Raw genomic sequence first — 57,076 nt, 5'->3', positions numbered from 1 at the left:
AACGGTGCTTACGACCGGTGCCCTCATCATTATCGGCGTCGGCGCGAGCCTTCTGACCCGTTTCCTCGCGCTGTCGGGAACGGGCGACTTCCTGAGCGAACTGGTGCTGGAGAGTGGCGCTTCGCCCATGACGGTCCTCCTGGGCGTCGTGGTTCTCTATCTGCTTCTAGGTATGTTTCTGGAACCCATCGGCGCCATGCTCCTGACGCTTCCCATTGTTTTGCCGATGATCGACGGCGCGGGCTTCAGCCTCTTGTGGTTCGGCATCATCGTCACCAAACTCCTCGAAATCGGGATGATCACGCCACCGGTGGGCATGAATGTCTTCGTTATCAAAGGTATCGTGGGCAAAACCGTCTCGACCGGCGCAATCTTCAAAGGTATCTGGTGGTTTCTGGTGATGGACCTCATCGTCCTCGGCCTTATGATCACATTCCCGCAGATTGTGACTTACCTCCCGCGGGTGTGGGGATGACAAGAAGAAGAGGCGATGACTGAAAATCCAGAAGAACGCGCAGCTGATTCCGCTCGTCAAAAGATCAAAGATGCAGCACTGCGACTGTTTTCTTCCAAGGGCATCGATGCGGTCACCGTCCGGCAGATCGTGGCTGAGGCTGGCACGCGAAACAACGCGTCGATTCACTACTACTTTGGATCGAAAGACGCACTGCTCAACGAACTGATCCTCGATCGCGCACACTGGAGCGACAGCGCGCGGATACGCAAACTCGACGAGTTGGAAGCTCAGGGCGGACCACACACAATTGAGGACGTAGTCCGGCTCATCATTGAGGTGGAGACCAGTCCGAGCTGGGCGCTAGGTATTGACGCCGCAACCCGTAGCTCGGGCCACATGCGATTTGTGATGAACTTACAGATTAATCACAGGCGAGCTTTCATGCAGGCCATGGCAGGACATCGTACGTCCGGCTATATCCGGTGCATAGAACACATCTATAGTTTCCTACCTCATATGCCTAAAAGTGTGCTCAACCAGCGCCTTATCTTCATGGACCTGTTCTTTGGGGCCACCCTTGCCGCGCGTGAGGCGGCCTTCGAACAGGACCCGACCGGCGGCAAGCTCTGGGGCGATGCCGGAACAATCGAGAACCTGATTCAGTCGGCATGTCACATACTGACTGCTTCAGTCCCGCCCGAGACGCGGTTGACGTGATCGGCGGCTTACCGTCCTTGTCGGCCCAATACCGGACTGTCTGTTGGCGGCCCCTGTGCTGACCGGGCAAATTTTGCCTGAAAAGGCCGACCCGGATGGTAGCCAGCCGCCAAGCGCTTCGCCTTTGGGATCGCCAAGTTCCGGATTGGAAAGACTATAAGTTCAGAAGCCGCGCTAACGGCGCATAGATGGTCATCTGCGCTCACGGCTACGTCGGCTGGAGGCCAGGGCGCTAGCCAAGATAAGACAACATTGACTTGTTACTACATTTGATTTACCGATCGGGTAGCAGCGGGAGGCTGCGCTCGGGAGGAAATCATGAAGTTCATCACTGACCGCCGGCGGTTTCTCGCCGGCGCTGCCGCAGGCGTGAGTGCGCTTGCCTTGCCCGCATATGTCCGCCGCGCCAGCGCGCAGGACGCCGACCTCGCACCTTACGAAGCCGCGAATATCGACTGGAAGCAGGCGACGGGCGAAGCAATCACGGTCGCCGTCATTCCGGCCGCCTATTTCGACAATCTCGCGGCGATCACGCCGCAATTCGAGGCGCTGACGGGCATCACCGTGCGCTACGAGAAGATTCCGCCGGCGCAGATCCGGCAGAAATGCGTGCTCGACTTCACATCCGGCACCGGCACCTATGCGACGCATGCCGCCGATCCCATGTATTACAATTTGTATCATTCGAATGGCTGGGTCGAGGCGCTCGATCCCTTCATTGCGGATACGGCCAAGACAGACGCCGAGTGGCTGGCGCTCGACGACATCGTTCCGGCCTGGCGCGCGGCCAATTCGGTCGACGGCTCGCTGCTCGGCCTGCCCTATGACGGCGAAGTGACGCTGCAGGTCATGCGCAAGGACCTCTACGAAGCCAAGGGCCTGAAGCCGGCGACGACGCTCGACGAGTTCGTCTCCAACGCGGCTGCGCTGCACGATCCGGACAACCGCGTCTGGGGCGCGGCGCTGCGCGGCGTCGCCGGTGCCGGACAGAACGTCTACATCTACTCGTCACTGTTCCGCGAGTTCGGCGGCGAGTGGTTCCAGGACGGCGAACTCGTCGTCAACGGACCCGAGGCGGAAGCCGCGCTGACCTGGTATGTCGACACGATGAAGGCCTATGCGCCGGCCGCGGCCCAGAACTGGAACTGGCCCGACATCGCCGACGCCTTCTCGCAGGGCACGATCGCGACCTATATCGACGCGCATTCCTCGGCTTCGGTCATCAACAACCCGGAAAAGTCGACCGTCGTCGGCAAGATCGCCTATGAACGCTGGCCGGAAGGCCCGTCGGGCAAGCGCGTCTCGTCGATTTGGAACTGGGGCATGCCGATCAACGCGGCGCTCAGCGACGAGGCGAAGACGGCGACCTGGCTGTTCATCCAGTGGGCGGCCTCGGCCGAGACGCAGGCGCGCACTTCCTACCGTTTCGACGGCCCGGCCAAGCGCTCGGGCGTGAACCGGCTCTCGCTCTGGCGCGACCCGGAATACGTCAAGACGGTCAGCGCCTTCGGCGACAATTTCGTCGAGGCGACGCTCGCCTCGCTCGAAAACGACACCGATGTCGACTGGCGTCCACGCGCGCCGCAATGGCCCGCGATCGGCGACACGCTCGCCACCGCCATCCAGTCGGCGCTTGCCGGGCAGGCCACCGTCAAGGCGGCGCTCGACGATGCGCAGACCCGCATCGCGCCGATGATGCGCTAGGCTCCGCCATGTCCCTTGCCGAACCCGTCGCCGCCCCATCAAGGGCGGCGCTTTCCTCCGAACGTTCGGGCCATCTGAACGTCATGGCGCGTCGCGAGCGGCGCTTTGCCGCCGCCCTTCTCGCGCCGGCCTTCGTCGCGCTCGGTGCGACGACGACGTTTCCGCTTCTCTATCTGATCTGGACGAGCACGTTCCGGATGGACCTCGCCATGCCGTTCATGGACGGGTTCGTCGGTATCGAGAACTATCGCCAGCTTCTGGCCGACCCGCGCTTCTGGCAGTCGCTGTCTGTCAGCATGACCTATACGGTGACGACGGTCATCGCGCAGGTCGCGCTCGGCCTCGCGCTCGCGCTCCTCGTCATGAACATGAAGCGCGGCCAGGGCCTGTTTCGCTTCATAGCCATTCTTCCCGTCGTCCTGTCGCCCGCCGTGGTCGGCATGGTGTGGCGCAGCTTCATGCTGACGCCGGAATTCGGCGTGATCGACTATCTCTCCATTTCGGCCGGCCTCGGCAGCCAGAACTGGCTCGGCGATCCGTTCATGGCGCTGGTCTCGGTCATCGTCATCCACACATGGCAGTGGACGCCCTTCGCCTTCATGGTGCTGCTCGCAAGCCTCGCCTCGCTGCCCGACGACATCTACGAGGCCGCGCGGATCGATCGCGCCGGCCCTTGGCAGCGCTTCTGGCGCATCACGCTGCCGTTGCTTCGCCCGGCGATCGTCATGGTTGTCATCATGCGCACCATGGTTGCGCTCACCGCATTCGCCGCGATCTTCACCGTCACAGGCGGCGGTCCGGGCACGGCGACCGAGATTCTCAATCTCTACGCCTACCGCAAGTCCTTTACGGAACTGTCGATCGGCTATGGCTCGGCGCTCGCCGTCGCGCTCCTGATCGTCACCATCCTGATCTCGGCCGTCCTGTTCCTGATCCGGAGGGCGAAGTGAAGACGAAGCATTTGCGCGCCTTGGGCCTGCTGATCGTCACCGGCCTGTTCATCCTGGCCTGGATCTTCCCGATCTTCTGGTCGGTGCTGAATTCCTTCAAGAACGAGCAGGACGTGCTCGCCTATCCGCCGAAGCTGTTCTTCGTGCCGACGCTTTCGGCCTATCGCAGCGTGCTGTTTGGGCCGCAGTCGATCCTGCCGAACCTGTGGAGCAGCTTCGTCATCTCGGCCGGCACGACGATCCTGACCATGGCAATCGCGATCCCGGCCGCCTATGCGCTGGCGCGGCTGCGCGTGCCGGGCAGCCGGTGGGCGGGCTTCTACGTGCTGGCGACCCAGATGCTGCCGCCCGTCGGCATCATCATTCCCTACTTCCTGATCCTGCGGAACATCGGCTGGATGGACACCTATCAGGGCATCATCCTGATCTACCTGTCCTTCTCGCTGCCCTTCGCGATCTGGCTGATGGTCTCCTATTTCGAGGACATTCCCTTCGAGATGGAGGAAGCCGCCGCCGTTGATGGCGCGAGCCGGCTGACGACGCTGCGCCGGATCATCCTGCCGCAGGTGCAGGGCGGCATCGCCGTCACCATCGTCTTCGTCTTCCTGAACGCCTGGAACGAGTTCCTGTTCGCCGTCGTGCTTTCGGGCAATACGGTGCGCCCGGTCACGATCGCGATGTTCAACTTCGTCTCCGTCGAGCAGACGCTCTGGACGCAGCTTGCGGCGGTTTCCGTCATCGCCATGCTGCCGGTCGTCATCCTCGGCGTTCTCGCGCAAAAGCATATCGTCAAGGGCCTCACCGTAGGCGCAGTCAAGGGTGGGGGTCGCCGATGACCGGTCTGGGTAAGGTCCGCTTCGAGGACGTGGTCAAGATGCACGGCACTTTCGCCGCGCTCAAGGGCGTCGATTTCGAGATCGAGCCGGGCGAGTTCTTCGCGCTGCTCGGCCCCTCGGGCTCGGGCAAGAGCACCACGCTGCGCATTCTCGCCGGGCTCGACATGCCAACGCGCGGCCGCGTTTTCCTCGACGACGAGGACGTCACCGCGCAGGACGCGCGCGAGCGCGACGTGGCGATGGTGTTCCAGAGCTACGCGCTCTACCCGCACATGACGGTGGCGCAGAACATCGCGTTCCCGCTCGAAATGGAGAAGAAGTCGAAGGGCGAGATCGAGCCGCTGGTGCGCGAGGCGGCGCGCAAGGTGCGCATCGACCATCTGCTCGACCGGCGGCCGGGGCAGCTTTCCGGCGGCCAGCAGCAGCGCTGCGCGCTTGCCCGCGCCATCGTGCGACGGGCGAAACTCTTCCTGCTCGACGAGCCGCTGTCCAATCTCGACGCCAAATTGCGTCTGGAGACGCGGGCCGAACTGAAGCGGCTCCAGCGCGATCTCGGCGTCACCGCCGTCTATGTGACCCACGACCAGGAGGAGGCGATGACGCTCGCCGACCGCATGGCTGTGTTCATGGAAGGCGAAATCCAGCAGATGGGACGGCCGGCCGACGTCTTCGTCCGGCCCAACAGCGTCGACGTCGCGGCCTTCATCGGCAGCCCGCCCATGAACCTCTTGCCCGGCCGCGTCGAAGGCGAGCAGGTCGTGGTGGCGGGAAAGCCGCTCACGACCGCCCCCGCCGGCATGGCCGCGCGCGACGTGATCGTCGGCGTTCGACCGGGCGCGGTTCACGTCACCGGAACCGGCCGTGCGGCGACGGTGGAATTCGTCGAGAATCTCGGCGACACCGCCATTCTCGACTTGAAGCTCGACGGCGCGCCGATCCGCGCGCGCATCTCCGACGGCCGGCCCTTTGCAGACGGCGACACGGTTGCGATTTCGGTCGCCCCGCAGGACATCCATCTCTTCGATGCCGCAACGCAAAAGAGGATCGACGCATGAGCGGACAGATGCTTTCCCCGGACGCGCCGCGCATCGACACGTCGAGCAAAATTCCGCTGCACGTCCAGATCCGCGATGCGATCCGGCGCGATGCGCTGGGCGGCTCGCTGGTCGACCCCGAAGGCCGGCTGATGACGGAGGCCGAGCTCGGCGCGCATTTCGGCGTCAGCCGCGTGACGATCCGCAACGCGCTGCAGCCGCTCGTCGACGAGGGCATGTTCTCGCGCGAGCGCGGGCGCGGGACCTTCCTGCGCTCGGCGGCGGTCGAGAACTGGGTCGGGCGGCTGATGGGATTTTCCGAGACGATGCGCGAGGCGGGCTACGCGGCCGGCGCGCGCATCCTCGAAAAGGGCATGACCAACCGGCAGGATTCGGAAGTCAGCGAGAAGCTCGCCGAGCGCGCCGTCTGGCACCTGCACCGCCTGCGCACCGCGAACGACATTCCGGTTGCCATCGAGCACGCCTTCTACCCGCCGGATATCGGCCTCGAGCTCGAGCATCGCGACCTCGAATCGATCCTGATGTACCGCGTCTTCGAGGACGATCTGGGCCTGACCATCCACGAGGCCGACCAGACGATCGGCGCCGTCACCGCCGACGAGGCGACGGCTCGAGTGCTCGGCATCGAGCCCGGCCGCGCGCTGCTCTCGATGGACCGGCTGACCGTCTCGACAGGTGGCCGCGCGCTCGAATTCCTGCGCTCGGTCTACGTCCCCGAATATTTCCGCTTCGCCATCAAGCTCGCCCGCCGCACGGGCAATTGAACGTTCAATCTGGAGAGACTTTCTCATGAGCACCGCCGACCAGAAGGGCGCCCGGCCCAACGTCGTCATCATCCTCAACGACGACATGGGCTTTTCGGATATCGGCTGCTACGGCGGCGAGGTCGAGACGCCCAATCTCGACCGCCTCGCCTTTGCCGGCCTGCGCTATTCGCAGTTCTACAACACCGCGCGCTGCAGCCCCTCGCGCGCCTCGCTCCTGACCGGGCTTCACCCGCACCAGACGGGCATCGGCATCCTTACCTACGATACCGGCCCGGAAGGCTATACCGGCGATCTCGGCACCAACTGCGTGACGATGGCCGAAGTTCTGCGCGAGGCCGGCTACCGGACCTATCTCAGCGGCAAGTGGCATGTCGCCAAGAGCCTGACGGAGCCGTCGCCTTCCTGGCCGCTGCAGCGCGGCTTCGACGAATTCTACGGCACGATCATCGGCGCCGGCAGCTTCTACCACCCCAACACGCTGACGCGCGGCAACGAGAATGTCGAGCATGAGGCCATCAACGATCCCGATTTCTTCTACACCGACGCGATCAGCGACCAGGCCGCCGACTTCATCCGCGACCATGCGCGCGGCCATGCCGCCGCACCCTTCTTCCAGTATGTCGCCTACACCGCGCCGCACTGGCCGCTCCATGCCCATGACGAGGACATCGCCAAGTATAAGGGCCGCTTCGACGCGGGCTGGGACACGCTGCGCGAGGAGCGGCTGGAACGGCTGGTGCGCGCCGGCATGATCCACCCGTCCTGGGTGCTGACCGACCGCGACCCGACGCAGCCCGCTTGGCGCGACGCCAAGGAGAAGGAGTGGCTGTTGCGCTGCATGGAGGTCTATGCCGCACAGATCGACCGGATGGACCAGGGCATCGGCCGCATCCTCGACGCGCTCGAGGAGACCGGCCAGATGGACAACACGATGATCGTGTTCCTCTCCGACAACGGCGCCTGCGCCGAGGACATTCCCGAGGGTGTGCCGGTGCGCGAGCTCGTCGACAATCTGATGATCGCGCAAGAGAAGACCCGCGACGGGCGCCTCGTCCGCTTCGGCAACGACCGCTCGATCATGCCGGGCGCCGAGGACACGTATCAGAGCTACGAGACGGCTTGGGCGAACCTCTCCAATGCGCCGTTTCGCCTCTACAAGCACTGGGTGCATGAAGGCGGCATCTCGACGCCGCTGATCGTTCACTGGCCGCAAGGCATCGACGGGGCCGGCGGCCTGCGCCACACGCCGGGGCAGCTGCCGGATCTGATGGCCACGGTTCTCGACGTCACCGGCGCGGCCTACCCGGCCGAATACAAGGGCAATGCGATCCTGCCCTGCGAGGGCACGAGCCTCGTTCCGTCGTTCGAGGATGACGGCGCGACGCGCGGCCCGCTCTTCTGGGAGCATGAGGGCAACTCGGCCGTGCGCGTCGGCAAGTGGAAGCTGGTGCGCAAATATCCCGGCCCGTGGGAGCTCTACGACATGGAGGCCGACCGGACCGAGATGAACGATCTCGCCGCCGGCAATCCGGAACGCGTGGAGGAATTGAAGGCGCTCTACCAGCAATGGGCGGATCGCTGCGGCGTCATCGACCGCGAGACCATCCTCGACTATCTGGCGAGCCAGGCAGGCACCGCGTTCTGGGAAAAGGAAGAGGCGTGACGCACGCGTGACATCGCCCGCAAAGCCATGTTGCACGCCGGCGCAGGATCGGCGTGACACGCAGTCGGCGGCCGGTCCGCTTCGCCAGACCGGCGCCGTGCCCGATTTAGACTGGCGCCCCCTGTCCGGCGGCGCGTTCCTGATGGGCAATCCAGAGCAAGGCCGCTTTGCCGGCGACGGCGAAGGGCCGCAGCGCGAGGTTTCGGTCTCGCCCTTCGCGATTGCCGCCCACACCGTCACCAACGATCAGTTCGCAGCCTTCGTCGCCGAGACGGGCCATGTCACGCAGGCCGAGCGCGACGGCTGGTCGAGCGTCTTCCACATGCTCCTGTCGCCGCTCGAAAAGCGCAAGGTGCGGCAGGTCCCGCGCGAGACGCCATGGTGGTATCCGGTCGAAGGCGCGTCATGGACCAGGCCCGAAGGCCCGCAAAGCTCGGTCGGGGACCGCAGTGACCACCCGGTCGTGCATGTGAGCTGGGACGACGCGCAGGCCTATTGCGGGTGGGCGGGCGTGCAGCTGCCGAGCGAGGCGCAATGGGAATATGCCGCGCGCGGCGGTGTTGAAGCCGCGCTCTATCCATGGGGCGACGAGCTGACGCCCGGCGGCGACCACCGCTGCAACATCTGGCAGGGACGCTTCCCTACGCTGAACACCGCCGAAGACGGCCATCTCGGCACCGCGCCGGCGATTGCCTATGCGCCGAACGGGTTCGGGCTCTATAACGCCGTCGGCAATGTCTGGCAGTGGTGCGCGGATGATTTCTCGCCCGACTATCATCGCATCACCGCCTCACACGATCCGCTCAACGGAACTGGCGGCGATGTGAAGTCCATGCGCGGCGGCTCGTTTCTGTGTCATTCGAGCTATTGCGACCGCTATCGCTGCGCCGCGCGCACCGGCAACGACCGCCGCACCAGCACCGGCAACATCGGCTTTCGCGTCATCGCCACGTTTTAATTGCAACTGCTGCTTATCCGCTTACGGCCCCTTGGGCGTTGGCAGGAAATCATTTTCCAACGTTCAGCAAGCGAGGCCGAAGCCGACGGCCCTCGTGGGTACATAGTCGGACAGGGCAAACTTTGCCTAAATAGGACGCTCGGAACGGCAGCGTTCCGTCGAATGAGTCCCAAAACCCGACAGTCAGCAACTGGCCCCGAAGAAGACCCTCCCCTTCTCACCCCAGACCCTCTCGTAGTGCTATATATCAGCTGGGTGGAGGTTATTGTTTTCAGGGCGGGTTCTTTGGCGGGTGTATAGTGACGCCAAGAAAGTTCAATGTAGTTTCAATGACTTAAAAGCAATAATGGCGGAGGGAGTGGGATTCGAACCCACGGAGACATTGCTGCCTCGCCGGTTTTCAAGACCGGTGCCTTAAACCGCTCGGCCATCCCTCCGCTGCCGGTGCCAATGTGCGGCAGACGAGGCATTTAGGTGATCCGGCCCGCAGTGGTCAACATCTGCGTTCGACCCTTGCGACACCAGGCGCCGGCGCTATGTTGCCGTTCCAATCGGAACACGGCCGCACTGGTGCGCGGCGCAAGAGGGGCGGCATGACGGTCAGGGGCAAGACGGACATCGACCACGAGCTTTTGAAGAAGGTGGTCGACGGGATCGCGATTGAGATCGGCAATGCGACCGAATGGGGCAAGGCCGCGGATTACATTCCGGAACTCGCCAAGGTCGACACCCGGCAGTTCGGCATCGCCGTCCTGACGCGCGACGGCCAGATGATCGCCGGCGGCGCATCCGACACGCAATTCTCGATCCAGAGCATTTCCAAGGTCTTCGCGCTGACGCTTGCCTTGAAGCTTCATGGCGAGAAGGTTTGGAAACGGGTCGGCAAGGAGCCGTCGGGCGATCCTTATAACTCGATCGTCGACATGGAGCGTCACAAGGGCATCCCGCGCAATCCGTTCATCAATCCGGGCGCGCTGGTCATCGACGACATGCTGCTGGACGGCAAGAAGGGCGACAAGATTCCCGATACCGTGCGCGATTTCATCGCCGAGATGATCGGCGAGGATGAAATCGGCATCGACGAGGATGTGGTCAAGTCCGAGCACACGTCCGGTTACACCAACAAGGCGCTGGCCAATCTGGCGAAATCCTTCGGCAATCTCGACAACGAGGTCGACGACGTGATGCACATCTATGTGCGCCAGTGCGCGGTGGCGCTGTCGTGCCGGCAACTGGCGCGCGCCGGCCGCTATCTGATGCTCGACCGCGAGGACATCGACGGCAAGGTGTCGAAAACCGATGCCGAGCGGGCGCGCCGCGTCAACGCGATCATGCTGACCTGCGGCCAGTACGACGGCTCGGGCGATTTCGCCTACCGGGTCGGCCTGCCGGCAAAAAGCGGCGTCGGCGGCGGCATCCTCGCCATCGTGCCGAACACGGCCTCGATCGCGGTCTGGTCGCCCGGTCTCGACGAGAACGGCAACTCCCTCCTCGGCACGCTCGCGCTGGAGCGGCTTTCGAAGCGCATGGACTGGTCGATCTTCGGCGCCATCCGCCGCGTCTGAAAATCATGTCCCTCATCTTCGACCACATCGCCGAGTTGAATGCCGAGCGGCCCTGGGGCCGCGTGCTCGACGCCGGCACCGGCATCAATTCGCTGCGCTGGCTGCGCACCCTGCCCGCTGACGATCTGACCGCCGTCACGGGCGCTGACCTGATGGTCCGGCGCATGCGCGATGCGCTCGGCCCCTCGCCTGCGCACGAGAATATCCTCACCGGCAACTGGGCCGATCCCGCCTTTCTCGCCGGCAAGACGTTCGACACGGTCGTCGCCGATTATCTGATCGGCGCGATCGAAGGCTTCGCGCCCTATTTCCAGGAAGCGATGATCGCCCGGCTGCGCCAGCTCACGGCGGGCCGGCTCTATCTCGTCGGGCTCGAACCCTATGTGGTGGAAAAGCCGAAGACGCCGGCCGAGGACGTCGTGTTCCGGATCGGCCGGATGCGCGACACGTTCCTGCTCCTGTCGGGCCAGAAGCCCTATCGCGAATTTCCGCTGGCTTGGATCGAGGAAAGGCTGGCAGCCACCGGCCTTGTCGTCGTCGCCACCAGACGGTTTCCGATCCGCTACCGCGCGCGCTTCGTCAACGCCCAACTCGACATGTGCGTCAACCGGCTTCACCTCGTTCCCGAAGATCTGCGCGCCCCCCTCGCCGCCCATGTCGAAGCCATGCGAAAAGAGGCCCTGGCGCTCGAGGCCCGGCTGGACGGGCTGCGCTGCGGCTTCGACTACGTGATCGCCGCCGAACCCCGTTAAACTGCACATATTTGTGAGTGAAATCGCCCACTTGCGGCGATCCGGTCCGCTCGTGTTCGCGTAAAGCAGAGCATTGCTCGACAAAGACACGCACAGGACCCGCTTCCCGACCGATGGCATCCGAACACCACACATCAGACCGGCCTGCGCTCGTCCTTTTCCGCCATGATTTGCGGCTGGCCGACAATGGCGCCTTGCGCGCCGCGGTCGACAGCGGCCGGCCGGTCGTTCCGGTCTTCGTCTTCGACGAGATGAGCGAAGGCGTGCGGCCGATCGGCGGCGCGCGCCGCTGGTGGCTGCACCATTCGCTCGAAGTGCTCTCCGCCGCCTTGAAGAAGGCCGGCGCCGAACTCGTCCTGCGCGCAGGGCCAATGGCGGACGTCGCCGACGATCTCGTCAAGGAGACGGGCGCCGAGGCGGTCTTCTGGAACCGGCGTTACGACCCGCCGGCCATCGCCGCCGACAAGGAGATGAAGTCCCGCCTCGTCGAAAGCGGCATCGAGGCGCAAAGCTTCGACGGTCATCTCCTCCACGAACCGTGGCAGGTGAAGACCAAGACCGGCGGCTTCTACAAGGTCTATACGCCCTTCTGGCGCGCGATGACCGCAGAGATCGAGCCCCGCGAACCCGTCGCCCGCCCGCGCGAAATCACGCCCTTCGCCGGCAAGGTGAAATCCGAAACGCTCGCCGACTGGAAGCTCCTGCCATCGAAGCCCGATTGGGCCGGCGGCCTTCGCGAGACGTGGCAGCCCGGGGAAGACGGCGCGCATCAGGCGCTCGATGCGTTCCTCTCCGGCCCCATCAAGAACTATGGCGAAAACCGCGACCGGCCCGATTTCCATTCCACCTCGCGCCTGTCGCCCTACCTCGCCCATGGCGAGATCACGCCGTTCCAGATCTGGCACGCACTCGAAACGCGCAGGATCGATGCCGCCCCCGGCGACATCGAGAAGTTCCGCAAAGAGGTCGCCTGGCGCGAATTCTCCTACCACCTCCTCTTCCACAACCCGGACCTCGGCGCGACCAACTTCAACCGCGACTTTGACGCCTTCGCCTGGAAGAAGAACCCAAAAGCCCTGCACGGCTGGCAGCGCGGCCAGACCGGCTATCCGCTGGTGGATGCCGGCATGCGCCAGTTGTGGCAGACGGGCTGGGTCCACAACCGCGTGCGCATGGTCGTCGCGTCCTTCCTGGTCAAGCATCTCTTGCAGGACTGGCGTGCCGGCGAAGCGTGGTTCTGGGACACGCTGGTCGACGCCGACCCCGCGAACAACACGGCGAGCTGGCAGTGGGTCGCCGGCTCCGGCGCCGATGCCGCACCCTATTTTCGCGTCTTCAACCCCATGCTCCAGGGCGAAAAGTTCGACCCTGACGGCAAATATGTTCACGAATTTCTGCCAGAGCTCCAGGGCCTTGAGGGGGGCGATCTGCAGGCGCCGTGGACTGCGTCCAAAGACACACTTTCCGCGGCCGGCGTGAAACTTGGCACCGATTATCCCGTACCTGTCGTCGACCATTCCAAAGCCCGCGACCGGGCGCTTGAAGCCTATCAAGAGATGCGAGGGAATTCATGAACATCGTTCCGATCAGCCGAACGAATGACGGCCGCAAGAAGATCGCCGTCATCGGCTCCGGAATTTCGGGCGCGTCGGCGGCATGGGCCCTGCGTGACGTCGCGGAGGTGACGCTGTTCGAGGCCGACGCCCGCCCCGGCGGCCACACCGCCACGGTCGATATCGACTATGATGGAACGCCCATTTCGGTCGACACCGGTTTCATCGTCTACAACGAGCACAACTACCACGATCTGACCGCCCTCTTCGCGCATCTGGATGTCGCCACGCATGCAAGCGACATGGGCTTTTCGCTCTCGCTCGACGGCGGCAAGCTCGAATGGAGCGGCCAGAGCTACGCGTCGATCTTCGCCCAGCGCCGCAACCTCTTCTCGCCCCGGTTTCTCAAGATGCTCGGCGAAATCCTGCGCTTCAACAAGCAGTGTGTCGCCGATCGCGATGGCGGCCGCCTCGCCGGCATGACGATCGGCGACTACCTCGTCGAGCGCCGCTTTTCGCCGGGCTTCCGCGACAATTATTTGATCCCGATGGCCGCCGCGATCTGGTCGACCCCCCGCATCAAGATGCTCGACTATCCGGCAGCGACCTTCGTCAATTTCTTCCAGAACCATCGCCTCATCCATCACGAGCGCCCGATGTGGCGCACGGTCACCGGCGGCGCGAAAACCTATCTGGAAAAGCTGCTCGCCCCGCTTCAGGGCCGCGTCCGGCTCGCGAGCCCCGTTGAGACCATCATCCGCGACGCGCTCGGTGTCACGATCTGGGCCAAGGACGCCACGCCCGAGCGCTTCGACGCCGTCATCGTCGCCACCCATTCCGATCAGGCCTTGCGTCTGCTCGGCGACGCCTCGCCGCTCGAGCAGACGATCCTCGGCGACGTCCACTACCGCCCGAACCGCGTCATCCTCCACCGCGACCAGAGCCTGATGCCACGCCGCCGCATCGCGTGGTCGGCGTGGAACTACCTGCGCGCCAGCGGCGACGAGGAAGAGCGCGAGGTCTCGGTCACTTACTGGATGAACCGCCTGCAGGGAATCGATCCGACAAAGCCCCTCTTCGTCTCGCTCAATCCGGCTATCGACCCAGCCCCCGACACGATCTTCGGCGAATGGTCCTACGAGCACCCCCAGTTCGACGCCCGCGCGCTCACCGCGCAATCGCGCCTCGATGAAATCCAGGGCGTACGCCACACCTGGTTCGCCGGCGCCTGGACCGGCTACGGCTTCCACGAGGACGGCCTCCGCTCGGGCCTTGACGCGGCCGTGGCCCTCGGCGCTACCATCCCCTGGCCACGCGGCGAGACCGGCGTCGCCGAACTGCCGCTGGCCGCCGAATAGGCGCGATCATGATCCGCAAGGAGCGCATCACCACCATGGAAGCAAACGGCGCGGCGCCCGCCGCCGCCGCCTCGCTCTATGCCGGCGAGGTGATGCACGCGCGCATGAAACCCTTCGCGCACCGCTTCACCTACCGCGTCTTCTCGCTGCTCCTCGATCTCGACCGCCTGCCCGAAGCCGGGCGCCAGTCGGCGCTCTTCTCGGTCGACCGCCCCGGCCTCGTCTCCTTCCACCAGAAGGACCACGCCGATCGCGAGGGCGAGACGCTGCGCCAGAAAGCCGACCGGCTTCTCACCGATGCCGGCCTGCCTGCGCCCGCCGGCCGCGTCCTGCTCCTCGCCTATCCGCGCATCCTCGGCTACGTCTTCAATCCCATCTCGGTCTACTTCGCCTATGGCGCCGACGACGACCTCGTCGCCTTGATCTACGCCGTCCGCAACACCTTCGGCGAAAGCCACACCTATGTCGCGCTGGTCGAGGAGGGCGACCTGACGCAAGCCGGCATCCGGCAGGAGCGCACCAAGATCTTCCACGTCTCGCCGTTCATCGACATGGGCGCGCGCTACCATTTCCGCGTCCTGCCGCCGGGCGAAGTCGTGCGCCTGCGCATCCATGAGACCGAAGCCGGCGCACCGCTCCTGTCGGCGACCTTCGCCGGGACCCACCGCGAACTGACGACCCGGGGTCTCGCCCGCACCCTCTTGCGCACGCCGCTGATGACATGGAAAGTGATCGCGGGGATACATTACGAAGCGCTGAAGCTCTGGCTCAAGGGCGCGCGCTTCCACACGAGCCCGCCACCGCCGAAGCCGGTCAGCTTCCGCGACGAGGCACCGGCTCTGCCGGCCGGAAAATGACGGCCGACGACATGAGGTTGGAGGGAATGGAAGAAACCGCAACATTGCAGCCGAAGGCCGATCCTACGGTCCTGACCGAGGCGAATTTCGTTCAGGCAACGCGCGGCCTGCCCACCCGCGCCCGCATGGCGCTGAAGGTCGGCATGTCGATGCCGCACGGCGCGCTCACCGTCGAGCTTCCTGACGGTCGCGCGCTCAAGGTCGGCGGCAACGGTCCCGGTCCCGACGCCCATGTCCGCCTCAACAACTGGAACCTCGTCGGCCGCGCCTTTTCCGGCGCCACGATCGGCGTTGCCGAATCCTATGTCGACGGCGACTGGGAAAGCGCCGACGTCACCGCCTTCCTCGAACTCTTCGTCATCAACGAAGAAGCGGGCGAAAAGGTCGCCGGCGGAGCGAACTTCATGCTGACGCTCTTCCAGCGCCTGCGTCACTGGTTTCACCAGAATTCGAAGTCGGGCTCGAAGCGCAACATCTCCGCCCATTACGACCTCGGCAACGCCTTCTACCGGGAATGGCTCGACCCCTCGATGACCTATTCCTCGGCGCTCTACGCCTCCGGCGCGAACGACCTCGAAGGCGCGCAGGCGGAAAAATACCGGGCGCTTGCCCGCGACACCGGGATCGGCCCGAACGATCACGTACTGGAGATCGGTTGCGGATGGGGCGGCTTTGCCGAGTTCGCCGCCCGGGAGATCGGCTGCAAGGTCACAGGCCTGACGATCAGCCGCGAACAGCACGATTTTGCCACCGCGCGCATCGCCAAAGCCGGCCTCTCCGACCGCGTCGAGATCAGGTTCCAGGACTACCGCGACGAGACCGGCCGCTATGACCGCATCGCTTCGATCGAGATGTTCGAGGCCGTCGGCGAGAAATACTGGCCGGTCTTCTTCTCCAAGATGCGCGATTGCCTAAAGCCCGGCGGCGCCGCCGGGCTCCAGATCATCACTATCAAGGACGAAATCTTCCCGTCATACCGCGCGCGCCCGGACTTCATCCAGCGCTACGTCTTTCCCGGCGGCATGCTGCCCTCGCCGCAGATCCTGCGCTCCCTTGGTGCCGATCACGGCCTGAAACTCGCCGCCGAGCGCGTCTTCCCGCAGGACTACGCCCGCACGCTCGCCGAATGGCGCGACCGCTTCCACGCCTCCTGGCACAAGATCGTCCCGCTCGGCTTCGACGACCGCTTCAAGCGGCTCTGGGAGTTCTACCTGCACTATTGCGAGGCCGGCTTCCGCGCCGAATACATCGACGTCCGTCAGGTCATCTACCAGAAGTAACGGGCCAGAAGACACCGGCCACCCGACGCACGCCCATCGCAGGGTGCGTTGAGATTCGGGTCTGTGCGTGCCGAAAATGGCAGCTTTCGAGAACCGGAGCGGAATGTACATTTGGGTACATGGGCACCGGAAGCGCAGAAATCTGCCATTTGCAGGCCGCTCAGGCCCGAATACAGGCGCGCCCTAGAGCGTGATGCGATACCGCGCGAACCCGTTCTCGCCCTCACCCGCCTCCTCGATCGTCACGCCCTCGACCTCGGCCATGAACTCGCGCGCCTTCGGGCCGGTGTCGAACACAACCGTCGTGCCCTTCATCGGCGCGAAGGACCAGTTGGCGTCGGCGGCCGGGTTGATCGTGCCTTCCTCAACGATGTAGCGGACGATCACGTCGCGGTTCGTGTCCGGCGCCTCGTAGACGACTTTGTCGGCCGCGATCTCGGGGAAGTTGCCGCCACCGCCGGCGCGGTAATTGTTTGTCGCGACGACGAAGCGCGCTTCAGGGTCGATCGGCTGCCCGTCGAAGGAAAGGTCGACGATGCGGCTTGCCTCCGCATTCACCGCCTCACCGTCCTTGTTGTATTTCGCCGGTTGCGACAGGTCGATCTTGTAGGTCACCCCGTCGATCACGTCGAAATTGTAGGACGGGAAGTCCGGGTTGATCAGCGGTGCGTCGCTGGCGCCGGCCTCGACCTGGTTGAACATGCCGGCCGACATTTCCAGCCATTCCTTCACCTGCGCGCCGGTGATCACCACCGCCTGCACAGTGTTGGGGTAGAGGTAAAGGTCCGCCACGCTGCGGATCGCGACGTCACCTGCCGGAACGTCCGTGTAGTAGTCAGGCCCGCCGCGTCCGCCGGCCTTGAAGGGCGCCGCCGCCGAAAGCACCGGCAGATCGGCATATTCGGTCGAAGACAGCATGTCCGTGATGTACCAGATCTGCGCCTGGCTCACGATCTGCACCGACGGATCGTCGGCGACGAGCGCGAAATAGGAATGGAGCGGCGCCGAGGTCTGCCCTACCGGCGTGCGCACATATTCGATCGTGGCGTCGTGATCTTCCTGAACCGCCGCCTCGACGTCCGCCTCGCTCTCGACCAGCGGCTTCACCTCGCGCTCCACGCGCTCGAAGATCGGCCGCGCCTCGGAAGTCGACGCGACCACCTTCCACGCCTCTCCGTCGCGCTCCAGCATCAGGTCGATGAGGCCGAGATGCGAGCCCCAGAACCCGCCCATGACGCCCGGCTTGCCGCCGATGAGCCCGGCCGAATTGTCGAGCCCCTCAGTCTCCTCGAAATCCGCGCCGGGGAAGACCAGATGCGCGTGGCCGGTCACGATCGCGTCGATGCCCTCGACGCCGGCGATCAGGATCGAGGCGTTCTCGAGGTTCTCGGCATACTCCGTCGGCCCCATGCCCGAATGCGAAAGCGCGATCACGATGTCGGCGCCCTCCTCGCGAATCTTCGGCACCCAGGCCTCGGCCGCCTTCACCATGTCGCGCGCCTCGACATTGCCGACGAGATGGCGCGAATCCCATGTCATGATCTGCGGCGGCACGAAGCCGATCAACCCGACCTTGATCGGATGCTCCTCGCCCGCGCCGTCGACCACCGTCTTTTCCAGAATGATGTAGGGCTCGACCAGAAGGTCGTCGTCGAGCGGACTGTCGGCCAGCGTGCCCTTGGCGACATTGGCGCAGACGAACGGGAAATCGGCCCCGTCCAGCACCTTCTGCATATATTCGAGCCCGTAGTTGAACTCGTGATTGCCCAGCGTCGAGCAGTCGTAGCCGAGCACGTTCATCGCCTTGATGATCGGATGCACGTCGCCGTCGTTCATCCCGCGCTCATAGGCGTAGTAGTCGCCCATCGGATTGCCCTGCAGGAAATCGCCATTGTCGACCAGCATCGAATTCGTCGCCTCGGCGCGAATCTCGTCGATGATCGTCGCGGTGCGCGCAACGCCCATCGTGTCGTTCGGCCGGTCGCCGTAATAATCATAGGGGAACACGTGCACGTGGAGATCGGTCGTCTCCATGATGCGCAAATGCGCCTGGTTGGCTTGCGCCCGCGCCGAGAAGGGATGAAGCGCGATCAGTGCGCCGGCGGCAGCCGACCCTGCGAGAAACGCGCGGCGTGACAGCGGGTGAAGCGTGGCGGACATGGGGTTCTCCGTCTGAAGATTTTCGTTGGTCGAATGACGACGCCGCGATTTGAACGTCGGAAAGAGCGTCAGTCCAGCAATTTTTGGTGACGGGGGAATGACGAGGCGCGACTTGCACCGCAGACGCGCGCACATCAGACTAGTCATCAGACTAGTCATCAGACTAGTCAGGATTATTGTCATGAAGAGCTGGCCTGTTCAGGATGCAAAGGCTCGTTTCAGCGACCTTTTGGCGACGACCGTAAAGGAAGGCCCGCAAATGGTCACCCGACGCGGCGTCGACATGGCCGTGATGGTGCCGATCGACGAATGGAAGCGGCTGACCGGTTCAGCCCCGCGGACGCTAAAGGAACTGCTTCTGGCCGACGCGCCGCGTTTCGATTTCGAAATCCCCCGCATCCCCTTTAACCGCCGCGAACCGCCGCGTTTCGAAGATTGATGTTTCTGCTCGATACCAATGTCGTTTCCGAACTGCGGCGGACGCGCCCGCACGGCGCCGTGCTGAAATGGTTTGAGCAAACTCGCGAAACGGATATCTACATCTCATGCGCGACGGTTGGGGAAATCCAGGCCGGCATCGAACTCGCCCGCGACCACGATGCCGCCAAGGCGGAGGAGATCGAGCGCTGGCTGGATCAGGTCGTGCGCTCGATGAGTGTCCTACAGGCAGACGCCGCGACGTTCCGCATCTTCGCGCGGCTGATGCACAAGAACCAGTCTCATCTTTGGGATGACGCCCTGCTCGCTGCCACCGCCATCCAGCATGGCGCGACCGTCGTCACCCGCAATACGCGCGATTTCCGCCAGCTTGCGGTCGACCTGTTCGACCCTTTCGCAGCAACCTGATCGTCACGCCAGTTCCGGATCGATCCCCATCGTCGTCCGGTCGATCACCTCGCGCAACGCGAAGGACGAGTTGATCTTGGTCACGTGCGGCATCGCCGTCAGCCAATCGCGGTGTATGCGCTCGTAATCGGCGAGGTCCTTCGCCGCGATGCGCAGGATGTAGTCGTATTCGCCCGACATCAGATGGCACGACAAAACGTTCGGGCAGCGCTTCACCGCGCTTTCGAAATCGGCCAGCGTCTTTTCGAACTGGCCGGACAGCGAGATGTGGACGATCGCCGTCATCTTGTGCCCGAGCGCGGCGTTGGAAAGCCGCGCATGATAGCCGCGCACCACGCCGTTCTTCTCCAGGATGTCGAGGCGGCGCGAGCAGGCCGATTGCGACAAGCCCACCTTCTCGGCAAGCGCCGCGTTCGAAATCCGCCCTTCCGCCTGAAGCGTCTCCAGAATGGCGACATCCGTCTTGTCGAGCTGCATCATTCGCAGAATTCACCGTTTTTGACACTTCATACGCAACGATACGCCATTCGCACCGCGATCCGCAACCGTCGCCGCAAGCCCGTTCGACGCTTTCGGCCTTAGACTCGCGCGCAATTCAGGGACAGAGGAGAACACCCATGCGCGTCGGTTGCCCGAAGGAAATCAAGAACCACGAATATCGCGTCGGGCTGACCCCCGGTTCGGTGCGCGAATACATCGCGCACGGTCACGACGTGATCGTGGAAACCGGCGCGGGCGCCGGCATCGGCGCCGACGACAACGCCTACCGCGCCGCCGGCGCGACCATCGCCAAGACCGCCGCCGAAGTCTTCACCAAGTCCGACATGATCGTGAAGGTGAAGGAGCCGCAGCCCTCCGAATGGGTGCAGCTTCGCGAAGGCCAACTCCTCTACACCTATCTCCACCTCGCGCCCGATCCGGAACAGACCAAGGGCCTCGTCGAGTCCGGCGTCACCGCCGTCGCTTACGAAACGGTGACCGACGATCGCGGCGGCCTGCCGCTCCTCGCCCCGATGTCGGAAGTCGCCGGCCGCCTGTCGATCCAGGCCGGCGCGACGGCGCTGCAGAAGGCCAATGGCGGCCGCGGCGTTCTTCTGGGCGGCGTCCCGGGCGTGCTGCCGGGCAAGGTCGCGGTCATCGGCGGCGGTGTCGTCGGCCTTCATGCGGCGAAGATGGCCGCCGGCCTCGGCGCGGACGTGACGATCCTCGACCGCTCGCTGCCGCGCCTGCGCCAGCTCGACGACATCTTCGGCGGCCGCGTCCACACCCGTTTCTCGACCGTCGAGGCGCTCGAGGAAGAGTGCTTCTCGGCTGACATCGTCGTCGGCGCCGTGCTGATCCCCGGCGCCGCCGCACCGAAGCTCGTCACCCGCGAGATGCTGTCCGGCATGAAGAAGGGCGCGGTTCTCGTCGACGTCGCGATCGACCAGGGCGGCTGCTTCGAGACCTCGCACGCCACGACCCATGCCGAGCCGACCTACGAGGTCGACGGCATCATCCACTATTGCGTCGCCAACATGCCCGGCGCCGTGCCGGTCACCTCGGCCCACGCGCTCAACAATGCAACGCTGCATTACGGCCTCCAGCTTGCCGATCGCGGCCTCAAGGCCATTCTCGACGACAAGCACCTGCGCAACGGTTTGAACGTCCACAAGGGCCGCATCACCAACGCGCCGGTGGCCGAAGCGCTCGGTTACGAGATGGTCGACGTCCAGAAGGCACTCGCCGCCTGATCCTCTTCGCTGCGGACCCTCCTCCCCCGCAGCGATACATCGGACCGAAACCTGGTATCCAGCATTCGGCCATCCGATGTCCTCGAAGCCCGCCGATCGCAGGATCGGCGGGCTTTCGCATTTCAGTCCCAGGGCTCGACTTCTTCCTCGTCGAAGCCGAATGGAGCGAACCCCATGCGCTGGTAAAGCTGGAGCGCGCGCGGACTGTCCAGCGTGTTGGTGTGGATCGTCACCTTGGCTGGATCGTGATCCCACGCAGCATGAATGCCCTCGGAGAGGAAGAACTTCGCCAGTCCCCGCCCCTGGAAATCGGGCATCAGGCCGAAATAGAGGATCTCCGCATGGTCGGGTTTTTGCGAAAGGTCGAGCTCGCAGAACCCCGCCGGGCATCCGTCGACATAGAGCACTTCGATCTGCGTATTCGCCGAGCGAATGATCGCAGCAAGCTCGCCGTCCGGCGTTTCCCGGTGCAGCATCCAGTGATGCGGCTTGCCGACCTCGCGATAGAGATAGCGGTAGAACGACACCGGCATTTCGCGGGCCCGCATCAGCGCGACGCGCTGGCCGTGCGGCATGGGCATCCGCGCCGCCGGCCGTTCCGTCATTTCCAGATGCGTGATCCGCGCCTTGAATCGGCCCGCCATCACCCGGTCTCGACGGGCGTATCGGAACGCCCGCCCCATTCGGTCCATGATCCGTCATAGAGCTTGTTGTCCGTATGCCCGACAGATTCCAGCGCCAGCGTGATGACCGCCGCCGTCACGCCCGAGCCGCAACTTGTTACGACCGGCTTGTCGAGATCGACGCCCCTGTCCCGAAGAAGAGCGCGCAACTCGTTGACCGGAAGAAGCTTTCCCTCGCGCGACAGACCCGTCGCCGGCACGTTCACCGCGCCCGGCATGTGCCCGCTGCGCACGCCCTTGCGCGGTTCCGGGTCGGTCCCGGCGAACCGCCCCGCCGGCCGCGCGTCCGCGACCTGGCCCTTGCCGACGGTCGCGCGCATGTCGTCCAGCCGCGCCACGCGTGCCTCGTCGAAATCGGTCTCGAAGAAGCTCGGGGCAATCTTCGTCGGCTCGTCCGTCACCGGCCGTCCGTCAGCCTTCCAACGGTCGAAACCGCCATCCAGAACAAAGACTTGCTTCGCTCCCATGATTCGAAACATCCACCAGACGCGCGGCGCCGAAAACATGCCCGGCCCGTCATAGACGACGATGGTGTCATCTGCAGAAATGCCCATCGAACCAGCGAACTGCGCGAAGACGCCCGGCGACGGCAATGTGTGGGGCAAGTCACTGCCCGGCTCGACCACGAGGTCCTGGTCGAAGAACACCGCGCCGGGGATATGGCCGGCATCATGCTCCGCCTTGGCGTCGCGCTTTTGCGCCGGCAGATACCAGGAAGCATCGACGATCGCGACGCCGGGCGTCCCGATTTTGACTTCAAGCCAGTCGAAATCGACGACAAACGGGCTCGTTTCCATCAGTTTTCACCTCGTTTATGCTGGCAATGGACCGAAACGGAGCCGGAATCGGCGGTTTTCGCGGCCTTTTTTCTCGATTTTTCCGACATGAATCGCGCCGATCTCGCTCAATGAGCGCACATGTGTGCCGCCGCAAGGCTGGCTGTCGATACTGCCGTTTTCGCCGATCAGCACCAGCCGGATTCGCCCCGACCCCATCGGCGGACGCACGTTCTTCGACTTGACCAACGACGGGTTCGCCGCCAGCTCGTCATCGCCGATCCAGCGGGTCGAGACGGGATGGTCGGCCGCCACCAGTTCCTGCAATCTCGCCGTCACCTCTTCCTTGGTGAAGCTGGCATCGGGCAGGTCGAAATCGACGCGGCTGTCCTCCTCGGACACCGCCGCGCCGGTGATCGGATAAGGGCAGATGACGGTGAGCAGATGGCAGGCCGTGTGCATCCGCATCAGCCTGTGGCGCCGCTCCCAGTCGATCCGAAGCGTCACCGCCTCGCCCGCCTCCAAGGCTGGCTGGCCGGGTGCAGGAAGATGGACGATCTCGTCCTTCGTCTCGCCGGTGATCGTGCCGGCGATCTCGATCATCTCGCCATTGGCGCGCACGATGCGGCCGGTATCGCCCGGCTGGCCGCCGGATGTGGCGTAGAAGATGGTGCGGTCGAGGAGAATGCCGCCGCGCTCATTGACCCCGACGACCTTCGCATCCGCTTGACGCAGATAGGCATCCTCGCGAAACAGCGATTCCGTCATCGCCATCAGGCGACGTCCTCGAAGGGCACGTCGATCTTGCTCTCGCTTTCCATCCAACCGGGCACCGGCAGGTTCTTGCCGCGCAGGAAGTCCGGGTTGAACATCTTGGATTGGTAGCGCGTGCCGTAGTCGCAGAGGATGGTCACGATCGTATGGCCCGGCCCCATCTCCTTGGCGAGGCGGATCGCGCCAGCGATGTTGATGCCCGACGAGCCGCCGAGGCACATGCCCTCCTCCTGCACGAGGTCGAAGACGATCGGCAGCGCCTCGTCGTCCGGCACCTGGAACGAGAAATCGGGCTGGAAGCCTTCGAGGTTGGCGGTGATGCGGCCCTGCCCGATACCTTCGGTGATCGACGAGCCTTCGGACTTCAGTTCGCCGTTCGTGTAGTAGGAATGGAGCGCCGCCCCCAGCGGATCGGCGAGTGCGATCTTGACGCCGTTGGACTTCATCCGCAGCCCTGCCGCGACGCCCGCCAACGTACCGCCCGTGCCGACGGCCGAGACGAACCCGTCGACCTTGCCCTCGGTCTGGTCCCAAATCTCGATGGCCGTCGTCTCGATATGGCCGTCGCGATTGGCGACATTATCGAACTGGTTCGCCCAGATCGCGCCGTTCGGCTCGCTCTTCGCAAGCTGCTCCGCCAGGCGTCCCGAGACCTTCACGTAGTTGTTCGGGTTCTTGTAGGGCACCGCCGGAACCTCGATCAGTTCGGCGCCCAGAACGCGCAGCGCGTCCTTCTTCTCCTGGCTCTGCGTGTCGGGAATGACGATGACTGTGCGGTAACCGAGCGCCCTGGCGACGACGGTCAGCCCGATGCCGGTATTGCCCGCCGTGCCCTCGACGATGACGCCGCCCGGTCGCAGCAAGCCCTTCTTTTCCGCGTCGCGGATGATAAAAAGCCCCGCGCGGTCCTTGACCGACTGGCCCGGATTCATGAACTCGGCCTTGCCCAGAATGGTGCAGCCGGTTTCCTCCGACGCGCGCTTGAGCTTGATCAGCGGCGTGTTGCCGATGACGTCGATGACTGAACGGTCCATGATTGATCCTTAGAATTGCTGCCCGCGAAACTAGAAACCCTGCGGAAAGCTTTCAAGGACGGAATTTCGCGCTCGACGCCATCCGTCGAAAAACTGTTCGCGTCTGCCGCAATCTCGACCCGAAACAGTGATCCGGATTGCGCTTAGGGCCGTATCTTGGGAAAACAAGCGGAATATCCGCAGCGTGAAGAGTCGGGAGCCGAATTGAACCAGGCAACGCAGTCGGGGCTTGAAATGACCGCAGAAACCATCGAGACGATCGACGCGCTGATGGCGCGTTACGCAGCGGGCACGCTGCCCTACCCGGCTCATATCCTCGTCCAGTCGCATCTCGAGATCACCAGCATCAATCGCGACCTCGTCGCCGGCCTCGAAGAACTTGCATCGGATGCGCTGCAGGAAGCCGAGCCGCAGCCGATATCGGATCGCGCCCAGCGCCTTACCTCCATCTTCGGCAGCGCCCCGCCGGCCGATGCGATCCGTCATCGCTCAACCAGCATCTTCCCGACCGCGCTTCGCGACTTCGTCGGTTTCGATGCCGACGAGGTGCCGTGGCGCACCAAGATGCCGGGCTTTCGCGAATACGACATGGATGTCGACGGCTGTCATGCAAGCCTGTTCTGGATCAAGCCCGGCCGCAAGATTCCCGCCCATACCCATGAGGGGCAGGAACTGACGCTGGTTCTCGACGGCGCCTTTACCGACATTTTCGGCCGCTACGGACGCGGCGACATCTCGGTCGCCAACGAGGCGATCGACCACCGCCCGATCGCGGAGAAGGAGCGTCCCTGCATCGGCTTTGCGATCACCGACGCCCCCCTGCGCTTCACCGGCCCGCTCGGCCAGCGACTGACTGACATTCTGGGCGCCTGATCCCGTCAACCGAAGGTCCTTGCCGATGACACTCTACCGCGCCCGCCCCCAGGACGGCGTCGCCTGGATAACCGGCGCCTCGACCGGTATCGGCCGGCAGGTCGCGATCGATCTCGCGCGCGAGGGCTATGTGGTGGCCATCACGGCGCGCGACGAGGAAAAGCTCGTCGAAGTGTCGCATGCGGCAAGCGGGCTCTCGGGCCGCATCGTGCCGATGGTTTGCGACGTCACCGACGCCGACGCCATGGAGCGAACCGTCCAGCGCATCGAGCGCGAACTCGGACCCATCGTCCTTGCGGTCTTCAATGCCGGCACCTATTCGCCGACCATTGGCGAGCGGCTGGAAGTCGCGAACTTCCACGGCACCTTCACGGTCAATCTTTACGGCGTCGTCAACGGCCTCGTCCCGGTGGCCGACCGGATGCGCGACCGCGGCTTCGGCCAGATCGCGATCACCGGTTCGGTCACCGCCTATTTCGGCCTGCCCTCCGCCGCCGCCTATGGCGCGACCAAGGCGGCGCTGAACAGCATGGCGCGCAGTCTGAAATACGATTTCGACAAGCAGAACATCCGCATCCAGATGTTCAATCCCGGCTTCGTCGCAACACCCCTGACCGCCAAGAACAAGTTCCCGATGCCCGCCTTGATGAAGGTGGAGGATGCCGGGGCGCGCTATGTCGAGGGGCTGAAGACAGGCGGATTCGAAGTCTCGTTCCCCCGCCGATTGTCCTATGTTCTCAAGGCGTTCGGCTACCTTCCGGATTCACTTTATTATCGCCTCGTCAAGCGCGTGACCGGCTGGGACAAGCGTCGCGTCGCCTCAGGCAAGGACAAGCGCCGCACGGTCAACTGACCGTCTCGATCCGCGACCGTAATCCCCGCTGCGTCGTCTCGTCGAGCGGAAAATTCCACATCAGGCCGATCGCCGCAAGCTTGAGCGCCACCGGCACCCACGCATAGGTGACGGCAAGCGCCGTTAGCGCCCGCGCATCATTGTCGCCGCCGGCCTCAAACCCGAAAAACTGCAGCAGCGGAAAGGCGAGTCCGACCGCCAGCGCCAGCGAAAGCTTGGTCGCAAGGCTCCACGCGGCGAAATAGAGTCCCGAGCGCTGCTCGCCCGACGCGGCCGTGTCGACGTCGATGACGTCCGCCTGGATCGCCGCGGGCAATGCGAGGTCGAAGCCAAGCGTCAATCCCGTTGCGACCGATAAAGCCGCGAATGCAAGCCAGTTGCCCTCCCCGATCAGGGGCGCGAAGGCGAAGACGGCGCAGGTGAAGAGCATGGCCACGCACCAGGCGCGGTGCTTGCCGAACCGCCGCGCGGCCGCCAGCGCCAGCGGCATGCCGGCAATCCCGGCGAGGAAATAGACGAAGAGCAGTGGGCCGCGCATTTCGGGCAGGCCGAGCCGGTCGGAAACGAAATAAAGGAAGAGCGTCGCGGGAATGCCATTGGCGAGGCCGTTGATGAGAAACGCCGCGATAAGCCGCAGGAACGGCCCGTTGCGCGCCATGTGGCGGAGGCCGTCGCGCAGATCGAGCCGCGTCCGCGAATATTCGCGCGGCTCGGGCACCCGCCAGACGGTGAGCCCGCCCAGCGCCAGAAGCAGAACGGCGACGACGATGCCGAGCACGGCAAGACCATGCAGCCCTTCTGCGCTTTCCATCCCGATGGCGAAGGGCAGCGCGATGGCAAGAAGCGTACCGACAAGCGTGAACCCTTCACGAAACCCCGCCACCCGCGCCCGCTCGCGATAATCGCCGGCCATCTCCGCGCCCCATGAGGTCAGCGGGATGATCGCCGCCGTATAGCCCAGCGAAAGCACGGCGCCCCAAAAGACCAGATGGCCCGGACCCGCATCGACGGGCGGCCAGAACAGCATCAGCGCGGCAAGCGCTGCAATCGGCAGCGAGGCAAGGAACGTCGCTCGCCGCCGCCCCATGGACGGCCGCCAACGATCCGCCATCCAGCCGACCAGCGGGTCGTTGAACGCATCGAACAGCCGCACGAAAAGCAAAGCCGCCCCGACGGAGGCCAGCGAAAGCCCGAGCGTTTCCGAATAGAAGGTCGGCACGATGATGTAGAGCGGCAGGGTCAGCGCCGCCAGCGGGATCGCGGGCAGCGCGTAGAGGACGAGGCGGGATGCCTTCAGGGTCATGACGGGCTTTCAGGCGGCAGCAACTGTTGATGTTTACGCCGAAAAGGCACATTCGGTTTCGATGGCAGAAGCATACGCGACGAGGCAGGTGGGATGGCGAAGGCAGGGCCGGGCAAGCAAGGCAGGCGCGGGATGTGGGCGATCCTCGCCGTATTTCTTCTGACCGCAATCGGCGCCGCGGCATATTTCGCCGGCCCGCGCGTCGCCGTCGACACGACCATCCGTTTCGATCCCGCGACGATCGGCGAGGATGTCGAAACCTATCTGGCCGGCCGCGAGCGTGACGTGCCGAACCTGCGCGACGGCGTCGGCAAGGAAATCGTCTGGGCGTTCCCAACCTCCAAGGCCCGCACGCCGCTCGCCATCGTCTACATTCACGGATTTTCCGCCTCGAGCGGCGAGATCCGCCCCGTTCCCGACGAGATCGCATCGCGCCTCGGCGCCAACCTCTTCTTCACCCGCCTTACCGGTCACGGCCAGGATGGCGCGGCGATGGCGACGGGAAGCGTCAACGCGTGGGTCAACGACTACGCCGAGGCGATCGAGATCGGACGCCGGCTCGGCTCGCGCGTCGTCGTCGTCGCGACATCCACCGGCGCCGGCCTTGCCACATGGGCCGCGACGCAGCACGAACTGTCCGAAGATGTCGCAGCCCTCGTCCTCGTCTCGCCGAACTACCGCATCCGCGCGGCAGGCGCCTCGCTCCTGACCGGTCCATGGGGTGGGCAGATCGCGCGCCTTGCCAGCGGCGCCGAGCGCCAGTTCACGCCGCGCAACGAGGCGCATGGCAGGTTGTGGACCCCGCGCTATCCGACCGAGGCGATCCTGCCGATGGCCGCGCTGACGAAACTCGCGCATGATGCACCGGTCGAGGAGATCGGCATCCCGGCCTTCTTCGTCTATTCGGCCGCCGACCGGATCGTCGACGCCGAGGTGACGGCCGACATCGCCGCGCGCTGGGGCGCGCTTTCGGACAGCCTGTTGATCGAAAGCTCCGACGACCCGCAGAACCACGTCATCACCGGCGATGCGCTTTCGCCGCAGACCAACGAGCTCATCATCGAGACCACCGTCAACTGGCTGCGCGAAAACGCGCTCTAGGCGGTGGCGAGTTTCGTGCGCTCTGGCCGTGCATCGCGTACGAACAGATAGACGAACAGCGAGATCGCCAGCATCGCGGCATAGAACGCGAAGAGCGCGGCATAGCCCGATTCCGGCTGGCCCGTGACCGCATTGGCCGAGACGATCGGCCCCGTCGCGAACTGCATGACGCCGACGCCGCCGATGGAGAAGAAGTTGAGAAGCGTCACGCCGCGCCCCGTCAAATGTGCCGGCAGGAAGGCGCGGCCATGCGCCATCAGGAGGCCGTAGGCAGCGCCGGTCACGCCGATCAGCACGAATATGATCGTCGTCTGGGCGATGCTGGTAACGGGATTGAGCGCGAGATAGACGAGGACGGCAAGGCTGAGCGAATTGCCGACGATCGCCACCCATTTGCGCGTGCGGAAGATCGTGTCGAGCGGCCCGTAGATGAACCCGCCCGCCACCATCGCCAACGCCATGAACAGCGTCACTTGCCCGATCATCAGCGCATCGGCCCCATAGACGTCGGAGAGATAAGGGCCGGCCCAAAGGCCGCGGATGCCGGCTGCCGCGGCGTAGTTGATCGCGGTGAGCGGAAACAGCGCCCACAGGACCTTCAGCTTGAAGAGTTCGAGATAGCCGGAGAAACCCGCCCCCGCCGCAAAGCTCGCGTCGCGATGCGGATCGCGCAGGAAAACCATGATGGCGCAGGCGGTCAGAAGCGTGACGACGCCGAGCCCCATCATCACCGGGCGCCAGCCGAATGCTTCGGCGGCAGTCGCCAGCGGCGAGGCGCCGACGACATTGCCGAGCGAGCCGAAGGCGACGAGCCAGGAAGTGAGGATAGCCAGCCGCGCCGTCGAATAGGTATGGGCGAAGATGAACACCGAGGCCATCAGCACCGGCGCGCAGCCGACGCCGATGAGCGCCATGGCCGTGATCACCATCCAGGGCTGGGTTGCGAAAGCGAAGAGGAACGCCCCGCCCGCGCCGCCGATGGCGAGCAGGACGGCGGCCGTCCGCTTGGGGCCGTATCTGTCGAGGCAAACGCCGACCACGAACTGCATCGCCGAGAACGATGCGAACCACGCGCCCGAGGCGAGCGAAAGGTCGGTATTGGTCGCCCCGAGCTCGGAGCCCAGAACCGGTGTGAGGACCGCCAGAAACGAGCGGTAGAACTGCGACAGCACATAGGCGATCGCAAGAGCGGCCAAGCCAGCCATGAAGCGTTTCCCGTCGACTTTTATTGGTGCGGCCACCGGCCGACGGGAAACGGATTAGTTGATTAACGCGTTAGGCGCAATCAGGCAGCTCGGCGCGAACCACCGCCATTGCTTGGGCCACGGCGCTTGGCCCGGAACGGACGCTTCTGGCCCTCCGCCGGCTTGCCGGAGCCCTGGCCGAAGCCGGGCTTGCGGCCCTGGCGCGGCTTGCCGTTGGCATTTGCCGGGCGGCGATTCTCGCGCTCTTCCGGCAAGGGTTCGGACTTGCGCTGAACCGGATCTGCCTGGCCGAGATGGTCGGCCGCGATCGGCAGCTTCATGCGGATGATCTTCTCGACCTGGCGCAGCTTGGAGCCCTCGGAAGGATCGCACAGCGTGATCGCGATGCCGTCCGCGCCGTTGCGGCCGGTGCGGCCGATGCGGTGGACGTAGCTTTCCGCCTCGTCCGGCAGGTCGAAATTCACCACATGGGTGATGTTCGGCACGTCGATGCCGCGCGCGGCGATGTCGGTCGCCACGAGAATGCGAACCTCGCCGTCACGGAAGCCGTTCAGCGCGCGCTGGCGGGCGTTTTGCGACTTGTTGCCGTGGATGACGGCCGCCTCGAAACCATCACGGACGAGATCGCGGGTGACGCGGTCAGCGCCATGCTTGGTGCGCGCGAAGATGATGACGCGCGACATCGCGTCGTCCTTCAGCATCGTCGACAGGACGTCGCGCTTCTGCTTCAGGCGCGCCATCACGACGCTCTGGTGGATTTCGGCCGCCGTCGTGCCCTGCGGGGCGACTTCGACATGGACCGGGTCCTTGAGGATGCCGCGGGCGAGCTGTTCGATCTCGTTCGGCATGGTCGCCGAGAACAGCGCCGTCTGGCGCTTGGGATGCGTCGCGCGGGCGATCTTCTTGACGTCGTTGATGAAGCCCATGTCGAGCATGCGGTCGGCTTCGTCGAGGACGAGCCAGCGCGTCTCGGACAGGACGATCTCGTTCTGGCGAACGAGGTCGGTCAGGCGGCCCGGCGTTGCGACGAGAATATCGACGCCCTGCGCCATGCGCTTGACCTGGCCGCCGCGCGACACGCCGCCGAGCACGAGGCTGGTCGAGATGTGGAGGCCCTTGGAGATCGCACGGATCGTCTCTTCGATCTGCACGGCGAGTTCGCGCGTCGGCGCGAGGATCAGCGCGCGGCAGGTCTTCGCCTTGCGCTTGTCGCCGAGCGCGGCGATATGCTTGAGGATCGGCAGCGCAAAGGCGGCCGTCTTGCCGGAACCGGTCTGGGCGACGCCCAGAATGTCCTTGCCGGCGATCTGCGCGGGAATGGCCGCAACCTGGATCGGCTTGGGCTCCACGAACCCGGCACGGGCAGCGCTTTCGAGCAGCTTGCCGTCGATGCCGAGGGGGCCGAAACCGCTGGTCACGGTGGTGGTCTGGTTTTCAGTCGTCAAAATAGTCTTCTTTCTGGCGCGCGGCGTTGACCGGGCGCAAAATTCGATGCCGCAGGGCGCAACCTGCGTGCGATATGTCAAAATGGGATCGACAAGGCGGCGAACCCTAAGGTCCGCGCGGCTGCGCTGTCGTCGCCGCGGTCATCCGCGGGCTTGCCTTGCAAACGAACAAGACAAAGACGCAACCAGTCCGTATTCGGGAAAGCCGGAAAGTCCGGCCCAAGCGCCTCGTGCGGCTCATATGGGCCAGTTCGCTGCCAAATGCAACCGAAACCTGCTGCGGTGCAAAATCAGGTGGGTGTGTTAAGATTCTGGCATGTGCGTGCCGAAAGTGGCGGATTTCGAGAACCGGAGCGGAGTGGACATTTGGTCCATGAGCACCGGAAGCGCAGAAAGCCGTCGTTTGCAGACCGCTCAGGCCTGAATATCAACACACCCTAGATCACGAGGCCGGCGATCGTCTCATTGTCGGTGATGTCCTGATAGGTCCAGCCCGCGGCCTCGAACTTCTCCGCGAGAATCGCGAAATTCGCCGGGTTCTTCGTCTCGATGCCGATCAGGACCGAGCCGAAATTGCGCGCCGACTTCTTCAGGTACTCGAATCTGGCGATGTCGTCTTCGGGGCCGAGCAGGTCGAGGAAGTCACGCAACGCACCGGGCCGCTGCGGAAAGCGGAAGACGAAGTATTTCTTCAGCCCCTCGAAGCGCAGCGCGCGCTCCTTCACGTCCGGCAGGCGCTCGAAATCGAAATTGCCGCCAGATACGACGAGGACGATTGTCTTCCCTGCGATCTCGATCGGAGCAAGATCCTTCAGCGCATCGATCGCCAGCGCGCCGGCCGGCTCCAGCACCACGCCCTCGACATTCAGCATCTCGATGATCGTCGCGCAGATGCGGTTTTCCGGGATGCGGGTCACGTCGTCCGGGACAAAATGCGACAGCGCCGCAAAGTTCGCCTCGCCGATCTCCGCCACCGAGGCGCCATCGACGAAATTGTCGACCTGCGGCAACCGCACGCGCCGCCCTTCGGAGAGGCTCGAATGCAGGCTCGACGCGCCGACCGGCTCGGCAAAGAGGAACCGCGTGCCGGCGTCGGCGAGATAGCGAGTCACCCCAGCCGCAAGCCCGCCCCCGCCGACCGGCAGCACGATCAGGTCTGCAAGGACGCCGTCCGGAAGCTGCGCCTCGATCTCCTGCGCGACGCTCGCCTGTCCCTCGATGATGTCTTCATGGTCGAAGGGCGGCACCATCAACCCGCCGGTCTCGGCCGCGAACGCCTGCGCGGCGCGATAGCAGGCGTCGAAATAGTCGCCGGTCAGGCGGATTTCCACGAACTCGCCGCCGAAGAGCCGCGTCTTGTCGATCTTCTGCTGCGGCGTCGTCACCGGCATGAAGATGACGCCGCGCTTGGCGAGGTGCCGGCACACATAGGCAAAGCCCTGCGCGTGGTTGCCTGCCGAGGCGCAGACGAACGCCTCCGGCCCCGCCCCCGCTTCCAGCACCTTGCGGAAGAAGTTGAACGCACCGCGGATCTTGTAGGATCGCACCGGCGACAAATCCTCGCGCTTCAGGAATATCCGCGCGCCGGTCTTCTTCGACAGATACGCGTTTTCCTGCAGCGGCGTCTCGGGAAAGAGCGCGCGCATGGCGTCGGCTGCCAGTCGAACGTCGGCTTTGAAGTCACGGTGCAAAGGCTTCGGACCTTCCTGCGGTCTTTGTCTGTTGGCGGGTCCGCCGCGCTATTGCATATTCGGTGCGCGGAAGCCACTGTCGCGCCGCTTCAAGGGGTCAAGTCGGGGAAGACGTGCAGTATCTCGCCATTCGCACCGCGATCCACATCGCGGCGATCTTCGCCATCTACCTGTCCCTCGCCATGTTCATACCGGCCGGCGTGGACCTTTATTTCGGCAATGAGGATTGGCAGGTCTTTGCCTTCTCCGCGGTCCTCACCGGCGGGCTGGCACTGGCCGTCGCGGCCGCGACGCAGGGGCGCCCACCGGTTCTGTCCGCACGTTTCGGCTTCTTCGTCGTCAACCTGCTCTGGCTGACCACGTGTACCGTCGGCGCCATTCCGTTCCTCACATCCTCGCTGGAGATTTCGCTGACCGACGCGGTCTTCGAATCGGTTTCCGGCATCACGACCACCGGCGGAACGGTTCTGACGGGTCTCGATTCCCTGCCGCCCGGCATTTTGATCTGGCGTTCTCTCCTGCAATGGATCGGCGGTCTCGGCGTCATCGCGCTCGGCCTCTTCGTCCTGCCTTTCCTCAATGTCGGCGGCGTCTCCTACTTCAAGATCGAATCCTCCGACATCTCGGACCGGCCCTTCGAGCGCTTCTCGACCTATACGACGAGCCTGATCGCCATCTACGTCGCGCTGACGGTCATCTGCGCGATCTGCTACGCGGCCGCCGGCATGACCGGCTTCAACGCGGTGAACCATGCGCTGACCACCATCTCGACGGCCGGCTTCTCGACCCACGACTCTTCGATGGCCTTCTACGACGACAACCTGCCGGTGCTGTGGATCGCGACCGTTTTCATGTTCATCGGTGCCCTGCCCTTCGCGATCGTCATCCTGCTCTTCACGCGCGGGCGCATCGAATCCCTGCGCGATCCGCAATTGCGCGTCTTTGCCGGCTACGTGCTCATCTTCATCCTGGCGGTGACGATCTATGTGCGCCTGTCGAGCGACATCGGCTTCATCGATGCGCTGACGCATTCGGCCTTCAACTTCATGTCGATCATCACGACGACGGGATATGCGAGTTCGGACTACACCGCCTGGGGCCCGTTCGCCTTCGCCTGCGCCTTCGTCGCGATGTTCCTCGGCGGCTGTTCGGGCTCGACGACGGGCGGCATCAAGGCCTACCGGTTCCTGATCCTGTTCGAACTCGTGCTGAACGGCCTGCGCCGCCTCGTCTATCCGAACACCGTGCAAAGCGTGCGCTACGGCGACCGTCCGGTCGACGATGCCATGCAGCGCGCCGTCGTTCTCTTCATCGCCTCGTTCTTCATCCTCTGGCTGATCACGACGATCCTCCTGTCGGCGACGGGTCTCGATTTCATCAGCGCCATGTCGGGCGCCCTGACGGCGCTCACCAATGTCGGCCCCGGCCTCGGCGACGTCATCGGCCCGGTCGGCAATTTCGCGACCATCCCCGACACCGCCAAATGGATCATGGCCATCGCCATGCTCATGGGCCGCCTCGAAATCCTCGCCGTGCTGGTGATCTTCACGCCGATCTTCTGGAACAGGTAGGGGAAGAGTCCTCTTGGCGGACCCCCACCCTCTATCCCTCCCCACAAGGGGGAGGGAGACGTGAGCGTCGCGCCGATAACCTGAATCCGGCTCCAGGCCTGAGGGTCAGAAGCAACGCTGACGCCCTCCCTCCCCCTTGTGGGGAGGGATAAAGGGTGGGGGTAGCCTCGCGCCGACCCATCCGCCCTAAACGAACAATTCCACCCTCTCGAACGTCCGCACATCCACCAGCCCCTGGTCGGAAATCCGCAACTCAGGAATGACCACCAGCGCCAAGAGCGAGTGCTGCATGTAGGCGTTGTTCAGGTCGCAGCCGACCTCGCGCATTGCCGCCGTCAGCTTCGCTGCCTTCTCCGCCGCGATCTCGGCTCGCTCATCCGACATCAGCCCTGCGATCGGCAGTTCGACCAGCGCCAGTTCGCGACCCTCCGAGATCAGCACAACTCCGCCGCCGACTTCGCCGAGCCGGTTCGCCGCCAGCGCCATGTCGGCCTTGTTGGTGCCGACGACGATCATGTGGTGGCTGTCATGTGCCACTGTCGAAGCCATCGCGCAGGGCTTCTTGTAGCCGAACCCGGAGACGAGCGCGTTGACGACGCTCCCAGTCGCCCGGTGCCGCTCGACGAGCGCGATCTGGCAGACGTCGTTGGCGCCGTCCATTGCGACGAGCCCGTTTTCGATCGGCATATCCATTTCGAGCGCCCGAGTCGGCGCCTGGTTCTCGATGACGCCTATCACCCGCGCCCGCACCGAATTCGCCCCCTCCGGCGCCTTGATGTCGAAATCCGTCGCGCCAAGCTGCTTGCCGAGCTTCACCGTCTGCTTCGCCTCGGCCGGATAGGGATAGGGTTCGATCTCGGCAACGAGCCGGCCATGCTCGGCAAGCAATCGGCCATGTGCGTAGACCTGGTCGATCGCGAGCGCAGCAAGATCGGAGACGATCAGGAAATCGGCGAGCCGGCCCGGCGCGATCGAGCCGATCTCGCGCTCGATCTTGAAGTGCTGCGCGGCGTTGAGCGTCGCCATCTGGATCGCTGTCACCGGCTTCAGCCCCTGCGCGATCGCGTGGCGCACCACGCGGTCCATGTGGCCTTCCTCGACCAGCGTGCCGGAATGGCAATCATCGGTGCACAGGATGAAATTGCGCGGATCGAGCCCGGACTCGGTCACCGCCTTGACTTGTTCGGCCACGTCGTACCAGGCCGATCCGAGCCGGAGCATCGCGCGCATGCCCTGCCGCACGCGGGCGATAGCGTCTTCGGCGCGGGTGCCCTCATGGTCGTCCTCCGGCCCGCCTGCGACATAGCCGTGGAAAGCGGGGCCGAGGTCGGGCGAGGCGTAGTGCCCGCCGACGGTGCGGCCGGCCTTCATCGTCTCGGCGATTTCGGCCACCATCTTGGGCTCGTTCGCCGAAACGCCCGGAAAATTCATCACCTCGCCGAGCCCGATGATGTTCTCCCAGGTCATCGCCTCGGCGACGTCCTTCTCGTCGAGCGTCGCGCCAGGCGTCTCGAGCCCCGGCGCCGACGGTACGCAGGACGGCATCTGCACATGGACGTTGACCGGCATCGCCATCGCCTCGTCATGCATCAGCCGCACGCCCTTGAGGCCCAGCACGTTGGCGATCTCGTGCGGATCGATGAACATCGAGGTCGTGCCGTGCGGAATGACCGCGCGGCAGAACTCGGTGACTGTCACCATGCCGCTCTCGACATGCATGTGCGCGTCGCACAGCCCCGGCACCAGATAGCGCCCGGCCGCGTCGATCACCTGCGTCCCCTCGCCGATCGCGTGGCTCGCATCGGGCCCGCAATAGGCAAAACGCCCGGCGGTGATCGCAAGGTCGGTGCCCGCGATGATCTCGCCCGAATAGACGTTCACCCAGCGCCCGTTGCGGATGACGAGTTCGGCCGGCCTGCGCCCCGTCGCGACGTCGACGAGCGTGGCGGCCATCTCGTGCCAGGGACGCGGTTTGTTGAATCTGGCTGACGACATCTGGCTGAATCTCCGTTTGAGCCGAATGTGCCAAGCCGCTGGACGGAAAGCCAGAATGCATTCCGTCCAGCCATGCGAAAACTGTTTCGCCTTAGGGCTTGCTGAGATTCTGGCATGTGCGTGCCGAAAACGGCGGATTTCGAGAACCGGAGCGGAATGGACATTTCGTCCATGAGCACCGGAAGCGCCGAAAGCTGTCGTTTGCAGGCCGCTCAGGTCTGAATGTCAGCACGCCCTAATCCGCGCCGCGCGCCAATGTCCGCGGCTCCACCACCCGCTTCTGGTAGAGGAACAGCGCGCCGCCGACGGCAAAGCCGATCAGGTCGGACGTCCACCCACCCTTGATCATCGCCAGCGCACCGAACATCAACAGGATGCGCAGCACCACGTTCAGCGGTCCGAAGAACCAGCCGATGACCGCCGCCGACAGGAGATAGATGCCGATCGTCGCCGTCACGAAGACGTGGAGGATGTCGATCCATTCGCCCTGCATCAGCATCTCGGCCGAATAGAAGAACATGAACGGCACGACGAAGGCCGCAAGCCCGATCTTGAAGGCCTCGACGGAGGTCTTCATCGGGTCCGACCGCGCGAGCGCCGCGCCCGCATAGGCAGCCAGCGCCACCGGGGGCGTGATCGCCGACATCACCGCGTAATAGAAGATGAAGAAATGCGCGACGAGCGGCTGGATGCCGAGCTGGATCAGGCCCGGCGCAAGCACCGATGCCGCCACCGCATAGGCCGCCGTCGTCGGCATGCCCATGCCCAGGATGATCGAGACGCACATGGCGAAGAACAGCGCAATGAGCTGGTTCTGCTCGGCAAGGGCAAGAAGCACGGCCGAAAAGCGCGTGCCGACGCCCGTCAGCGCGATCACGCCGACGATGATGCCCGCCGCCGCGCAGACCGCCACGAGTTGCAGCGACATCTTGGCGGCGAGTTCGAAGGCATAGAGGATCGCCCGCGGGCCCATCTTGTTGGGCGTGAGCCACGAGACGACGGCCGCCGCGATCATCGCCAGCGTGCCGGCGCGGATGACCGAATACCCGGCGAACAGCGCGTAGATCAGGATGACGATCGGGACGAACAGATAGACCTGCCTCAGCAGCTTGCCGAACTGCGGCAGTTCCGAACGCGGCAGGCCTTTCATACCCTTCTTGGTCGCCTCGAGATCGACCATGAAATAGACCGAGGCGAAATAGAGGATCGAGGGGATGATCGCCGCGATGACGATCTCAGTGTAGGGAATGCCCGTGATCTCGGCCATGATGAAGGCGCCGGCGCCCATGATCGGCGGCATGATCTGCCCGCCCGAGGAGGCCGCGGCCTCGACGGCGGCGGCCGTCTGCGGCTTGTAGCCGACCTTGCGCATCAGCGGGATCGTCAAGGACCCGGTCGAGACGACGTTGCCGGCGGATGTGCCGTTGATCGTGCCCATCAGACCCGATGCGAAGACCGCGACCTTGGCCGGCCCGCCCCGCGCCTGGCCGGCGGCGGCAAAGGCGAAATTGACGAAATACTCGCCCACTTTCGAGGCCTGAAGGAAGGCCGCGAAGGTCACGAACAGGATGATGTAGGTCGACGAAATGGCCGTCGTCGGCCCGAGAATGCCCTGGTCTGTGTAGACATAGGTGAAGAAGCGCGAGACCGAATAGCCGCGATGCTGCAGGAAGCCCGGCAGGAACGGTCCGACGAAACTGTAAAGAATGAAGACGCCGGCGATGATGACCAGCGCCAGCCCGGCAAGGCGGCGCGTCAGCTCGAGGATCAGGATGACGCCGGCGATCGAGGCCCACATGTCGGCCGGCTGCGCCATGCCGGTGCCGGCGCGAAGGCGCAGCGCACCCGCATTGTAGATGATGTAGAGGCAGACCGCACCGGCGGCGACGGCGAGCAGAACGTCGGCCAGATTGATCCGGTCTTCGGCGGGGTCGGAAAAGAACCAGCCATGGACGACGGCGAGAATGGTGCCGACGAGGAGGGGAATGCCGAAGGTCTGGAACGCGAAGGCAGGCGGCGCGGCTTCACCCATCGTCCACCAGTTGCCCCATGCGACCAGCATGCAGAACGTGCCGTAGAGGATGCCGGCGGCCGCGCCGAGCAGCACCACCGTGCCGATCGGATTGCGCCTCGCGGGTCCGGCGTCCTTGGTGACGCCATGTGCGGAATAGAGCAGGAAACCGATCGCGAGACCGCCCGCGATGTGGATCAGCCGGTAGGTCCACGTCTCCAGCGGGTATAGGTTCATCACCGCGATGTGGAAGACCGTGTAGGCGATGCAGGCCGCGACCACCAGCCAGTGCATGGTCCCGCGGAAAAGCCGCTGGTTGTAGCTTTGCGGCTCGATGTCCACGCCTTCGGCGAGGTTGACCGTCTCTGGCGATGCCGTGTTCGTCTGCGTCATGATATCCCTCCCCGAGGACACCTGTCAGATGGCAAAAGCCCCGGCGGCGCGGATGCGCAACCGGGGCATGCAAGGCGTGAAGGCGATCAGTCCTTCAAATTGTCGGGCACGGTGATGCCCTGCTCCTCCAGATAGCGCACGGCGCCGGGGTGGTAGGGCATGAACGAGTTCTTGTCCCAGTTCTCCGTCAGCGTCTCGGACGAGGTGGCATGAATCTGCATCATGCGCTCATTGTTCTCGAGAACGAGCTTGGTGATCTCGTAGGCCAGGCTCTCGGGCATGTCCTTGTGAGCGATGGCGAAGTTCCACAGGCCGACCGTGGGCTGGTCGTAATCGTGGCCCTGATAGGTGCCGGTGGGAATGGTGAAGGCCGCCATCTCCGGATGCGCTTCGAGGATCTGCGCAAGCTCTTCCTCGTTGAAGCCGAACATCTTGACGTCGTTTTCGGCTGCGAGCTGCGCGAAGGCCGAGATCGGAACGCCGGCCGCGAAGGCGAACGCGTCGATCAGTCCGTCCTTCAACTGGCCGCCAGCATCCGAGGCGCCGGCGAAGGACACGTTAGCGTTGACGCCGAGCGTCTCCATGAAGCGCGGCCAGTAGGTGCCGGGCGTTCCGCCCGCCGGGCCGACGCCGACGCGCTTGCCATCGAGGTCGGACACGGATTCGATGCCCGAATTGGCCAGAACGACCACCTGGAACGGCGTCTGGTACATCGGGAACAGGGCACGGATGTCTTTATGCTCGACGCCAGGCGCCAGTTCGCTCTCGCCATTCCACGCTTCGAGCGCCGGCCCCATCGTCACGAGGCCGATCTGGTGATCGCCGGTCTGCACGAGCGTCACGTTCTGCACCGGGCCGCCTGTCACTTCGCCGGACGCGTTGATGCCGAGGCTTTCGGAGATGAAGCTCGCCATGCCGTTGCCGTAGATGAAGTAGGTGCCGCCCTGGCTTGCAGTGCCGATCGTCAGATCGTTCGGCCAGTCGGCGCGGTCGTCCTGCGCATAGGCCACCGAGCCCGCGAACGCGACCGAAACGGCCAACGCGATGGAACGAGTAAGTGTCAGCATAGATCATCCTCCCTGATTTTTTCTTGGTCGCTACGTTTGTAACGATTGAAACCCGGGCGGCAACCGATTTGGCCTAAGACTAAAGTCTAAGTTGTGAATTGGTGCGGGCGGCGGGACTCGAACCCGCACGGCCATGGCCTCCGGATTTTAAGTCCGGTGTGTCTACCGGTTCCACCACGCCCGCGCCCTCTGCTTCTGTCCCGCTTTGGGGCGAAGCGTCAAGCGGTGGCCTTGCCGTTGCCCGCAGGCTCCGCTATCGCCACGCAGATGCAATCGAAACGAGGCAGACGATGACCAAGATCATTGCCGCCGTCCTGGCGACGGCCCTTCTGGCCGGCTGCGGCGCGGGCACCCCCATGAGCGTCAAATCGCGCGGAGGCCAGAGCGACGAGGTGCGCGCCGCCGAAATGCGCGCGGCATCGGTCCGCCTGACGCAGCGCTCGCGCGGCGCAGACTGAGCGCCGGACCAGGCCGTCAGGCGACGAGCGCATCCTTGCGCCTGAACCGCATCGTCACCTTCATCCCCGCGCCCTGAACCGACTGCACGTCGACTTCGGCATCTGCGTTCTCGCGCAGAGATTTGACGATCAGGCTACCGAGCTTGCCTCTCGCCGGCCACTCCACGCCTTCCGGCAGGCCGATGCCGTCATCGGCGATGGTCACGGTGCAATTGCCGTTCTCGGTCAGGCTGTGCAGAAGGATGGTCCCACCCTTGCCGTCGGGAAAGGCATATTTCAGCGCGTTGGTGAAAAGCTCGTTGACCACGAGACCTGCAGGCATGGCCACGTTGATCGAGACGGGATAGGTGTCGAGCTTCATGTCGAGGCGAACGCCCTCGACAGCATGGCTGCGCATCACTGCCGACGCGATGTCGCCGAGATAAAGCCCCAGATCGACGGTCTCGCTATCCTTTCCGGCCTCCAGCGCCTGGTAAAGGATGTGCAGGGAATCGATGCGGCCCGCCAGTCGGCTGAACGGTTCGCGCCCCGCTCCCGGTCCCGCATTCTTCGCCTCGATGCGGATCAGCGCTGCGACCATCTGAAGATTGTTTTTCACCCGGTGCTGGATTTCCTTCAACAGCACGTCGCGCTCGGCGATCTGCTGGATGAGGGCGTCGCGATCGTCGTCGTCGGCTTGCGGCAGTTCGACGATCGCGACCACGCGGAAGACGGCCTTCGATTCGTCGTTCTCGATGATGCTGGCATAAAGCCCGACCCGGCGGCGCGCATCGCCGGCCCCGATCGTGCATTCGATCGGCTCTTCCGACGGCTCGTGGATGAATGCGCTCGCCGTGTCCGCATCGTCCGCGCAGGGCGTCAGGGCGATGTCGATCTCACTCCACGATTTTCCGTCGAGCTGCGCGCCGGTCAGTCCGACGCAGTCGTGAAAGGCGGGATTCGCATAGACGATGCACTCCGCCCTGTCACACTCCGACACCGCGATGGCGATCGGGATGTGGTCGAGGAACTGACGGAAATGGTCGCTTTCGAGGGCTTCGGCGAGGTGTTCATTGGCAAGCAGGTCCTCGACCTGCTCGACCGCACGGTCGTCGGCAGTCATGATCGGTTCAATCTCCCTGAAGCGCCTCAGCGCGCCGCGTCCGCCTCTGGTGGACCGAACGCCCGCCCGGCGATGCGACGGATGAACGCCACGACCTGACCCGTCACGGCATATTGCGGCATGTGGCCGATCCCTTCGGCAATTTCAAGATCGAGACCGGCGACCTTGTCGCGCATCGACAGGCCGTGCCGCCGATAGTTCAGCACCCGGTCCTTGTCGCCGAAAAAGATGCCGATCGGCAGGTCGAGTTCGTCGTAGCGCGCCTCGAACTCCTTCAGATCGTGCCGGAGCGCGACGAGATCGGTCGACGTCGCATAGATGTGGCTCGGCCGCATGCCGGCGAGCGCGCCGCCCGCGACGGCGAAATCGGCCGGCGGCTTTTGCGGGCCGAAGACGAAATCGAGCGTGCGCGGCGCATTGCGCGCCGACGTCGGCACCGCCACCGTGTTTGCGATCAGCCGCCGCAGGAGCGGGTTGGGAATGTGCAGCGGCGCAAATTCCGGAGGCACCTCGGAATAGTGATGCGTCAGCGGCGAGATCAGCGCGAGCCCGCTGATCTTGCCCGGATGGCGCAGTGCCGTGGCAAGCGCGATCGCCCCGCCCAGCGAGTGCCCGACGATCAGCGGCCGGTCGAGTTTCATAGCCTCGATGAAATGCGCAATGAAATCGGCCTGTTGCGACAGGCGCCCGTCGCCGCGCGGCCGCGTCGAGTATCCCGAGCCCGGCCGGTCGATCGCGATCAGCCGGTAGTCCTCGCCGAACTGCTCCATCAGGGGCCGGCGCATGTGGTGCAAATGCCCGCCGAGCCCGTGGATCATCAGGATCGGCCGCCCCTGCCCACTCTCGACATAATGAACGTCGTGCCCGTCGACGGTGATGCGCTTGCCCGCCGCCGGCACCAGCTTTTCGGCCTGGCGCGAGATGCGCCGGGTGACGTGCATGAAGAACCCGGTGACGAGAAGGAGGATAACGACGGCCGTCACCACCAGCCAGAACAGAACCGAAATGAAACCCATGCGCCTCTCCTGAATCGAGCCGCATTTAGGACCTCGCCCCCTCGACGGCAAAGAAAAAAGCGGCAGCGCATCGATTGCCTGAGCGCGGGACAGGGCTTAATCGATACGGGAAAAGCATCGGGGCCGACATGAGCGAAATCATCACCGCCGCAATGATCGTCATCGGAGACGAGATCCTGTCTGGCCGCACCAAGGATCGCAATATCGGCCACCTCGCCGACGTTTTGACTGCGATCGGCATCGATCTGAAGGAAGTGCGCATCGTCGCCGACGAGGAGGCCGCGATCGTCGAGGCGGTCAATGCGGTGCGCGCGCGATACACCTACGTCTTCACCACCGGCGGCATCGGGCCGACGCATGACGACATCACGGCCGATTCCATCTCCGCCGCCTTCACCGTCCCCTGCGGCTACGACGACCGCGCCTTCGCGATGCTCGAGGCGCACTATGCCGCGCGCGGCATGGAGTTCACCGAAGCGCGCCGGCGCATGGCGCGCATGCCGCAGGGCGCGACCCACATCGACAACCCGATCTCGATCGCGCCCGGCTTCGTCATCGGCAATGTCCACGTCATGGCGGGCGTGCCCGCGATCTTCCAGGCGATGCTCGACAATGTCGTGCCGACGCTCAAGGGCGGCACGAAGCTTCTCTCCGGCGCCGTCCACTGCCCGCATGGCGAGGGCACGATCGGCGGCCCGCTCGGCGAGATCCAGAAGCGCCATCCCGATACGATCATCGGCTCATATCCGAAATACCAGGACGGCTCGTTCTGGACCGAACTCGTCGTCCGTGCGCGCGACCCCGAAAAGCTCGAAGCGGCGCTGGCGGAAGTTCGCGCGATGGTCGAAGGTATTTCAGCGAAAGCTTGATATCGATCGAGGCGGGGCGCATCATAGGTGGCCTATCGGTTTGCAATGCAACCCATGGGAGGCTTGGATGAGCTACAAGACGCTACTCGCCGTCCTTCAGGACGAAACCGACGCCCGCCGCGTGCTCGACTGCATCGCGCCGCTTGCCGAACGCTTTTCCGCCCACGTCATCGGCGTCCATGCCGAGCCGCTTCCGGTGCCCTACGCGACGCCGATGGGCTTTCCCGACGCAGACTTCATGGTCACCAGCAGCGAGACCAACAAGGAACGTTCCGAGGCGATGCGTCAGATGTTCGACGGGCGCATGTCGCGCTCGGGCCTTTCGGCCGAATGGCGCGCGCTGGAAAGCTTTTCGGGCGACAGCGCGATCTCCTCGCTCGAAAGCGCCCGCGCGGTGGACCTGATCGTGGTGCAGCAGCGCGACCCGTCCTCGCATCTGCCCGGCACCAATGTCGACGCGCTCCTGCTCCAGACCGGGCGCCCGGTGCTCTTCGTGCCCTACGCGATGCCGGTCGACACCCGCTTCGAGACGATCCTGGTCGGCTGGAATGGCACGCGCGAATCCACGCGCGCGGTGTTCGATGCCCTGCCCCTGCTCACCACCGCCCGCCAGGTCGAGGTGTTCACCGTCGACCCGGACCGCTATGGCGGCCATGAATCGATGACGGCCGGCGGCCAGATCGCGGCGGCCCTGTCGCGCCATGGCGTGCGGGTCACGGTCCAGAGCCAGCACAAGTCGGAGCTGACCCATGGCGAGGCGATCCAGAACCGCGCCGTCGAACTCGGCGCCGATCTTCTGGTGACCGGCGCCTACAGCCAGTCGAAGCTGAAGGAATTCTTCTTCGGCGGCGTGACCAAGTCGGTGCTGGATTCGATGCCGACTGCGACCTTCATGTCGCGCTAAAATGCCTTGGACAGCCGCATCAGCGCAATGAAATGCGCAAACGGCGAACCGGCGTTCCACGCGAGATAGCGCGGCTCCTCGCGGCCGTGGAACCGCCGCTTGAACGCGGCATGGCCGGCAAGGTTGAACACCTTGCGATTGACCGCGCCGGACCGATAGAGCCGCTGCAGCATCGCGCGGAACGCCGCGCTTTCGTCAAAGCCGCTCGGCTCGACGTCGCAGAGCGGCGAAAGGCCGAGCATCAGGACTTCTTTGCCCTCTGCCTTGAAGACGTCCGCGGCCCGCTTCGTCAGCCCGATCTCCGCATGCGAGGTCGTGTCCGGCAGCTTGCGCTTGAATGCGGTCAGATAGCCGATCACCTCGCCATCGCGGCAGATCGGGTCGAAATAGACGAGGCAGCCGACACGCCCGTCCGGCTCGATCAGCACGAAACGGCGCATCATCGGCCCGCCCGCTTCCGGCAGCGGCCGGTTGAGAAATGCCATCTCGCGCTTCTTGACAATGCGCGAAGCCCGCCACCGCTCCGAAAGGTCGCGGATCATCGCCTCCGCGCCCTCGACCTCCTCGGCCTCGGCGATGCGATAGCCCTTCTTCTCCAGCCAGCGCTCCGAATAGCGGACCGTCTCCTTGCGCTTGCCGGAAAAGTCGTAGGTCTGAAGATCGAGCGCGCTGTCGATGCCCATCATCGCGACCTTGTAGCCGCGCCCGGCAAGGTGCTGCGCCGTCTCGCGGCGGATTTCGGCAAAGACGGGCGTCTTCGCGGCGTCGACGAAAGCATCGAGCAGCCGCCCCCGGTCCTGCGGCGCGCAAACCGGGTCGCCGAGCGCGATCAGCGAGCCCATCTTGGCCGCATGCGCGATATAGCCGCGCGCGTCGCCGAAATGGCCGAGCCCGGTCTGCACCGCTGTCGAATAGGCGAGCGAGAAATCGCCATGCCGCGAGACGAGGTCGAGGCGCTCGCCTTCGCTCAACGGCGCCTCGGGCAGGTCGGCGAGCTTGCGGTCGAGGAAACGGTCGATCAGCTTGCGGCTCATGCCGATGCCTCCGGCTTGGCGAAGACCAGCGTGCGGTAGAGCGCGGGGCCGATGCCGAGCAGGCGGTGGTCATTCAGCGCGACCTGCCGGAAACCGAGCCGCTCGACGTGCGGCCGGTAATCATAGATCGGATGCTGCGAGGCGAGGCCGAGCAGCCAGAAGAAGCTGAGCCCGAACTTGAGATAAAGCCAGGCGAGAGGCCCGAGCGGACCCGAGGGCGGCGCCATGTCGGCGATCATGAGATATCCGCCCGGCCGCACATAGGTCGCCGCCTTGGCGAGCACGACGGGCATGTCGTCCGGCCCGAAGACGTTGAAGAAGTAGTTGCCGCAGACCGCATCGAAGAGCGGGTCCGGCGCGAGCACCAGCGCATCGCCGGCGATCAGCTCGGCCGTCAGCCCCTTGCGCGCCATGCGCCGGCGCAGCCTTTCGATCATGCGCGCGGATAAATCGATGGCCGTCACCCGCGCTCCCGCCCGCGCCGCAGCCACCGCCTCCTCCCCCGAGCCAGCGCCGAGATAGAGCACCCGGTCGCCGGTCTTGAGATAGTCGAGTTCGGCCAGCTTCGCGCGGCGGATCAGCCCGAAGGAGTAGAGGTTGGCCAGCGTCTCGTAGATGCCCGCGACCGCGTCGTAGTTGCGGCTCTTGATCTTCTTTTCGGCGATGGGTGCATGCACGCGTGTCGCTGCCTTTCGCGGATCGATCTGGAGTGGCCTTCTATCGCGGGCAGGTGAACTGGCACAACCGCAAGGCGCGAGTGCGGCAAAATGCTTGCCAAGCGCTGTTGAATACGTCTAATTCCGCGCGCATTCCGCCTTTTCAAGCCGCCGCGCCCGGAGTGCCAGCAAAATGTCCCTGCCCGAAAAAGCCTTTCCCGTCTCCTGGGATCAGTTCCACCGCGATTCCCGCGCGCTCGCCTGGCGCCTGTCCGGCATCAACGGCAACTGGCGCGCCATCGTATGCATCACCCGCGGCGGCCTCGTCCCCGCCGCCGTCATCTCGCGTGAGCTCGGCGTGCGTCTGATCGAGACGGTCTGCGTCGCCTCCTACCACGATTACACCGAACAGGGTGAGTTGAAGGTCCTGAAGGAGATCAACCCGGCGCTGCTCGAGGATGAAGGCAAGGACGTGCTGATCATCGACGACCTGACCGACACCGGCAAGACCGCCGCCATCGTCCGCGCGATGATGCCGAAGGCGCACTTCGCCACCATCTACGCCAAGCCGAAGGGCCGGCCGCTCGTCGACACTTTCGTAACGGAAGTGTCGCAGGATACGTGGATCTATTTCCCTTGGGATCTGGGGTTCACCTATCAAAAGCCGATCGCCGAAGGCCATCTCGGTTAGCCAAACCGAAAGCGAAGCGAAACCGGTCGAAACTTGCGCGGGCCTTGCGCTTTTACGCGCAAAGCCCCATTTTGGTGCGATCTCCACGGAGAAAAGGCTTTGAAACGCTCGACTTGAGGAGGATACTCCTTGAGTTGGCAAACGAATCGGACTCGAAACACGACCATGTTCCTCACCCGCCAGACACGCGCGAATGTTGCCGAACGGCTTCGTCGGCTGATCGGCGGTTTGCCGTGCCGCACCCAGGTCGCCGCCCTGCCTTTCCGGCACTCGGACGACGGCTATGAGGTCATGCTCATCACCAGCCGCGGCACCGGCCGCTGGGTCATCCCCAAGGGCTGGCCCGAGGGCGAGGAAGATCTGTGGCATGCCGCGGCGCGCGAGGCCGACGAGGAAGCAGGGGTCGCCGGCGAGATCGAACGCGACGCGCTCGGCCGCTTCTACTATGCCAAGCATCTTGCCCGCGGCCGCGAGTGGCGCTGCGAGGTTCTCGTCTACCCGCTCGAGGTCAAGGACGTGGCCGACAAGTGGCGCGAAAAGAAGAAGCGCCGCCGGCGCTGGTTCCCGGTTCAGGACGCCGCGCGCCTCGTCAACGAGCCCGGTCTTGCCGAGCTGATCGCCAAGTTTGGCGCTCATCCCCGAAAATCTGCCGCCTGACGGTCGCATTTCGTCTCCATATGGGCTAGCCGGCTAACCGGAACCGACCGGTGGCGAAAACCCTTGGACTGACGATGGCCGACTCAACGATACGCAAGGACACGCTCGACAAGGATCTGGACAAGCTCGTCCATGTCGAGGAAGCCACGTCCGTCGTGGCCCGCGGGCTCGTCGCGCCGGGCCTGTCGCTGCTTTTTCTGGCACTCAGCGCCGTTTTCGCCTCGCTCTATGTTTTCGACGAGCCCCGCGCAGTGCTGATCGTGGTCGCCGCCGTCCTGGGCGGTTACATGGCGCTCAACATCGGCGCCAACGACGTCGCTAACAATGTCGGTCCAGCCGTCGGCGCCAAGGCGCTGACCATGGGCGGCGCAATCGCGATCGCCGCGATCTTCGAGAGCGCCGGCGCGCTGATCGGCGGCGGCGACGTCGTCAACACCATCTCGCGCGGCATCATCGACATTTCCTCGGTCGGCAGCCCCGATTTCTTCATCCGCGCCATGATGGCAGCGCTCATCTCCTCGGCGCTCTGGATCAACCTGGCGACGTGGATCGGCGCGCCGGTCTCGACGACCCACTCCGTCGTCGGCGGTGTCATGGGTGCCGGCATCGCGGCCGCCGGCCTGTCGGCGGTCAACTGGCCGATGATGAGCGGCATCGCCGCAAGCTGGGTCATCTCGCCGCTGCTCGGCGGCGCCATTGCCGCCCTCTTCCTCGCCTTCATCAAGGAGGCGATCATCTACCGCGAGGACAAGATCGACGCCGCCCGTCGCTGGGTGCCGGTGCTGATTGCAATCATGGCTGCCGCCTTCGCGGTCTATCTCGGCATGAAGGGGCTGAGCCGCATCATCGACCTGTCGGGTTCGGCTCTGCTGCTGATCGGCGCCGTGGTCGGCTTTTGCGCCTGGCTCTGGTCGCGCGGCCATGTGCGCCGCCAATCGGCCGGCATGGAAAACCGCAACCAGTCGCTGCGCAAGCTCTTCAACATCCCGTTGATCTGCTCGGCCTGTCTCCTGTCCTTCGCCCACGGCGCCAATGACGTGGCCAATGCCGTCGGCCCGCTCGCCGCGATCGTCTACACCGCCGAGGCCGACGCCATCGCCTCGAGCGTCTCGATACCGCTCTGGGTCATGGTCATCGGCGCATTCGGCATCTCGCTCGGCCTCGTCCTCTTCGGCCCCAAGCTCATCCGCATGGTCGGCGAGCAGATCACCAAGCTCAATCCAATGCGCGCCTTCTGTGTGTCGCTGTCGGCCGCCATCACCGTCATCGTCGCCTCCTGGTTCGGCCTGCCGGTCAGCTCGACCCACATCGCCGTCGGCGCGGTCTTCGGCGTCGGCTTCTTCCGCGAATGGTACACCGCCAATTCGCCCCGCCGCCGCCGCTACATGGAGCGCAAGAACGCGCTCCACCGAGCCGCCCGCGGCCAGCTTGCCGAGGACCAGGCGAGTGAAGCCTCGAGCCCGTTCGACGGCAATAGCAATGGCAGCGGCGCCCCCGATGCCGACCGCGACCTCGACGCCGCTCCGGTCTCGACCGAAGAAGCCAAGCGCCGCCGCCTCGTGCGCCGCGCCCACGTCTCCACCATCGTCGCCGCCTGGGTCACCACCGTCCCCGCCGCCGCGCTGCTATCGGCGATGATCTTCCTGGCGTTGAACGCGCTGGCTTGAACCGGGAAAGCACAGCCAAGCGCGGCTGATTCTTCTCCCCGTTATCCACACCGGTCCCCACAATATCTAGCGGTCGGCTAACGATCGTAAACGATCCCTTGACGCTCCGACCCGAGTCGCGTTGTTATGATCCTCGTGCGCTCTTTTGGGTTGCACCGAGGCGGGTTTCTTCGGGGTCGGGGTTTTCCGGTTATTGGTTGGAGACGGGTCGGAACGGCGCATGCCAGCGCCTTGCCGAATGGGTTTCGGCGCGCAATTTTTCTGCGTTCTTGGTTCGGAATTTTGAGCGTAAACACTATATTTAGTGTTGCAGCACTAGGGTGACCCAAGATAGAGTTGGGTTCTGGTTTTCGGAATCGGGATACGGGGCAAGCCTCGCCGGTTCGCAAAGCGAGCATGAAGCCCGCGACGAGGATCGGCCAAGCGTAGGATTTTCAAGCGTTTTCGAGGGAACGGGCTTTGGCGCGCGGGGCGTCGGCCGGATGCGGAAATCGGGTTCTTGCGGCAATCGCCCGGCGGCGGCGCAGAACCACAACATATAGACGATGGGACAACACACGATGCGTATCGAACGTCGCTTCACCAAGCCCGGCCAGTCGGCCTATGCGGAAGTCGAATTCCGCAAGGCGGTCAGCGAAATCAAGAACCCGGACGGCTCCATCGTGTTCCGCCTGGCCGACATCGACGTGCCGGCGCAGTTCTCCCAGGTCGCCAGCGACATCCTCGCGCAGAAATATTTCCGCAAGGCCGGCGTGCCCGCACGGCTGAAAAAGGTCGAGGAGAACGACGTCCCGTCCTTCCTCTGGCGCTCCGTCGCCGACGAAGCCGCGCTTGCCGCGCTGCCCGAGAACGAGCGCACCGGCTCCGAGACCGATGCCCGTCAGGTCTTCGACCGCCTCGCCGGCACCTGGACCTACTGGGGCTGGAAGGGCGGCTATTTCGCCTCCGAGGAAGACGCGTCCGCATTCCGCGACGAGCTCGCCTTCATGCTCGCCACCCAGCGCGTCGCGCCGAACTCGCCGCAATGGTTCAATACCGGTCTCCACTGGGCCTACGGCATCGACGGCCCCGGCCAGGGCCACTATTACGTCGACCCGTTCACCGGCAAGCTGACCAAGTCGAAGTCGTCCTACGAGCATCCGCAGCCGCATGCCTGCTTCATCCAGGGCGTCGGCGACGACCTCGTCAACGAAGGCGGCATCATGGATCTGTGGGTCCGTGAAGCGCGCCTGTTCAAATACGGCTCCGGCACCGGGTCGAACTTCTCCTATCTGCGCGGCGAAGGCGAGAAGCTGTCGGGCGGCGGCCGTTCGTCCGGCCTGATGTCCTTCCTCAAGATCGGCGACCGCGCCGCCGGCGCCATCAAGTCGGGCGGCACCACCCGCCGCGCGGCGAAGATGGTCGTCGTCGACGTCGACCACCCGGACATCGAGGAATATATCGACTGGAAGGTGAAGGAGGAGCAGAAGGTCGCCTCCCTCGTCACCGGCTCCAAGATCGTCAAGCAGCACCTCGCCGCCATCATGAAGGCCTGCGTCAACTGCGAGGCGGACAATGGCGACTGCTTCGACCCGGCCAAGAACCCGGCGCTGAAGCGCGAGATCAAGGCTGCGAAGAAAAACTTCGTGCCCGAGAACTACGTCAAGCGCGTCATGCAGTTCGCCCGCCAGGGTTACACGTCGATCGAGTTCAAGACCTACGACACCGACTGGGATTCGGAAGCCTACCTCACCGTCTCGGGCCAGAACTCCAACAACTCCGTCTCGCTGAAGGACGACTTCCTGCGCGCCGTCGAGAACGATGCCGACTGGAACCTGACCGCCCGCAAGGACGGCAAGGTGATGAAGACGCTGAAGGCGCGCGATCTGTGGGAGAAGATCGGCCACGCCGCCTGGGCGTCCGCCGATCCGGGCCTGCATTTCAACACCACGATGAACGACTGGCACACCTCGCCGGCCGCGGGCCCGATCCGCGCCTCGAACCCGTGCTCGGAATACATGTTCCTCGACGACACGGCCTGCAACCTCGCATCGATCAACCTGCTGCCCTACCGGAACCAGGACGGCACGATCGACATCGCCGCCTACGAGCACACGGTCCGCCTGTGGACCATCGTCCTCGAAATCTCGGTGATGATGGCGCAGTTCCCGTCGAAGGAGATCGCGCGGCTTTCCTATGAATACCGCACGCTCGGCCTTGGCTACGCCAATATCGGCGGCCTGCTGATGACCTCCGGCATCCCCTACGATTCCAGGGAAGGCCGCGCCATCGGCGGCGCGCTGACCGCGATCATGACGGGCGTTTCCTACGCGACCTCGGCCGAAATGGCCGGCGAGCTCGGCGCCTTCCCGGACTACGAGCGCAATGCCGACAACATGCTGCGCGTCATCCGCAACCACCGCCGCGCCGCCCACGGTTCGGTCGATGGCTATGAGGGCCTGTCCGTCGCCCCGGTCCCGCTGGAAGCGGCCGATTGCCCGCATGCAGACCTGATCGACCACGCCCGCCTCGCCTGGGACAACGCGCTCGCGCTCGGCGAAAAGCACGGCTACCGCAACGCGCAGGTCTCCGTCATCGCGCCCACCGGCACGATCGGCCTCGTCATGGATTGCGACACGACCGGCATCGAGCCCGATTTCGCGCTGGTCAAGTTCAAGAAGCTCGCCGGCGGCGGCTATTTCAAGATCATCAACCGCGCCGTTCCGGAAGCCTTGCGCACGCTCGGCTATTCGGAAAGCCAGATCGCCGAGATCGAGGCTTACGCCGTCGGCCACGGCAACCTCAACCAGGCACCCGGCATCAACCCCGGCTCGCTCAAGGCCAAGGGCTTCACCGACGAGAAGATCGCCGCGCTCAACGCCGCGACGGCGCAGGCCTTCGACATCAAGTTCATCTTCAACCAGTGGACGCTCGGCGCCGACTGGCTGAAGGAAACCTTCGGCTTCACCGACGAGCAGCTCTCCGACTTCTCCTTCGAGCTCCTGCCCGCGCTCGGCTTCTCGAAGAAGGACATCGAGGCCGCCAACATCCATGTCTGCGGTGCGATGACCCTCGAGGGAGCACCATTTCTTAAAGACCAGCACCTGCCCGTCTTCGATTGCGCCAACCCGTGCGGCAAGATCGGCAAGCGCTATCTGTCGGTCGAAAGCCACATCCGCATGATGGCGGCCGCCCAGCCCTTCATTTCGGGCGCGATCTCTAAGACCATCAACATGCCGAACGACGCGACGGTGGAGGACTGCAAGGAAGCCTACATGCTGTCGTGGAAGCTGGCGCTGAAGGCCAACGCGCTCTACCGCGACGGCTCCAAGCTCTCCCAGCCGCTCAACGCCTCGCTCATCGCCGATGACGAGGACGAGGCCGACGATTTGATCGAGGAACTGATCGCCGCCCCCGCTGCGCAGCAGGCAACCATCGTCACGGAAAGGATCGTCGAGAAGATCATCGAGCGCGAAGTCCGCTCGCTGCGCGACAAGCTGCCGAACCGCCGCAAGGGCTACACCCAGAAGGCGGTCGTCGGCGGGCACAAGGTCTATCTGCGCACCGGCGAGTTCGACGACGGCCGCCTCGGCGAGATCTTCATCGACATGCACAAGGAAGGCGCCGCCTTCCGCGCGATGATGAACAACTTCGCCATCGCCATCTCGATCGGCCTGCAATACGGCGTGCCGCTAGAGGAATATGTGGAGGCGTTCACCTTCACCAAGTTCGAGCCGGCCGGCATGGTCCAGGGCAACGACGCGATCAAGAACGCGACGTCGATCCTCGACTACGTCTTCCGCGAGCTGGCGGTCTCCTATCTGGAGCGCGGCGACCTCGCCCATGTCGACCAGTCGGACTTCTCCAACACCGCGCTCGGCAAGGGCATTTCCGAAGGCAAGGCCACGCCCTTCTCGCGCGGTTTGACCCGTGGCGCTTCGCCCCTGAAGGTCGTCTCCGGCTCGTCCGAACCCAAGGGCTCGGCCACCGGCGCGCCTGCCGCCGCCCGCCCGGCAACGGCGTCTTACGCCTCCAACGTCCGCTCGATCTCCTCGGGCAACGCCGCCCTCGCCCTCAAAACCGAAGGCGCCACCGCCTTCAAGCGCGACTACGAGGAACGCGCGGCCGAACTCGCCGACGAAATCCCCGAAGACACCGCCACCGCCCTCTTCACCGACGCCGCAGCCGAAGAAGCCACCGAAGCCAAAGCCCTCGCCGCCCAACGCCGCGCCAAGTCCATCATGCAGGGCTACACCGGCAACATGTGCACCGAGTGCCAGAACTTCACGATGGTGCGGAACGGGACATGCGAGAAGTGCGACACGTGCGGGGCGACGAGCGGGTGCTCGTAAGCTGATCGAGACTGTGCGTGCGTGCTGCAACAAAGGAGGCCGGTCATTGACCGGCCTCTGGCGTTCAAATGCAATGCCCTCTCAGCCAATTGCAAACTGAAAAACCTGTAGCAGCAACTCGCGTCGCCCTCCCTTCTCCCCTTGTGGAAGAAGGTGGCTGAGCGAAGCGAAGTCGGATGAGGGGTGTCCAGCTTGGCGCCGCGGCAAATCCTCCCGACTCGCAGCGTGAAAGGAGACAAACAAAACTTATCCCCCTCCGCCAAACCTCCCCCATACTCCCCCTCATCGTCCTCGTGGGAACCGGTGCGCACCGGGTATCGGGAGGGCGGCGATGACCTCCCCCTGACGGGTGTCGGAACCTGTCGGGCACGTGAGGGCTGGGAACAGGCCGGCATGGTCGCATGACCATGCGGGAAAAGCCGCGGCGGACGCGATCTTCGGATCATTGTCTGCTGTGACCGGTCGAGAGCCAGACAGCCATCGGTGGGGTGCGCGGGTTCGCGCCACTCACAATACCAATCGGAAGGCACGGCCCGCGCGCCCCGCTTCCCGTTCTTTGACAATGGCCGGATGCCGCATGGCAGGCGCGGCGATGAGGAAGCGCGCCGTCGCGCCGCTGGCCCAAGCGCCGCCGCTTTATGGAGCCCCGCATTGCTGATAGGTCTCGCCGAAATCGCAAACCTTCGCGCCGCCGGCGGTGCGACGAGCCGGACAGTCCCGTTGAGCCAGCCGAAATCCCTCGCATCCGACCCGCGCGCCGGCATGTTCTACATGATCGCCACCTGCGCCGTCTTCGCGGTCCAGGACGGCGTCTCGCGCCACGTCGCCGAAAGCGTCAGCGTCTACATGGTGGTCATGCTGCGCTTCTGGTTCTTCGCAGCCCTCGCGATCATGTGGGCGGCCCGCTCGGCCGGAGGCCTGGCAGCGGCGACGCGCACTGCCTTCCCGAAGCTCCAGGCGCTGCGGGCGGTCCTGCTGATCAGCGAAATCTGCCTCATCATGTTCTCCTTCGTCGGCATCGGGCTCATCGCCACCCATGCGGTGTTCATCTGCTATCCGCTCATCATCGCGGCGCTCTCGGTGCCATTCCTGGGCGAAAAGGTCGGCTGGCGGCGCTGGTCGGCGATCATCGTCGGTTTCGTCGGCGTGCTCTTCATCATCAATCCCGGCGCGTCGGTGCTGACGCCGTGGACGCTGGTGCCGCTCGCCTGCGCGACGCTCTTTGCAGGCTACAGCCTCCTGACGCGCTATGTCGCGCGCGAGGACAGCGCCAATGTCAGCTTCTTCTGGACGGGCGTCTTCGGCGCGATCCTCATCACGCCGCTCGGCCTGTGGCACTGGCAAGCGATCGCGCCCGCCAACGCCGGCTGGATCGGCGCGCTCTGCCTGCTGGCGATCACCGGCAACTGGCTGCTCATCAAGGCCTACGAAGTCGCCGACGCGTCGAGCGTCCAGCCCTTCACCTATTTCCAGTTCCCGTTTGTCTCGGCGGTCGGGCTGCTGGTCTTCGGCGAGGCGCTGAGCATCAACCTCGTCGTCGGCGCGACGATCGTCATGGCCGCCGGCCTCTTCACTCTGTGGCGCGAGCGGGTCAAGCGCATTGCGGCGACAGCGCCCGCGGTGCCGGCCGACCGGCCCTAGTGCCGCCGCGCCTGCACGAGATAGGCGTCGATCGTCGTCTCGCCGAGAAATTTCATCGCCTCGAGCCGGTGCAGCCCCTCGACCAGGACGTAGCGCGCGCCATCCTCGCGCACCTGGATCGGTGTCTTCAACCCGTTTTCCAGAATGTCCTCGGCCAGCGCGCGCGCCGTCTCGGGATGAAGCGTCTTCTTGCGCGCCGTCGGCACATAGACCGCGTCGATCGGGACGGGCTTGGAACGCAGCATGAGGCCTCCTTGCGGGCGCGGGGCGATGCCCGACTAGATCAGGTCGCCCCCGGCGCGGCAAGCTGGAGGAAACGGATGCGGCCGCGCTGGCCGCATCCGGGCGACGTCAGAGCGTCGCGTTGATGGAGCCGCCGTCGAGCAGGATGTTCTGGCCGACGATATAGCCCGCATAGGCACTGCAGAGGAACGCGCAGGCCGCGCCGAACTCCTCGGTCGTGCCGAACCGGCCGGCCGGGTTGGCGGCATAGGCGTCCTCGCGAGCCTGGTCGACCGTGATGCCCTTCTGCTTCGCCGTGTTGTTCATCAGCGATTCGATGCGCGCCGTCTCGTGCTGGCCGGGCAGAAGATTGTTGATCGTCACGCCGTGGCGCGCGACCTGGCGCGAAGTGCCGGCGACGAAGCCGGTCAACCCGCTGCGGGCCGCGCCCGAAAGGCCGAGCGCCGGGATCGGCGCCTTGACGGAGCCGGAGGTGATGTTGACGATCCGCCCCCATTTGCGCTCGATCATGCCCGGCAGGACCGCCGTGATGAGGTGGATCGGCGTCAGCATGTTGGCGCGGATGGCGTTCTGCCATTCGTCCTCGCCCCACTCGCTCCAAACGCCGGGAGGCGGACCACCCGCATTGTTGACGAGGATGTCCGGCGCCGGCGCCGCCTCGAGCAGCTTGGCGCGGCCCTCCGGCGTCGTCACGTCCGCCGCAACCGTCGTCACCTTGACGCCAAAACGCTCCGCGATCTCGCCCGCTGTCTTCTCCAGCGCCTCGGCCGAGCGCGCATTGAGCACGATGTCGACGCCCGCCTCCGCAAGCTTCTCCGCCGACCCGCGCCCGAGCCCCTTCGACCCGCCGCAAACGATGGCCGTACGGCCCCTGATTCCCAAATCCATCTCGTCCGTCTCTCCCGCTTCGCAGTCACAGCAATCGCTTCGCCCTCCCCCAAAGAAGGAAGATGCACACGTGCAATATACCGCCCACGCCCCGAAGCCTACCCCGAGTGCCTGCAATTGGATGCAATAGCGCAGAGCCCCAACGCAAAAAGCCGCCCTTTTGGGGCGGCGTGTGGATGTGGAGGTGTGTTGAACGACCTGAGACATAGGTGACGTTTTGTACCGGACACATGGGTAACACTTTTCGCTTTGCGGGAGGTGTTGATGCCGTGGAAGGAGTGTTCGGTTATGGACGAGCGGGTTCGTTTCGTCGGCCGTCTTCTGGACGGCGAGGGCATGAGCGAGGTGTGCCGTGAGTTCGGCATCTCGCGCAAGACCGGCTACAAGATCTGGGACCGTTACCGGCAGGAAGGGCTTGATGCCCTGACCGACCGCTCGCGGCGTCCGGTGCGCTACGCCAACCAGTTGCCCGACCAGATCGAGCGGCTGATCGTGGAGACGAAGAAGGGCAAGCCGCACTGGGGCGCCCGCAAGATACGGGAGCTGCTGGTCAGGAAGCTGGCCGGCGACGTGCGCATTCCCGCCAAGTCGACGGTCCATGCCGTGCTCGACCGGCACGGCCTCGTGAGCCGCGCCCGCAAGAGGCGGGCGGCGAACAAGGCGACGGGCACGCCGCTGTCGCAGGCCATGGCCTCCAACGATCTGTGGTGCGCCGATTTCAAGGGCGAGTTCAAGACCGGCGACGGCCGCTATTGTCACCCCTTGACGGTGACCGACCAGGCCTCGCGCATGATCCTTCTGTGCGAAGCCCTCGAGAGCACGAAGGAGCTGCCCGTCATCGAGGCCTTTGTGAGCCTGTTCAGGCACCGTGGCTTGCCAGCCGCGATCCGCAGCGACAACGGCCTGCCCTTCGCCAGCCCCAACGGGCTCTAC

The 57,076-nt window shown here is 64.7% G+C and carries 50 protein-coding genes and 2 tRNA genes (1 of these 52 cut by a window edge); 31 read left to right on the top strand and 21 right to left on the bottom strand.

Annotated elements, in window-relative coordinates; genetic code table 11:
• The 9 genes from ACT6QU_RS16740 to ACT6QU_RS16700 all read left to right on the top strand — a co-directional run.
• A protein-coding gene (locus ACT6QU_RS16740) for a TRAP transporter large permease (RefSeq protein ID WP_444565063.1) crosses the window boundary here: on the top strand, positions 1-475 show its final stretch. 833 nt of this gene lie to the left of the window's left edge; only the last 475 of its 1,308 coding nucleotides appear in the window; the start codon falls outside the window, past its left edge; it ends in the stop codon at positions 473-475.
• 15 nt (positions 476-490) lie between these two features.
• Positions 491-1,174 (top strand): TetR/AcrR family transcriptional regulator, encoded by a 684-nt coding sequence (locus ACT6QU_RS16735; protein WP_444565062.1) that lies wholly within the window; start codon positions 491-493, stop codon positions 1,172-1,174.
• Between the two features lie 318 nt (positions 1,175-1,492).
• A complete protein-coding gene (locus ACT6QU_RS16730) occupies positions 1,493-2,878 on the top strand; it encodes an ABC transporter substrate-binding protein (RefSeq protein ID WP_444565061.1) in 1,386 nt (461 codons plus the stop codon).
• An 8-nt stretch (positions 2,879-2,886) separates the two neighbouring features.
• Entirely contained in the window at positions 2,887-3,828 is a 942-nt protein-coding gene (locus tag ACT6QU_RS16725; protein ID WP_444565060.1) for a carbohydrate ABC transporter permease, read from the top strand.
• Positions 3,825-4,664: a carbohydrate ABC transporter permease gene (locus ACT6QU_RS16720; protein WP_444565059.1), complete on the top strand. Its 840-nt coding sequence runs from the start codon at positions 3,825-3,827 to the stop codon at positions 4,662-4,664. Before ACT6QU_RS16725 ends, ACT6QU_RS16720 begins: the two co-directional genes overlap by 4 nt.
• Positions 4,661-5,719, top strand: a complete 1,059-nt coding sequence (locus ACT6QU_RS16715; protein WP_444565058.1) for an ABC transporter ATP-binding protein — start codon at positions 4,661-4,663, stop codon at positions 5,717-5,719. The genes ACT6QU_RS16720 and ACT6QU_RS16715 overlap by 4 nt, the downstream gene beginning before the upstream one ends.
• Positions 5,716-6,483, top strand: a complete 768-nt coding sequence (locus tag ACT6QU_RS16710; RefSeq protein ID WP_444565057.1) for a GntR family transcriptional regulator — start codon at positions 5,716-5,718, stop codon at positions 6,481-6,483. The genes ACT6QU_RS16715 and ACT6QU_RS16710 overlap by 4 nt, the downstream gene beginning before the upstream one ends.
• A 25-nt stretch (positions 6,484-6,508) precedes the next feature.
• On the top strand, positions 6,509-8,149 hold the full coding sequence (locus ACT6QU_RS16705; protein WP_444565056.1) for an arylsulfatase: 1,641 nt from the start codon (positions 6,509-6,511) through the stop codon (positions 8,147-8,149).
• A gap of 7 nt (positions 8,150-8,156) precedes the next feature.
• Positions 8,157-9,107, top strand: a complete 951-nt coding sequence (locus tag ACT6QU_RS16700; protein ID WP_444565055.1) for a formylglycine-generating enzyme family protein — start codon at positions 8,157-8,159, stop codon at positions 9,105-9,107.
• 347 nt (positions 9,108-9,454) lie between these two features.
• Here the strand turns inward: ACT6QU_RS16700 and ACT6QU_RS16695 are convergent.
• Positions 9,455-9,544 (bottom strand) — tRNA-Ser (locus ACT6QU_RS16695).
• Positions 9,545-9,700: 156 nt separating this feature from the next.
• Between ACT6QU_RS16695 and ACT6QU_RS16690 the strand changes: the two genes are divergently transcribed.
• The 6 genes from ACT6QU_RS16690 to ACT6QU_RS16665 all read left to right on the top strand — a co-directional run bounded on the left by ACT6QU_RS16690 (position 9,701) and on the right by ACT6QU_RS16665 (position 16,472).
• Positions 9,701-10,672 carry a glutaminase gene (locus ACT6QU_RS16690; protein WP_444565054.1) on the top strand — a complete coding sequence of 324 codons (972 nt, stop codon included), beginning with the start codon at positions 9,701-9,703 and terminating at the stop codon, positions 10,670-10,672.
• A gap of 5 nt (positions 10,673-10,677) precedes the next feature.
• A complete protein-coding gene (locus ACT6QU_RS16685; protein WP_444565053.1) occupies positions 10,678-11,424 on the top strand; it encodes a hypothetical protein in 747 nt (248 codons plus the stop codon).
• A gap of 113 nt (positions 11,425-11,537) precedes the next feature.
• Complete coding sequence (locus tag ACT6QU_RS16680; protein ID WP_444565052.1) at positions 11,538-12,998, top strand: cryptochrome/photolyase family protein; 1,461 nt, start codon at positions 11,538-11,540, stop codon at positions 12,996-12,998.
• A complete protein-coding gene (locus ACT6QU_RS16675) occupies positions 12,995-14,335 on the top strand; it encodes an NAD(P)/FAD-dependent oxidoreductase (protein WP_444565051.1) in 1,341 nt (446 codons plus the stop codon). Before ACT6QU_RS16680 ends, ACT6QU_RS16675 begins: the two co-directional genes overlap by 4 nt.
• 8 nt (positions 14,336-14,343) lie before the next feature.
• Positions 14,344-15,192: a DUF1365 domain-containing protein gene (locus ACT6QU_RS16670; protein ID WP_444565050.1), complete on the top strand. Its 849-nt coding sequence runs from the start codon at positions 14,344-14,346 to the stop codon at positions 15,190-15,192.
• A 26-nt stretch (positions 15,193-15,218) separates the two neighbouring features.
• Positions 15,219-16,472 (top strand): class I SAM-dependent methyltransferase, encoded by a 1,254-nt coding sequence (locus ACT6QU_RS16665; protein WP_444565049.1) that lies wholly within the window; start codon positions 15,219-15,221, stop codon positions 16,470-16,472.
• Between the two features lie 183 nt (positions 16,473-16,655).
• Here the strand turns inward: ACT6QU_RS16665 and ACT6QU_RS16660 are convergent, their stop codons facing one another.
• Complete coding sequence (locus ACT6QU_RS16660) at positions 16,656-18,632, bottom strand: bifunctional 2',3'-cyclic-nucleotide 2'-phosphodiesterase/3'-nucleotidase (RefSeq protein ID WP_444565048.1); 1,977 nt, start codon at positions 18,630-18,632, stop codon at positions 16,656-16,658.
• A 181-nt stretch (positions 18,633-18,813) separates the two neighbouring features.
• Here ACT6QU_RS16660 and ACT6QU_RS16655 point away from each other — a divergent pair, with 181 nt between their 5' ends.
• Both ACT6QU_RS16655 and ACT6QU_RS16650 read left to right on the top strand, forming a co-directional pair.
• Positions 18,814-19,071, top strand: a complete 258-nt coding sequence (locus tag ACT6QU_RS16655; RefSeq protein WP_444565047.1) for a type II toxin-antitoxin system Phd/YefM family antitoxin — start codon at positions 18,814-18,816, stop codon at positions 19,069-19,071.
• Positions 19,071-19,478: a type II toxin-antitoxin system VapC family toxin gene (locus ACT6QU_RS16650; protein WP_444565046.1), complete on the top strand. Its 408-nt coding sequence runs from the start codon at positions 19,071-19,073 to the stop codon at positions 19,476-19,478. The genes ACT6QU_RS16655 and ACT6QU_RS16650 overlap by 1 nt, the downstream gene beginning before the upstream one ends.
• A 3-nt stretch (positions 19,479-19,481) precedes the next feature.
• Here ACT6QU_RS16650 and ACT6QU_RS16645 read toward each other — a convergent pair whose 3' ends face one another.
• Positions 19,482-19,955, bottom strand: a complete 474-nt coding sequence (locus tag ACT6QU_RS16645; RefSeq protein ID WP_444565077.1) for an Lrp/AsnC family transcriptional regulator — start codon at positions 19,953-19,955, stop codon at positions 19,482-19,484.
• Positions 19,956-20,095: 140 nt separating this feature from the next.
• On the opposite strand from ACT6QU_RS16645, the gene ald reads away from it, so the two are divergent.
• Positions 20,096-21,211 (top strand): alanine dehydrogenase, encoded by a 1,116-nt coding sequence (gene ald, locus ACT6QU_RS16640; protein ID WP_444565045.1) that lies wholly within the window; start codon positions 20,096-20,098, stop codon positions 21,209-21,211.
• A gap of 122 nt (positions 21,212-21,333) precedes the next feature.
• On the opposite strand, the gene ACT6QU_RS16635 is transcribed toward ald, so the two are convergent.
• The 4 genes from ACT6QU_RS16635 to ACT6QU_RS16620 are packed head-to-tail and all read right to left on the bottom strand — an operon-like array spanning position 21,334 to position 24,478.
• Positions 21,334-21,855, bottom strand: coding sequence for a GNAT family N-acetyltransferase (locus tag ACT6QU_RS16635; protein ID WP_444565044.1), 522 nt, complete (start codon positions 21,853-21,855; stop codon positions 21,334-21,336).
• Complete coding sequence (sseA, locus tag ACT6QU_RS16630) at positions 21,855-22,694, bottom strand: 3-mercaptopyruvate sulfurtransferase (protein WP_444565076.1); 840 nt, start codon at positions 22,692-22,694, stop codon at positions 21,855-21,857. Before sseA ends, ACT6QU_RS16635 begins: the two co-directional genes overlap by 1 nt.
• 12 nt (positions 22,695-22,706) lie before the next feature.
• Positions 22,707-23,444 (bottom strand): alanyl-tRNA editing protein, encoded by a 738-nt coding sequence (locus tag ACT6QU_RS16625; RefSeq protein WP_444565043.1) that lies wholly within the window; start codon positions 23,442-23,444, stop codon positions 22,707-22,709.
• Positions 23,444-24,478: a cysteine synthase A gene (locus tag ACT6QU_RS16620; protein ID WP_444565042.1), complete on the bottom strand. Its 1,035-nt coding sequence runs from the start codon at positions 24,476-24,478 to the stop codon at positions 23,444-23,446. The genes ACT6QU_RS16625 and ACT6QU_RS16620 overlap by 1 nt, the downstream gene beginning before the upstream one ends.
• A 234-nt stretch (positions 24,479-24,712) precedes the next feature.
• Between ACT6QU_RS16620 and ACT6QU_RS16615 the strand changes: the two genes are divergently transcribed.
• Together ACT6QU_RS16615 and ACT6QU_RS16610 are read left to right on the top strand one after the other, a co-directional pair.
• Positions 24,713-25,351, top strand: coding sequence for a ChrR family anti-sigma-E factor (locus ACT6QU_RS16615; RefSeq protein ID WP_444565041.1), 639 nt, complete (start codon positions 24,713-24,715; stop codon positions 25,349-25,351).
• A 25-nt stretch (positions 25,352-25,376) separates the two neighbouring features.
• Positions 25,377-26,204 (top strand): SDR family NAD(P)-dependent oxidoreductase, encoded by an 828-nt coding sequence (locus ACT6QU_RS16610; RefSeq protein ID WP_024585315.1) that lies wholly within the window; start codon positions 25,377-25,379, stop codon positions 26,202-26,204.
• Here ACT6QU_RS16610 and ACT6QU_RS16605 read toward each other — a convergent pair.
• Positions 26,197-27,507 carry an MFS transporter gene (locus tag ACT6QU_RS16605; protein WP_444565040.1) on the bottom strand — a complete coding sequence of 437 codons (1,311 nt, stop codon included), beginning with the start codon at positions 27,505-27,507 and terminating at the stop codon, positions 26,197-26,199. The genes ACT6QU_RS16610 and ACT6QU_RS16605 overlap by 8 nt on opposite strands.
• Positions 27,508-27,600: 93 nt before the next feature.
• Here ACT6QU_RS16605 and ACT6QU_RS16600 point away from each other — a divergent pair, with 93 nt between their 5' ends.
• A complete protein-coding gene (locus ACT6QU_RS16600; protein WP_444565039.1) occupies positions 27,601-28,608 on the top strand; it encodes an alpha/beta hydrolase in 1,008 nt (335 codons plus the stop codon).
• On the opposite strand, the gene ACT6QU_RS16595 is transcribed toward ACT6QU_RS16600, so the two are convergent.
• The 3 genes from ACT6QU_RS16595 to ilvA all read right to left on the bottom strand — a co-directional run bounded on the left by ACT6QU_RS16595 (position 28,605) and on the right by ilvA (position 32,904).
• On the bottom strand, positions 28,605-29,813 hold the full coding sequence (locus tag ACT6QU_RS16595) for an MFS transporter (RefSeq protein WP_444565038.1): 1,209 nt from the start codon (positions 29,811-29,813) through the stop codon (positions 28,605-28,607). The two genes, ACT6QU_RS16600 and ACT6QU_RS16595, sit on opposite strands and share 4 nt — an antisense overlap.
• An 80-nt stretch (positions 29,814-29,893) precedes the next feature.
• Positions 29,894-31,258, bottom strand: coding sequence for a DEAD/DEAH box helicase (locus tag ACT6QU_RS16590; protein WP_444565037.1), 1,365 nt, complete (start codon positions 31,256-31,258; stop codon positions 29,894-29,896).
• 437 nt (positions 31,259-31,695) lie between these two features.
• Positions 31,696-32,904, bottom strand: a complete 1,209-nt coding sequence (gene ilvA / locus ACT6QU_RS16585; RefSeq protein WP_444565075.1) for a threonine ammonia-lyase IlvA — start codon at positions 32,902-32,904, stop codon at positions 31,696-31,698.
• A gap of 158 nt (positions 32,905-33,062) precedes the next feature.
• On the opposite strand from ilvA, the gene ACT6QU_RS16580 reads away from it, so the two are divergent.
• Positions 33,063-34,520 (top strand): TrkH family potassium uptake protein, encoded by a 1,458-nt coding sequence (locus ACT6QU_RS16580; protein WP_444565036.1) that lies wholly within the window; start codon positions 33,063-33,065, stop codon positions 34,518-34,520.
• Between the two features lie 186 nt (positions 34,521-34,706).
• On the opposite strand, the gene ade is transcribed toward ACT6QU_RS16580, so the two are convergent.
• From ade to ACT6QU_RS16560, 4 genes are all read right to left on the bottom strand, one after another.
• On the bottom strand, positions 34,707-36,515 hold the full coding sequence (gene ade, locus ACT6QU_RS16575; protein WP_444565035.1) for an adenine deaminase: 1,809 nt from the start codon (positions 36,513-36,515) through the stop codon (positions 34,707-34,709).
• Positions 36,516-36,750: 235 nt separating this feature from the next.
• Complete coding sequence (locus ACT6QU_RS16570; RefSeq protein ID WP_444565034.1) at positions 36,751-38,919, bottom strand: TRAP transporter permease; 2,169 nt, start codon at positions 38,917-38,919, stop codon at positions 36,751-36,753.
• 86 nt (positions 38,920-39,005) lie between these two features.
• On the bottom strand, positions 39,006-39,986 hold the full coding sequence (locus ACT6QU_RS16565) for a TAXI family TRAP transporter solute-binding subunit (RefSeq protein ID WP_024585306.1): 981 nt from the start codon (positions 39,984-39,986) through the stop codon (positions 39,006-39,008).
• 99 nt (positions 39,987-40,085) lie between these two features.
• Positions 40,086-40,170, bottom strand: a tRNA-Leu gene (locus tag ACT6QU_RS16560).
• A 106-nt stretch (positions 40,171-40,276) separates the two neighbouring features.
• Here ACT6QU_RS16560 and ACT6QU_RS16555 point away from each other — a divergent pair.
• Positions 40,277-40,444 carry a hypothetical protein gene (locus tag ACT6QU_RS16555; RefSeq protein WP_444565033.1) on the top strand — a complete coding sequence of 56 codons (168 nt, stop codon included), beginning with the start codon at positions 40,277-40,279 and terminating at the stop codon, positions 40,442-40,444.
• A 16-nt stretch (positions 40,445-40,460) separates the two neighbouring features.
• Here the strand turns inward: ACT6QU_RS16555 and ACT6QU_RS16550 are convergent, their stop codons facing one another.
• Positions 40,461-41,546: a sensor histidine kinase gene (locus ACT6QU_RS16550; RefSeq protein WP_444565032.1), complete on the bottom strand. Its 1,086-nt coding sequence runs from the start codon at positions 41,544-41,546 to the stop codon at positions 40,461-40,463.
• Positions 41,547-41,572: 26 nt separating this feature from the next.
• Positions 41,573-42,562, bottom strand: a complete 990-nt coding sequence (locus ACT6QU_RS16545) for an alpha/beta fold hydrolase (RefSeq protein WP_444565031.1) — start codon at positions 42,560-42,562, stop codon at positions 41,573-41,575.
• A gap of 128 nt (positions 42,563-42,690) precedes the next feature.
• Here ACT6QU_RS16545 and ACT6QU_RS16540 point away from each other — a divergent pair, with 128 nt between their 5' ends.
• Positions 42,691-43,431, top strand: a complete 741-nt coding sequence (locus ACT6QU_RS16540) for a competence/damage-inducible protein A (protein ID WP_444565030.1) — start codon at positions 42,691-42,693, stop codon at positions 43,429-43,431.
• Positions 43,432-43,498: 67 nt separating this feature from the next.
• Entirely contained in the window at positions 43,499-44,335 is an 837-nt protein-coding gene (locus ACT6QU_RS16535) for a universal stress protein (protein WP_024585302.1), read from the top strand.
• Here ACT6QU_RS16535 and ACT6QU_RS16530 read toward each other — a convergent pair.
• On the bottom strand, positions 44,332-45,369 hold the full coding sequence (locus tag ACT6QU_RS16530; protein ID WP_444565029.1) for a phosphatidylglycerol lysyltransferase domain-containing protein: 1,038 nt from the start codon (positions 45,367-45,369) through the stop codon (positions 44,332-44,334). The two genes, ACT6QU_RS16535 and ACT6QU_RS16530, sit on opposite strands and share 4 nt — an antisense overlap.
• Positions 45,366-46,046 carry a class I SAM-dependent methyltransferase gene (locus tag ACT6QU_RS16525; RefSeq protein ID WP_444565028.1) on the bottom strand — a complete coding sequence of 227 codons (681 nt, stop codon included), beginning with the start codon at positions 46,044-46,046 and terminating at the stop codon, positions 45,366-45,368. The genes ACT6QU_RS16530 and ACT6QU_RS16525 overlap by 4 nt, the downstream gene beginning before the upstream one ends.
• Positions 46,047-46,218: 172 nt before the next feature.
• On the opposite strand from ACT6QU_RS16525, the gene gpt reads away from it, so the two are divergent.
• The 5 genes from gpt (at position 46,219) to ACT6QU_RS16500 (ending at position 55,012) form a co-directional block, all read left to right on the top strand.
• Positions 46,219-46,716, top strand: coding sequence for a xanthine phosphoribosyltransferase (gpt, locus tag ACT6QU_RS16520; RefSeq protein ID WP_275840274.1), 498 nt, complete (start codon positions 46,219-46,221; stop codon positions 46,714-46,716).
• Between the two features lie 165 nt (positions 46,717-46,881).
• Positions 46,882-47,373, top strand: a complete 492-nt coding sequence (locus ACT6QU_RS16515) for an NUDIX hydrolase (RefSeq protein WP_444565027.1) — start codon at positions 46,882-46,884, stop codon at positions 47,371-47,373.
• Between the two features lie 74 nt (positions 47,374-47,447).
• Entirely contained in the window at positions 47,448-49,040 is a 1,593-nt protein-coding gene (locus ACT6QU_RS16510; RefSeq protein ID WP_444565026.1) for an inorganic phosphate transporter, read from the top strand.
• A 560-nt stretch (positions 49,041-49,600) separates the two neighbouring features.
• The gene (locus tag ACT6QU_RS16505) at positions 49,601-53,371 is read left to right on the top strand and encodes a vitamin B12-dependent ribonucleotide reductase (protein WP_444565025.1); all 3,771 of its coding nucleotides are present in this window, start codon (positions 49,601-49,603) and stop codon (positions 53,369-53,371) included.
• 651 nt (positions 53,372-54,022) lie between these two features.
• On the top strand, positions 54,023-55,012 hold the full coding sequence (locus ACT6QU_RS16500; protein WP_444565024.1) for a DMT family transporter: 990 nt from the start codon (positions 54,023-54,025) through the stop codon (positions 55,010-55,012).
• On the opposite strand, the gene ACT6QU_RS16495 is transcribed toward ACT6QU_RS16500, so the two are convergent.
• Positions 55,009-55,257: a ParB N-terminal domain-containing protein gene (locus ACT6QU_RS16495; RefSeq protein WP_444565023.1), complete on the bottom strand. Its 249-nt coding sequence runs from the start codon at positions 55,255-55,257 to the stop codon at positions 55,009-55,011. The genes ACT6QU_RS16500 and ACT6QU_RS16495 overlap by 4 nt on opposite strands.
• Positions 55,258-55,363: 106 nt before the next feature.
• Positions 55,364-56,143, bottom strand: a complete 780-nt coding sequence (locus tag ACT6QU_RS16490; RefSeq protein WP_444565022.1) for an SDR family oxidoreductase — start codon at positions 56,141-56,143, stop codon at positions 55,364-55,366.
• Positions 56,144-56,407: 264 nt separating this feature from the next.
• On the opposite strand from ACT6QU_RS16490, the gene ACT6QU_RS16485 reads away from it, so the two are divergent.
• Positions 56,408-57,076: helix-turn-helix domain-containing protein (locus ACT6QU_RS16485; RefSeq protein ID WP_444836985.1), on the top strand; the 669-nt coding region annotated here is incomplete at its 3' end.

The organism is Aliihoeflea sp. (assembly GCF_052435475.1).
In the GTDB taxonomy this organism is placed as follows: Bacteria; Pseudomonadota; Alphaproteobacteria; order Rhizobiales; family Rhizobiaceae; genus Aliihoeflea.
Note: the sequence above shows the minus strand (reverse complement) of the source record. Positions and strands in the feature narration are given on the sequence as shown.

What these genes read in the sequence shown, in the direction of transcription:
- ACT6QU_RS16735 (WP_444565062.1), top strand. Translation starts at nt 491, where the DNA reads ATGACTGAAAATCCAGAAGAACGCGCAGCTGATTCCGCTCGTCAAAAG.
- ACT6QU_RS16730 (WP_444565061.1), top strand. Translation starts at nt 1,493, where the DNA reads ATGAAGTTCATCACTGACCGCCGGCGGTTTCTCGCCGGCGCTGCCGCA.
- ACT6QU_RS16725 (WP_444565060.1), top strand. Translation starts at nt 2,887, where the DNA reads ATGTCCCTTGCCGAACCCGTCGCCGCCCCATCAAGGGCGGCGCTTTCC.
- ACT6QU_RS16715 (WP_444565058.1), top strand. Translation starts at nt 4,661, where the DNA reads ATGACCGGTCTGGGTAAGGTCCGCTTCGAGGACGTGGTCAAGATGCAC.
- ACT6QU_RS16710 (WP_444565057.1), top strand. Translation starts at nt 5,716, where the DNA reads ATGAGCGGACAGATGCTTTCCCCGGACGCGCCGCGCATCGACACGTCG.
- ACT6QU_RS16705 (WP_444565056.1), top strand. Translation starts at nt 6,509, where the DNA reads ATGAGCACCGCCGACCAGAAGGGCGCCCGGCCCAACGTCGTCATCATC.
- ACT6QU_RS16690 (WP_444565054.1), top strand. Translation starts at nt 9,701, where the DNA reads ATGACGGTCAGGGGCAAGACGGACATCGACCACGAGCTTTTGAAGAAG.
- ACT6QU_RS16685 (WP_444565053.1), top strand. Translation starts at nt 10,678, where the DNA reads ATGTCCCTCATCTTCGACCACATCGCCGAGTTGAATGCCGAGCGGCCC.
- ACT6QU_RS16680 (WP_444565052.1), top strand. Translation starts at nt 11,538, where the DNA reads ATGGCATCCGAACACCACACATCAGACCGGCCTGCGCTCGTCCTTTTC.
- ACT6QU_RS16675 (WP_444565051.1), top strand. Translation starts at nt 12,995, where the DNA reads ATGAACATCGTTCCGATCAGCCGAACGAATGACGGCCGCAAGAAGATC.
- ACT6QU_RS16670 (WP_444565050.1), top strand. Translation starts at nt 14,344, where the DNA reads ATGATCCGCAAGGAGCGCATCACCACCATGGAAGCAAACGGCGCGGCG.
- ACT6QU_RS16665 (WP_444565049.1), top strand. Translation starts at nt 15,219, where the DNA reads ATGGAAGAAACCGCAACATTGCAGCCGAAGGCCGATCCTACGGTCCTG.
- ACT6QU_RS16660 (WP_444565048.1), bottom strand. Translation starts at nt 18,632, where the DNA reads ATGTCCGCCACGCTTCACCCGCTGTCACGCCGCGCGTTTCTCGCAGGG.
- ACT6QU_RS16655 (WP_444565047.1), top strand. Translation starts at nt 18,814, where the DNA reads ATGAAGAGCTGGCCTGTTCAGGATGCAAAGGCTCGTTTCAGCGACCTT.
- ACT6QU_RS16650 (WP_444565046.1), top strand. Translation starts at nt 19,071, where the DNA reads ATGTTTCTGCTCGATACCAATGTCGTTTCCGAACTGCGGCGGACGCGC.
- ACT6QU_RS16645 (WP_444565077.1), bottom strand. Translation starts at nt 19,955, where the DNA reads ATGCAGCTCGACAAGACGGATGTCGCCATTCTGGAGACGCTTCAGGCG.
- ald (WP_444565045.1), top strand. Translation starts at nt 20,096, where the DNA reads ATGCGCGTCGGTTGCCCGAAGGAAATCAAGAACCACGAATATCGCGTC.
- ACT6QU_RS16635 (WP_444565044.1), bottom strand. Translation starts at nt 21,855, where the DNA reads ATGGCGGGCCGATTCAAGGCGCGGATCACGCATCTGGAAATGACGGAA.
- ACT6QU_RS16625 (WP_444565043.1), bottom strand. Translation starts at nt 23,444, where the DNA reads ATGGCGATGACGGAATCGCTGTTTCGCGAGGATGCCTATCTGCGTCAA.
- ACT6QU_RS16620 (WP_444565042.1), bottom strand. Translation starts at nt 24,478, where the DNA reads ATGGACCGTTCAGTCATCGACGTCATCGGCAACACGCCGCTGATCAAG.
- ACT6QU_RS16615 (WP_444565041.1), top strand. Translation starts at nt 24,713, where the DNA reads ATGACCGCAGAAACCATCGAGACGATCGACGCGCTGATGGCGCGTTAC.
- ACT6QU_RS16610 (WP_024585315.1), top strand. Translation starts at nt 25,377, where the DNA reads ATGACACTCTACCGCGCCCGCCCCCAGGACGGCGTCGCCTGGATAACC.
- ACT6QU_RS16605 (WP_444565040.1), bottom strand. Translation starts at nt 27,507, where the DNA reads ATGACCCTGAAGGCATCCCGCCTCGTCCTCTACGCGCTGCCCGCGATC.
- ACT6QU_RS16600 (WP_444565039.1), top strand. Translation starts at nt 27,601, where the DNA reads ATGGCGAAGGCAGGGCCGGGCAAGCAAGGCAGGCGCGGGATGTGGGCG.
- ACT6QU_RS16595 (WP_444565038.1), bottom strand. Translation starts at nt 29,813, where the DNA reads ATGGCTGGCTTGGCCGCTCTTGCGATCGCCTATGTGCTGTCGCAGTTC.
- ilvA (WP_444565075.1), bottom strand. Translation starts at nt 32,904, where the DNA reads ATGCGCGCGCTCTTTCCCGAGACGCCGCTGCAGGAAAACGCGTATCTG.
- ade (WP_444565035.1), bottom strand. Translation starts at nt 36,515, where the DNA reads ATGTCGTCAGCCAGATTCAACAAACCGCGTCCCTGGCACGAGATGGCC.
- ACT6QU_RS16570 (WP_444565034.1), bottom strand. Translation starts at nt 38,919, where the DNA reads ATGACGCAGACGAACACGGCATCGCCAGAGACGGTCAACCTCGCCGAA.
- ACT6QU_RS16565 (WP_024585306.1), bottom strand. Translation starts at nt 39,986, where the DNA reads ATGCTGACACTTACTCGTTCCATCGCGTTGGCCGTTTCGGTCGCGTTC.
- ACT6QU_RS16555 (WP_444565033.1), top strand. Translation starts at nt 40,277, where the DNA reads ATGACCAAGATCATTGCCGCCGTCCTGGCGACGGCCCTTCTGGCCGGC.
- ACT6QU_RS16550 (WP_444565032.1), bottom strand. Translation starts at nt 41,546, where the DNA reads ATGACTGCCGACGACCGTGCGGTCGAGCAGGTCGAGGACCTGCTTGCC.
- ACT6QU_RS16545 (WP_444565031.1), bottom strand. Translation starts at nt 42,562, where the DNA reads ATGGGTTTCATTTCGGTTCTGTTCTGGCTGGTGGTGACGGCCGTCGTT.
- ACT6QU_RS16540 (WP_444565030.1), top strand. Translation starts at nt 42,691, where the DNA reads ATGAGCGAAATCATCACCGCCGCAATGATCGTCATCGGAGACGAGATC.
- ACT6QU_RS16535 (WP_024585302.1), top strand. Translation starts at nt 43,499, where the DNA reads ATGAGCTACAAGACGCTACTCGCCGTCCTTCAGGACGAAACCGACGCC.
- ACT6QU_RS16530 (WP_444565029.1), bottom strand. Translation starts at nt 45,369, where the DNA reads ATGAGCCGCAAGCTGATCGACCGTTTCCTCGACCGCAAGCTCGCCGAC.
- gpt (WP_275840274.1), top strand. Translation starts at nt 46,219, where the DNA reads ATGTCCCTGCCCGAAAAAGCCTTTCCCGTCTCCTGGGATCAGTTCCAC.
- ACT6QU_RS16515 (WP_444565027.1), top strand. Translation starts at nt 46,882, where the DNA reads ATGTTCCTCACCCGCCAGACACGCGCGAATGTTGCCGAACGGCTTCGT.
- ACT6QU_RS16510 (WP_444565026.1), top strand. Translation starts at nt 47,448, where the DNA reads ATGGCCGACTCAACGATACGCAAGGACACGCTCGACAAGGATCTGGAC.
- ACT6QU_RS16505 (WP_444565025.1), top strand. Translation starts at nt 49,601, where the DNA reads ATGCGTATCGAACGTCGCTTCACCAAGCCCGGCCAGTCGGCCTATGCG.
- ACT6QU_RS16495 (WP_444565023.1), bottom strand. Translation starts at nt 55,257, where the DNA reads ATGCTGCGTTCCAAGCCCGTCCCGATCGACGCGGTCTATGTGCCGACG.
- ACT6QU_RS16490 (WP_444565022.1), bottom strand. Translation starts at nt 56,143, where the DNA reads ATGGATTTGGGAATCAGGGGCCGTACGGCCATCGTTTGCGGCGGGTCG.